The sequence below is a fragment of the Streptomyces sp. NPDC020299 genome (assembly GCF_044387825.1).
In the GTDB taxonomy this organism is placed as follows: domain Bacteria; phylum Actinomycetota; class Actinomycetes; order Streptomycetales; family Streptomycetaceae; genus Streptomyces.
Window position 1 is genome coordinate 299,838 of the sequence record NZ_JBIRWL010000011.1, and the last position, 40,677, is coordinate 340,514.

At 67.4% G+C, this 40,677-nt stretch carries 35 protein-coding genes and 2 pseudogenes; 32 read left to right on the forward strand and 5 right to left on the reverse strand.

The features are described 5' to 3' along the window. Positions 1 to 492: pseudogene (locus tag ACH45E_RS27970) on the reverse strand (hypothetical protein); the annotation flags it as partial. A 252-nt stretch (positions 493 to 744) separates the two neighbouring features. Here ACH45E_RS27970 and ACH45E_RS27975 point away from each other — a divergent pair. Beyond that, on the forward strand, positions 745 to 1,053 hold the full coding sequence (locus tag ACH45E_RS27975) for a WhiB family transcriptional regulator (protein WP_361446869.1): 309 nt from the start codon (positions 745 to 747) through the stop codon (positions 1,051 to 1,053). Here the strand turns inward: ACH45E_RS27975 and ACH45E_RS27980 are convergent. Continuing rightward, positions 1,050 to 3,818 carry an AAA family ATPase gene (locus ACH45E_RS27980; protein ID WP_361446871.1) on the reverse strand — a complete coding sequence of 923 codons (2,769 nt, stop codon included), beginning with the start codon at positions 3,816 to 3,818 and terminating at the stop codon, positions 1,050 to 1,052. The two genes, ACH45E_RS27975 and ACH45E_RS27980, sit on opposite strands and share 4 nt — an antisense overlap. 538 nt (positions 3,819 to 4,356) lie before the next feature. Here ACH45E_RS27980 and ACH45E_RS27985 point away from each other — a divergent pair. Then, on the forward strand, positions 4,357 to 5,100 hold the full coding sequence (locus ACH45E_RS27985) for a sigma-70 family RNA polymerase sigma factor (RefSeq protein WP_361446873.1): 744 nt from the start codon (positions 4,357 to 4,359) through the stop codon (positions 5,098 to 5,100). A 129-nt stretch (positions 5,101 to 5,229) separates the two neighbouring features. On the opposite strand, the gene ACH45E_RS27990 is transcribed toward ACH45E_RS27985, so the two are convergent. After that, positions 5,230 to 5,991, reverse strand: coding sequence for an NAD(P)H-binding protein (locus tag ACH45E_RS27990; protein ID WP_361446875.1), 762 nt, complete (start codon positions 5,989 to 5,991; stop codon positions 5,230 to 5,232). Between the two features lie 373 nt (positions 5,992 to 6,364). Continuing rightward, entirely contained in the window at positions 6,365 to 7,207 is an 843-nt protein-coding gene (locus tag ACH45E_RS27995; protein ID WP_361446877.1) for a hypothetical protein, read from the reverse strand. A gap of 756 nt (positions 7,208 to 7,963) precedes the next feature. Here ACH45E_RS27995 and ACH45E_RS28000 point away from each other — a divergent pair. The 22 genes from ACH45E_RS28000 (at position 7,964) to ACH45E_RS28105 (ending at position 31,847) form a co-directional block, all read left to right on the forward strand. Continuing rightward, a complete protein-coding gene (locus ACH45E_RS28000) occupies positions 7,964 to 8,617 on the forward strand; it encodes an LmbU family transcriptional regulator (protein ID WP_361446956.1) in 654 nt (217 codons plus the stop codon). Positions 8,618 to 9,269: 652 nt separating this feature from the next. Next, positions 9,270 to 10,229, forward strand: a complete 960-nt coding sequence (locus ACH45E_RS28005) for a ParB N-terminal domain-containing protein (protein WP_361446879.1) — start codon at positions 9,270 to 9,272, stop codon at positions 10,227 to 10,229. A 242-nt stretch (positions 10,230 to 10,471) separates the two neighbouring features. After that, complete coding sequence (locus tag ACH45E_RS28010; protein ID WP_361446881.1) at positions 10,472 to 10,729, forward strand: MbtH family protein; 258 nt, start codon at positions 10,472 to 10,474, stop codon at positions 10,727 to 10,729. A 66-nt stretch (positions 10,730 to 10,795) separates the two neighbouring features. After that, complete coding sequence (locus tag ACH45E_RS28015) at positions 10,796 to 12,586, forward strand: amino acid adenylation domain-containing protein (protein WP_361446883.1); 1,791 nt, start codon at positions 10,796 to 10,798, stop codon at positions 12,584 to 12,586. A 3-nt stretch (positions 12,587 to 12,589) separates the two neighbouring features. Next, a complete protein-coding gene (locus tag ACH45E_RS28020) occupies positions 12,590 to 13,813 on the forward strand; it encodes a cytochrome P450 (protein ID WP_361446885.1) in 1,224 nt (407 codons plus the stop codon). 60 nt (positions 13,814 to 13,873) lie between these two features. Further along, positions 13,874 to 14,650 (forward strand): 3-oxoacyl-ACP reductase FabG, encoded by a 777-nt coding sequence (fabG, locus tag ACH45E_RS28025; RefSeq protein ID WP_361446958.1) that lies wholly within the window; start codon positions 13,874 to 13,876, stop codon positions 14,648 to 14,650. Then, entirely contained in the window at positions 14,647 to 15,396 is a 750-nt protein-coding gene (locus ACH45E_RS28030; RefSeq protein WP_361446887.1) for an SDR family NAD(P)-dependent oxidoreductase, read from the forward strand. Before fabG ends, ACH45E_RS28030 begins: the two co-directional genes overlap by 4 nt. A gap of 6 nt (positions 15,397 to 15,402) precedes the next feature. Beyond that, positions 15,403 to 16,992 carry a long-chain fatty acid--CoA ligase gene (locus ACH45E_RS28035; RefSeq protein ID WP_361446889.1) on the forward strand — a complete coding sequence of 530 codons (1,590 nt, stop codon included), beginning with the start codon at positions 15,403 to 15,405 and terminating at the stop codon, positions 16,990 to 16,992. Positions 16,993 to 17,005: 13 nt separating this feature from the next. Beyond that, positions 17,006 to 18,490 carry a nucleotide disphospho-sugar-binding domain-containing protein gene (locus ACH45E_RS28040; RefSeq protein ID WP_361446891.1) on the forward strand — a complete coding sequence of 495 codons (1,485 nt, stop codon included), beginning with the start codon at positions 17,006 to 17,008 and terminating at the stop codon, positions 18,488 to 18,490. Between the two features lie 31 nt (positions 18,491 to 18,521). Further along, complete coding sequence (locus ACH45E_RS28045) at positions 18,522 to 19,568, forward strand: ketoacyl-ACP synthase III family protein (RefSeq protein ID WP_361446893.1); 1,047 nt, start codon at positions 18,522 to 18,524, stop codon at positions 19,566 to 19,568. Continuing rightward, a complete protein-coding gene (locus ACH45E_RS28050) occupies positions 19,558 to 20,688 on the forward strand; it encodes an acyl-CoA dehydrogenase family protein (RefSeq protein ID WP_361446895.1) in 1,131 nt (376 codons plus the stop codon). Before ACH45E_RS28045 ends, ACH45E_RS28050 begins: the two co-directional genes overlap by 11 nt. A gap of 117 nt (positions 20,689 to 20,805) precedes the next feature. Then, positions 20,806 to 22,311 carry an amino acid adenylation domain-containing protein gene (locus tag ACH45E_RS28055; RefSeq protein ID WP_361446897.1) on the forward strand — a complete coding sequence of 502 codons (1,506 nt, stop codon included), beginning with the start codon at positions 20,806 to 20,808 and terminating at the stop codon, positions 22,309 to 22,311. A gap of 3 nt (positions 22,312 to 22,314) precedes the next feature. After that, a complete protein-coding gene (locus ACH45E_RS28060; protein WP_361446899.1) occupies positions 22,315 to 22,584 on the forward strand; it encodes an acyl carrier protein in 270 nt (89 codons plus the stop codon). An 81-nt stretch (positions 22,585 to 22,665) separates the two neighbouring features. Then, positions 22,666 to 24,324: a B12-binding domain-containing radical SAM protein gene (locus ACH45E_RS28065; protein ID WP_361446900.1), complete on the forward strand. Its 1,659-nt coding sequence runs from the start codon at positions 22,666 to 22,668 to the stop codon at positions 24,322 to 24,324. A 49-nt stretch (positions 24,325 to 24,373) separates the two neighbouring features. Next, the gene (locus tag ACH45E_RS28070; protein ID WP_361446902.1) at positions 24,374 to 25,219 is read left to right on the forward strand and encodes an alpha/beta hydrolase; all 846 of its coding nucleotides are present in this window, start codon (positions 24,374 to 24,376) and stop codon (positions 25,217 to 25,219) included. 174 nt (positions 25,220 to 25,393) lie between these two features. Next, positions 25,394 to 26,038 carry a class I SAM-dependent methyltransferase gene (locus ACH45E_RS28075; RefSeq protein ID WP_399041681.1) on the forward strand — a complete coding sequence of 215 codons (645 nt, stop codon included), beginning with the start codon at positions 25,394 to 25,396 and terminating at the stop codon, positions 26,036 to 26,038. Positions 26,039 to 26,264: 226 nt separating this feature from the next. Then, positions 26,265 to 27,059, forward strand: a complete 795-nt coding sequence (gene novP / locus ACH45E_RS28080; protein WP_361446960.1) for a demethyldecarbamoylnovobiocin O-methyltransferase — start codon at positions 26,265 to 26,267, stop codon at positions 27,057 to 27,059. Positions 27,060 to 27,124: 65 nt separating this feature from the next. Next, the gene (locus ACH45E_RS28085; protein ID WP_361446906.1) at positions 27,125 to 28,549 is read left to right on the forward strand and encodes a DUF6002 family protein; all 1,425 of its coding nucleotides are present in this window, start codon (positions 27,125 to 27,127) and stop codon (positions 28,547 to 28,549) included. Next, positions 28,549 to 29,067: a hypothetical protein gene (locus ACH45E_RS28090; RefSeq protein ID WP_361446908.1), complete on the forward strand. Its 519-nt coding sequence runs from the start codon at positions 28,549 to 28,551 to the stop codon at positions 29,065 to 29,067. The genes ACH45E_RS28085 and ACH45E_RS28090 overlap by 1 nt, the downstream gene beginning before the upstream one ends. After that, the gene (locus ACH45E_RS28095; protein ID WP_361446910.1) at positions 29,064 to 29,681 is read left to right on the forward strand and encodes a thiamine pyrophosphate-dependent enzyme; all 618 of its coding nucleotides are present in this window, start codon (positions 29,064 to 29,066) and stop codon (positions 29,679 to 29,681) included. Before ACH45E_RS28090 ends, ACH45E_RS28095 begins: the two co-directional genes overlap by 4 nt. A gap of 86 nt (positions 29,682 to 29,767) precedes the next feature. Continuing rightward, a complete protein-coding gene (locus tag ACH45E_RS28100) occupies positions 29,768 to 30,622 on the forward strand; it encodes a hypothetical protein (protein ID WP_361446912.1) in 855 nt (284 codons plus the stop codon). A 55-nt stretch (positions 30,623 to 30,677) separates the two neighbouring features. After that, positions 30,678 to 31,847: an alpha-hydroxy acid oxidase gene (locus tag ACH45E_RS28105; protein WP_361446914.1), complete on the forward strand. Its 1,170-nt coding sequence runs from the start codon at positions 30,678 to 30,680 to the stop codon at positions 31,845 to 31,847. A 54-nt stretch (positions 31,848 to 31,901) separates the two neighbouring features. On the opposite strand, the gene ACH45E_RS28110 is transcribed toward ACH45E_RS28105, so the two are convergent. After that, positions 31,902 to 33,377, reverse strand: coding sequence for an MFS transporter (locus ACH45E_RS28110; protein ID WP_361446916.1), 1,476 nt, complete (start codon positions 33,375 to 33,377; stop codon positions 31,902 to 31,904). 137 nt (positions 33,378 to 33,514) lie between these two features. Between ACH45E_RS28110 and ACH45E_RS28115 the strand changes: the two genes are divergently transcribed. The 8 genes and pseudogenes from ACH45E_RS28115 to ACH45E_RS28150 all read left to right on the forward strand — a co-directional run. Next, complete coding sequence (locus ACH45E_RS28115; protein WP_361446918.1) at positions 33,515 to 34,387, forward strand: LysR family transcriptional regulator; 873 nt, start codon at positions 33,515 to 33,517, stop codon at positions 34,385 to 34,387. Between the two features lie 183 nt (positions 34,388 to 34,570). Next, complete coding sequence (gene rfbD / locus ACH45E_RS28120) at positions 34,571 to 35,437, forward strand: dTDP-4-dehydrorhamnose reductase (RefSeq protein WP_361446962.1); 867 nt, start codon at positions 34,571 to 34,573, stop codon at positions 35,435 to 35,437. Positions 35,438 to 35,470: 33 nt separating this feature from the next. Then, positions 35,471 to 36,481 (forward strand): dTDP-glucose 4,6-dehydratase, encoded by a 1,011-nt coding sequence (rfbB, locus tag ACH45E_RS28125; RefSeq protein ID WP_361446920.1) that lies wholly within the window; start codon positions 35,471 to 35,473, stop codon positions 36,479 to 36,481. 96 nt (positions 36,482 to 36,577) lie between these two features. Next, on the forward strand, positions 36,578 to 37,840 hold the full coding sequence (locus ACH45E_RS28130) for a class I SAM-dependent methyltransferase (protein ID WP_361446922.1): 1,263 nt from the start codon (positions 36,578 to 36,580) through the stop codon (positions 37,838 to 37,840). A 58-nt stretch (positions 37,841 to 37,898) separates the two neighbouring features. Beyond that, positions 37,899 to 38,789 carry a glucose-1-phosphate thymidylyltransferase RfbA gene (rfbA, locus tag ACH45E_RS28135; RefSeq protein ID WP_361446924.1) on the forward strand — a complete coding sequence of 297 codons (891 nt, stop codon included), beginning with the start codon at positions 37,899 to 37,901 and terminating at the stop codon, positions 38,787 to 38,789. After that, positions 38,786 to 39,094, forward strand: a complete 309-nt coding sequence (locus ACH45E_RS28140; RefSeq protein ID WP_361446926.1) for a hypothetical protein — start codon at positions 38,786 to 38,788, stop codon at positions 39,092 to 39,094. Before rfbA ends, ACH45E_RS28140 begins: the two co-directional genes overlap by 4 nt. Before the next feature lie 451 nt (positions 39,095 to 39,545). Continuing rightward, a pseudogene (locus tag ACH45E_RS28145) lies at positions 39,546 to 39,930 on the forward strand (DNA topoisomerase IV subunit B); the annotation flags it as partial. A 94-nt stretch (positions 39,931 to 40,024) separates the two neighbouring features. Beyond that, a partial coding sequence (locus tag ACH45E_RS28150) for an ATP-binding protein (protein ID WP_361446928.1) occupies positions 40,025 to 40,677 on the forward strand: 653 nt, incomplete at its 3' end.

A 40,677-nucleotide genomic window follows, 5' to 3' on the forward strand; every position in this document is an offset into this window, starting at 1 on the left:
GCCGCCCATGGAGCCGTAGGAGGCCGCGTCCCCGAACGCGAACACCCCGCCGTCGGCGGCCACTTCCCAGTACCCCTTGCCCGAAGGCGTGCCCGCGATCCCCACGACGGGCTTGTTGAGCGGCTTGCCGCCCATGGAGCCGTAGGAGGCCGCGTCCCCGAACGCGAACACCCCGCCGTCGGCGGCCACTTCCCAGTACCCCTTGCCCGAAGGCGTGCCCGCCATCCCCACGACCGGCTTGTTCAGCGGCTTGCCCCCCATCGAGCCGTAGGAGGCCGCGCCACCGAAAGCGAACACCCCGCCATCGGCCGCTGCCTGCCAGTACCCGCCGGGAGCGGCCGCCACCGCGACGACCGGGCTGTTGCTGATCGCATCCCCCGCCGCGGTCTCGGCCGACGCGGCGGTCCCGGCCCCGAACAGTGACACCAGCACGGCTGCGGCGGCCGCCGCGGCACGTACGGGTCGCGGGCCACCCGCAAGTCGATGAATCATGAAAGTCCCCTCCGATGAACCGGTTGCCGCCCCTTCGCGGCACCCCCGATTCGACCGGAAACAGCAGAACCACAACAGTTCACCCCTGAACGTGCCGGCTCCCCTCCACGACGGCGGAGCCCGTCGACCTCGTCGGCCGGCAGATACGCGGCCCTGGGGTGCGCGCATGTCACAGATGCGCCGGTTGTGCGGTCTTACGTGAGAGCCCCGGGGTTTCCTGCCGGATGACGAATCGTGGAGGTCTGATCTCTCATGGCTGCTGAACGAGAAGACCATGCCGCGCACTGGCGCGAACGGGCATCGTGCCTGCACGTGGACGACCCTGATCTGTTCTTCCCCGTAGGAATCAGCGGCCTGGCGGTTGTCCAGGTCGACGAGGCCAAGGCCGTCTGTGGCCGTTGCCCCGTCACGGAGCAGTGCCTCGACTGGGCTCTGCACGTGGTGCAGGTGGAAGGCGTCTGGGGCGGCACGACCGAGAGTGAACGTCGCGCGATGACCCGGAGCGCGTTCCGTCAGGACAAAAGCTCGGTCACCAGGGTGGTGTCCCGGCATTGCGCCTAGGCGGATGTCGCCTCGCCTTCGAGCCGCAGGGTGCGGATCTCCCTGCGGGAGGAGATGCCGAGCTTCGAGAACACCTTGCGAAGATGCCATTCGACGGTGTGAGGGCTGATGAACAACTGGGCGCCGATCTCCGGATTCGTGAGCCCCGCGCCGGCGAGGCGGGCGATCTGCGCTTCCTGGGGAGTGAGGGCGGTGCGCGTCGTGAAGGTGTGGTTACGGACCTTCGCTCCCGTGGCCTGCAGCTCCCTTCGCGCGCGTCCGGCGAACGCCTCGGCCCCGATCCGGCTGAACATCTCGTGTGCGACAGTCAGTGGGGCGCGGGCGTCGACGCGGCGGTTCTCGCGGCGCAGCCACTCGCCGTACAAGAGCTGTGCGCGGGCCAGCTCCACGCGGACCCGGGTGCGGTCGAGTCGTTCGATCGCCTCACGGTAGAGCCGCTCCGCGGCCTCGCCCTTGCTCAGGAGGGCCCGGGAGCGCGCTTCCACGCCCAGTGCCCAGTCCGTGCCACTGGCCTGTGTCGTTTCCGAGAGCCGCTCGAGCGCGTCGGCCGCCGGCTCGGGTGAGCCGCTCCGTGCGGCTGCCTCGACCAGTTCGACCAGGCCCCATTGCGGTGAGGCGAACTCCTGCGGGTGGGCGGCTGCCTCTCGGGCTGCGGTCAGCGCGTCCGCGTACTGGCCGAGGCCGTTGCACAGCACGGCGTGGTACCAGTGTGCGACGGTGACGGCGGCTCCCTGGCCACGCGGCACGGCCTCGTTCATGATCGCGTCGATCAGCGTGCGGGTCTCGCGCTCGCGACCACGCCAGGCCGCCAGGCCGAGCGGTCCGACGCGCGCCGGGCTGCTCCCCGTCGCCGCGCACACCGTGCCGACTTCCTCGACCAGCGACGCGGCCGCCGTCAGCTCCCCGGTCAAGAGGTGCATGTGAGCGAGGGAGTCGAGCGCATCGGGCAGCGCGCTGAGCGCGCCCGCCTCGCGGCTGATCGTCACGTGACGGGTCGCGACCAGGTGCCAGCGCTCGTCGTCCCACAGATCCGCGGCGAGGACCGATGCCAGCCAGAGCCAGCGCAGCGCCTCCTGGTAGGGAATCGCCTCCTCGCGGAAAGCCTCGAGGACGCGCGCCATCATCGGTACGGAGGCCGCGTAACCGTCGGTGAGACGCACGGCGACAGCATCCAGCAGCAGGTCGGGCAGCCGCGGCAGCGGCGGTGGCGGTGCGCCGCGGGCGGCCCTGCCCACCTCTCGCAGGCCCGGGCCGTGCGCCAGACGGCCGGCGAATATCGCCGCCGCGACGGCGTTCAGGTAGGTGTCACGGGCGAGCGTGACGTCGAGCCGCCCGAACCGGTCGGCCGCGGCGAGCAGGAGTGCGGGAGCCTCACTGCCGCGATTCTGGGCGAACGCGATCTCGGCACGCAGCACATCGATGCGGGCGCGTCCGAGTTCGTCGACGGGCCCGGCCTCCGCCGTGGCGAGGAGGGCGGCCGCCGGCTCGAACGCCCCGGCCTGGAGCTTCGCCCGTGCCGCATCCACCGCGCGCTGCGTGCGCCGGGCGGGATCCTGCGTGAGCGTGGCCGCGCGCTGGAGGAACGCGGCCGCGGCAGCGATCCCGCCGCGGGCCTGTGCCCGGCCCGCGGAGCGCTCCAGCTCGGCGGCCACGGTCTCGTCGGCTCCCGAGGTCGCGGCCGCCAGATGCCAGGCCCGACGATCGGGATCGAGCTGGGCGTCGGTGGCGTCGGCCAGCGCCTTGTGCACCTCGCGCCGGGCATCCGGGCCGGCCGCGCGGTAGACCGCCGAGCGCACCAGCGGGTGCCGGAAGCGCACCCGGGTGCCCAGGGTGATCAGCTCCGCCGCGTCGGCGTGCGACGCGGCCGCGTCGACATCGATCCCCAGCAGCTCGGCCGCTCGCCTCAACAACGTCACATCGCCCACGGGCTCGGCGGCCGCGGTGAGCAGCAGGCGTTGCGTCTCGGACGGGAGCGACTGGACGCGGCGGAGGAATCCCTGCTCGATCTGGCGGGACAACGGCCATGCGTCCGGACGCCCGAAGCCGCCGGCCAGCTCCGCCGCGGTCGACCCGTGAGGCAGTTCCAGCAGGGCCAGCGGGTTGCCGCGCGACTCGGCGATGATGCGGTCGCGCACCCGCTGGTCCAGTGGCCCGGTGACGACTGAGTCGAGGAGGGTCCGGGAGTCGTGCTCGGTCAGCTCCGTGACGCGTATCGCGCGAAGGCCGCCGAGGGCCTCACTCGTGCTGGGCTCGCGGACGGCGAAGACGAGCACGACCGATTCCGCGAGCAGTCGGCGGGCGACGAACTCCAAGGTCAGAGCCGACGCGCGATCGAGCCATTGCGCGTCGTCGATGAGGCAGACCAGTGGCTGGTCGCCTCCGGCGTCCGCGAGGAGGCTCAGCGTGGCCAGGCCCACGAGGAACCGGTCGGGCGCAGCGCCGGCGCGCAGACCGAACGCGGTGCTGAGCGCGTCGCGCTGAGGCCCGGGAAGACCGTCGAGGCCGGCCAGCAGCGGGGCGCAGAGCTGGTGCAGGCCTGCGTAGGAGAGCTCCATCTCGGACTGGACGCCGTCCACCTTGACGGTGCGGCATCCAGTGGCACGATCGCGGAGGTATCTCAGGAGCTCGGTCTTCCCGATCCCTGCCTCACCGCGCAGGACCACGACTCCACTTCGCCCGGCTCTGACGCCTGTCAGGAGGTCGTCGAGCGCCCGGCACTCGTGCTGCCTCCCGAGGAGACCGGCTCTCGCACCGCTCCTCGCCATGGCAGCTCCCCTGTCAGGACACCTCGGTCGGTATGGTAATACGTGTCCGGATATCTGCACCCCTGGTTCCACGGGGGAGCCGGATGTTCCGCAGGGCGCCACGTGAACCGCCCGACCTGCTCCGACCTGGGCACCCTTGTCGCTGAGGACGTCGCCCTTGTGGGACAGGGCGATCCGGCCCACCTCGTCCGGCGGGAAGATCCCGGGGCCGGCGATGTGGTGTGTGCCGTTCAGCGACGCGTCCGCCGCGACCTCCGCCACTGCGCCGACCACGTTTCTGGCAGCGGCTGAGGAGACGCCTGCCACCAGGTGAGCCCGGTACCGCGATGACCGCGAACCTCCCGACGTGCCTCGAAGGGCCCCGCCCCGGCTTGCATCGCTGCTGGTCAGACCACTCCTGAGGTGTGGCCATGGATCAACCACGGCATGACCACGCAGCCACCTACGGCTTTCCAAGGGCGCGCTCGACTGTTCCCGGCGCGACGTTGGGTGTCGGCAGCCCAGCAGGCCGCTGAACCACGGAGCAGAGGAGCCGGTCGTGGACACACATCTGGCCGAAGCCGGGCAAGGCCGAATGACGGCGGGCACGACGGCCGCCACGACGGCCGCCGACCTGGACGACGCGACATCGGTGTTCGTGCATGCCAGACCCGGACTGCTCAAGATCGCCAGCCGCATCGTCGGGAACAGGAGTGAGGCCGAAGACGTCCTCCAGGAGGCATGGCTTCGGTGGCAGGGCACGGACCGTACGATCGTCTCGAATCCGCCGGCCTTGCTCAGGACGACCACCATCCGGCTGGCCATCAATGTCGTCCAGTCCGCCTGGAGACGTCGGGAATCCTGCGCCAGTTCCTGGCTCCCGGAATCCGTGGACACCTGCGCCACCCCGGAGGCGCTGGCCGAGCGGCAGGACGCCGTGGAGCGAGCGGTTTTCCTGCTGATGGAGACACTGACGCCGAGACAACGCGCCGCGTACGTCCTACGGGAGGGATTCGGCTACTCGTACAGCCGGATCTCCGCGATGCTGTGCCTCAGCGTCGCCAATACCAGGCAGCAGGTCACGCGTGCCCAGGAACGTCTCGCGGGGAACCGCCGCAGGCAGCCCGTGGACCCGGCCGCGCACCGGCGGCTCGTCCAGGCGTTTTTCATGGCAGCGGAGTCCGGTGACTTCGCCCACCTGGAAAGGGCCCTCACCGCGGACGCCGACATCCGGACGGCCTCCGAACCGGCCGCGCACGGCGAGTGCGTGGCCGTTGCCGGCATGGTGCGCTTGAAGCCTTGAGGGTGGTCTCTGCCCCGCCCGCCCTGGACTGCCGGAGGCAGCCGGGCGAGGACGTCGACACCGGCCTCGGCCAGTTCCATGGCGGCGCGCTCACTCGTCGCGGAGGGATTTACGGGCCGGGCGGGTCACTCATGACAGGGTTTCTGGAACGACCGGCTGCGCGAGCCACTCGGTGAACGATTTCTGGCCCACCTGGGCGTCCGCTCCGGGCAGCAGCGTCCGTTCCTCCAACTCGGCGCCGAAGTAACGGGCCTGTGCGTCGGGGACGACGACTCGCCTGTCGCGGTGGGCCGTCAGCACCTCCCCCGCGAGGTCGTCGAGACGACGCACATCCGGGCCGGCGACCTCGAGGACGCCGAACAGTGGCACACCCACGGCGACATGGGCGACGGCGACGGCCACGTCGTCCGTCGAGACGGGCTGCACGAGGACGGGCGCGACGTGTACCCGGTCGTAGATCGTGTTCCTCTCCACCATGACCTCGATGGACTCGAAGAACGGAGTGGCCCGCACGATCGAGTGGGGAGCGGGCGAGTTCCGTACGATCTCCTCTTGGAGCAGCTTCGCGCGGAAGTAGTCCGACCACAGCCAGTCGGCTCCCACGGCGGAGAGGACCACGTGGTGCTCCACACCGGCCGCGACCGCCGCGTTCAACAGGTTGGTCGTGGCGGTGCGGAAGAAGTGCAGCTCCGCCCCGGCGGTGCGCACGGGCGCGTCGGTGACGTCCACCAGTACCTCGGCGCCCCGCAGAGCCTCGTCGAGACCGTCTCCCGTGATCACGTCGACACCGTGACGGCGTGACACGGGCACGACTTCCACACCGTGGTCACGCAGCCTCGCGACCGTCCTGGAGCCGATCCGGCCGGTGGCTCCCGCGACAACTACCCTCATGTGGATCCCTTTCCGTCGACGGGGTGGCGCCCCTGGTCTCCTGACGAGCTGACGGCGAAGTCGCCGCATGCACTCCATACGACAGACCACTGACCCATGTTGTGACACCGGGAAACGACGTGACCGGTACGACCGCCCGGTGACCCCGGCACTCCTGCCCACCTTGCATCTGCTGGGACAGGTCCGGGTCATCCCCGACGCGCGGATCCATGCCCGCATCGGTAGTGAGCCTTCCCGACGCGGTATCGAGGACTTGCGAAGCCGCATGACGGCGAAAGGCTGGTCCATCGTCGAAGACGAAACTGGTACCGGTCGCGGTCGTCGCCCTTCTCGAGATCGTTGAGGGTGGCGGCGCAGTATGGAAACGGAGGGCCTAACCGAGTCTGCGCAGTACCTCGGCGACGTTGGCCCGGTATGTCCGCAGCGCTCGAAGCCCGGCGATGTAGCCGTCGCGATGCCGTGAGATGTCCGCGGCCTGCTTCTGGGCACGTACGGTGTGCCAGAGTTCGGCGGTCCGGAGGCGGCGCTGGCACGTAACGTCCGCTACGGCGGTCGCTCGCTCCCGCCGCGTATGCCGGGTGTTGCCGCTGCTGTCCCGCTGCCAGGCGGGGTCCGAGAACGCTGCGGCGGGGTCGGGGTAGCGGGTGAATCCCTGCTCCGACACACAGCGGGACCACCGCCCCCAGGCCGCTTGGAGGCGCGGGTCACGCTTGACCGCTGTGCCGACCTCGATCGCCCGCTTGCTCGCGTACAGCCAGTCCCGCTTGACATCTATGCCATGCATCAGCCGCTGATCCGCCTGCTCATTGCAGGAGGGCCAGTCCGCGTACTCGGTGTCGGTCATACGGCGGCCCGTCGGCCGGGGGTCCCGGTGCTCTGCGGGGTCCCAGCCGTAACCCCAGCGGCTGGCGGCGTCGAGGTCGAGGGCGCCGTAGTCGGTGCTGACCGTGGTGGCGACGACGGGGTCGATGGGGAAACGGGGGTCGAGCGGGAAGTCCGGGTGGCCGCGGTCCGCCATGCACTGCCGGACCAGCAATGCCGACGCCTGCTGGGACCGCCGGTAGTCCTGAGGTGTGTAGGCGTAGCGGTCCGCCGGCAGGGGCCCGAGGTCCGACGCTGTGCGGATGCCCTCCTGGCGCTCCGGGCCCGAGGCGCAGAACGCAGCCAGCACCGTCACCACCGTCACGGCCCCCAGCCGCCACCCCCGCCTCGCCATGGCCAGGATGCTAGCGTGCGGCACCGTGGGCCACCGGTTCCCTGGGGCAGTCGGATTCCGAACGGCAAGGAGCTTGACGGCCCTCCCCGGCGAGGAAACGGGCGCCCATGGTGTCCATCGGGTGGGCCGGTTGTCGATGGGGCCATACAGCAGGATGTGGCTGAAGGGGTGGGGGAGCGACTGGTGCAGGACGCAGACCCCGGCGGTATCCCAGGCCGACGCGGCGTCCAGATCGGGTGTCAGCTTCGCGATCTTCCGTTCCAGCCGGGGCAGGCCGCCTCGCTCGTCCGCGTACTCGGCGTAGTGCTCCGCTGAGTCGAATATGTGGAATTCGGGATTCTGCATCCAGGCCACCAGTACAGGCCGCGCTGAAGATCGTGCTCGAGCCGGTCTTCGAGGCCGACACGATCCCGTGCTCGTTCGGTTCAGGCCCAGACGCGGGGCACGATGCCCCCACGTCTTGATCGATGAGGCATGGCGGGGCAGGCGCTGGGTGGCATGACAAATTGATGCAAGCGGTCGGGGAAAGCGTTTGTGACCGGTCGGTCCTCAAACGCCCGCGCGTAATGCTGCGGGCCGGGGTGATGGAGGACGGGCAGGTCCGGCGGTGGCCGAACTCGGCTTGTCAGCAAGCGGACGGCTCCTCATGAACGATCGAAGTTAGTAATCTGATGATCGGTCGGTCGAAGCAGCGTGTCTGAGATGGACCAAGGCTGCGCCGACTTGCTTGTCCTGGCGACGGAAACGGGAGGCATCGTGGTCGCGTCTGGTCAGACAGCTTCGAGGGCTGAGGGGTGCGGCGCCACCCCGGTGAGACCGACTGCAGGGGACGCGACCCCCGTTGACAGCAGGCAACCAAGCCACGCCTCGTATCTTGGCCTGGGGGTTTCGGCCGAGAGGACCAGGCTGCAGATCCCGCAAGACATCTCCCTGGAGGCATGGTGCCACCTCGGCGGAAGGATCTTCGCGGTGTGCGATTCGTCGGCCTGGTGGATCGGTGATTGGTTGGTGTTCGGGCAGAACCAGTACGGTGACCGATATCGCCGGGCGGTGGAGAAGACCAAGCTCGACTACCAAACGCTGCGAAATTATGCCTGGGTGGCGAGAAAATTCGAGCCGTCCCGCCGGCGAGACAGCCTCACCTTCCAACATCACATGGAAGTAGCATCTCTCTCGGAATCCGAACAGGACCACTGGCTCGACTTCGCAGTCCGGCTGAACTGGTCGAGGAACCAGTTGCGCAAACAGATCCGGGCCAGCAAATCGGGCGAAGAAGATGATCTCCGGCGTCGGGTTCAGCTCAGCCTTCCATTGGACGAGTTACGTCTCGAACGGTGGAGAGAGGCGGCGCGGGGGAGCAATCTGACTCTGACGGACTGGATCCTGTCCGTCGTCGACGAGGCCATTTGACCGGATGCGCTCATACGCTATCGGCGCCTTACCGATCTTCGGCCCTGATTGTCACGGCCGTGCGCCCGTCGCACCGTGCAGTGCCGGGGCAGTCGGGGCCGGGACGGCCGGGGAACCGCCGGAAGCGGTGGGCCTGGGGGTGGTCGGCCTACCGCCGGCCCACGTGGCACCGCGGTGGTCGCGTTTCAGTGGAAACAGATGCTGCCGCACTGGACTGCGCTCTCGAACCGCTCGCCTGACAGAGGCGGCCCTTCCGCGGAGTCCGTCGGCGACCGGCCCCGGCCGACCGAGCCGGCCCGCAGCGGCCGGACAGCCTCGACCGTACGGGCACCTTTTCGGTCGCTCCGCGCAACGCTGAGGACCGGCGGTCAACTCCACGAACTTTTCGAATCCGGCATTCCTATTACCACGCGTCACGCCCCTCTCTGTGAGCACTCACGCAACACCGGCGCCCGCGAAGAACTCGACATGCACGGCGCCGATGACCTCCAGGGCGCCGATGTCGGTGACCTAGAATCGAACGAGGACAGTCCGCGAGGGGCTCACCGTCAACCACCCACAGGCCGCGCCGTGTAGAGCCGTCGATTCCGCGATGCTGCTGAGCCTGGTCAAGACCTGCGTCTGGTCACCGTTATGCCCTATGGGGGGTCATATGAGTAACAGCAGTGATGAGGAGATGACATCGATTTCACCTAAAACAATTGGAAAAGGGGAACGGGTTCCGATCGGTTCGTTATTGCCGCCGTCTGAACTGCTGCGGTCCGACGAAAGTACCGAACACATTCGTGCACTGGTCGAAACGGAGGAGGTCCTGCCACCGATTGTCGTGCACCGTGAGACACGGCGGGTCATCGACGGAATGCACAGGCTGCGGGCAGCTCGTTCTCGTGGCGACGAATGGATCGAGGCCGTTTTCGTCGATGGTTCCTCGGTCGATGTGTTTGTCCTCGCGGTTGAGTTGAATCGTGTGCACGGCCTGCCGTTGACGATGGCTGAGCGCAAATCTGCCGCCGCGCGGATCATGGATTCGCACCCGCACTGGTCCGACCGCAAGATCGCACGGACCACTGGACTGGCGGCCAGCACTGTCGCGTCTTTGAGATCGCCATCCATCGCGGGCACGCTCGAGCGTAGAACCGGGCAGGACGGCCGGACTCGGCCCAAGGACGGCACGGAAGGACGCCGGCGTGCGAGTGATCTGCTGGCCCAGAACCCGAACGCGTCGGTTCGCGAAGTAGCCAGAGCCGCGCGGATCTCGGTGGGCACCGCCAGCAACGTGCGCGCCAGATTGCGGCGAGGCGAGCCGGCAATAACCGCCCTGCAGCAGGCGGCTCTGCAACCACGCCCGGTCGCGGCGACGCAGCGAACCAGTCCGGACTACAGCCGCGTGCTGCAGAGCCTGCGCAACAACCCATCGCTGCGGTTCACCGACGTCGGCCGACGCCTGCTCCGCTTGCTTGGCGGCGCCGCCCCGGGCAGCGTCGCCCAGATCGCCCAGATCGCGGACAGCGTGCCGGAACACTGTCGTGTCATGGTGATCGACATGGCCCGCGAGTGCGCCGCCGCATGGCAACATCTGGCCGACCAGCTCGCGGGCCGAGACACCGCCTGACGGAGACATACGGGCTGATCCGGTGGCTGCGGGACGTTCAACTGCTCGAACCATGCGGTTGAACACCACCACACAGTCGAACGTCGACGGTCGGTACGTGAACGTGCTGTGGCGGTGGTGTTCGAGAAGGCAGATGAGTATTCTCCGCAACGCTGTTTTCGAGGTCGCGGCAGTCCGACACACCTGCCTGCAGGACCGACAGGTCGATTCTCCAGTTGATGATATCTACGGAGGCGCATGTAATGGCGAGGAACCCGTTCGAGGATGAGAACGGCGTCTATCTGGTCCTGGTCAATGACGAGGGGCAGCATTCTCTGTGGCCTTCGTTCGCTGCTCTTCCCAAGGGGTGGACCGTCATTCTCAATGAGGCGTCGCGGCAAGAGTGCCTCGATTACGTCAATGAGCATTGGACAGACATGCGACCGTTGAGCCTGCAGCCGGCGACGGTTTCACGGCAGAGCCGAGGCGTGATTCAATCACGCGAAGCATTCGATGCATGACTTCCCAGCGCTTGGAGTGTCGTCGAGATAGATATCGGGCAAGCTATCTATTCAACAGGGGGCGGTTTGTTCTCCAAGGGTCTGAACAAGGCTTCTGATCGGTCGGCGACAACCAGGACGGCATCGGCCACGCTGGCCGGACTGTGGGAGCGGACGGTACGCAGTCGGCCAAGCAGTCCGGCGATTGTCTCGAACAGCGAGATCCTGTCCTACGACGAGGTGAACGCCAGGGCGAACCAGCTGGCCCGACTGCTGCTCAGCGAGGGGGTGGGCCCGGGCCGTGTGGTGGCACTGGCGCTGCCCCGATCCAGTCGAATGGTGATCAGCGTGCTTGCCGTGGCCAAGGCCGGGGCGGCGTTCCTGCCGGTGGACGTCAACCACCCGCAGCAGCGGATCTCCTACGTGCTCGCTGATGCCGAGCCCGCATTGCTGTGCACCATCCGGACCGCTGTTCCGAAGCTGCCTGCTGACATCGGGATGCCGCAGCTGGTGCTGGACTCGGCCAAGCAGACTGCCACGCTCGACGCACTGCCCGACACCGACGTGACGGAGGACGAACGCGGTGGCTCACTCGCCGCGACGGACCTGGCTTACGTGATGTACACCTCGGGCTCGACAGGCCGACCGAAAGGTGTCGCTCTGACCGGTGCCGGGCTGCCCGCCTTGGCGGCGGCCAAGGTCGCCACGATGCAGGTCACCGAGGACAGCCGGGTGCTCCAGTTCGCCTCGCCGAGCTTTGACGCCTATGTGACCGAGCTGCTGGCCACTTTCGCCTCCGGTGCCACTCTGGTGGTGCCAGGGTCGGACACACTGGCCGGTGACCCGCTGGAAAAGGCCCTGCGGGAGGGCCGGGTCAGCCACGCGGTGCTGCCGCCCGCCGCGGTCGCGACCATGTCCCCGGACGCGGCGCCGGACCTGCGCGTGCTGGTGGTGGCCGGCGAGGCGTGCCCGGCCGGCCTGGTGGAACAGTGGGCACCAGGACGCCTCTTGGTCAACGCCTACGGTCCGACCGAGTGCACCGTGTGCGCGACCATGACCGGCCCGCTGACCCCGACGGACGAGGTCACTATCGGCCGGCCGATTCCGGGCGTGTCCGTGCACATCCTCGACGACGAACTACTACCGGTCGCGGTCGGAGAGATCGGCGAGTTGTACCTCGGCGGTGCCGGCCTCGCGCGCGGCTACCTCAACCGCCCTGACTTGACCGCGCAGGTGTTCGTGGCCAGTCCCTTCGCCGCCGACGGCGAACGGATGTACCGCACCGGTGATCTGGCCTCCCTGCGGGCCGACGGCGACATCCTGTTCCACGGCCGGATCGACGACCAGGTCGAACTGCGCGGATTCCGAATCGAGCTCGGAGAGGTGGAGTCCGTGCTCAGCCAACATCCGGACGTGGCGCAGGCGGTGGCCGTGCTGCGGGCCGACGGGCCGCAGTTGCTGGCCTACGTGGTGCCGACGCACGGCACCACGCCCGCAGCGGGCGAACTGCGTGAGCACGCCAGCCGCTTCCTGCCCGACTACATGGTGCCGTCGCTCTACGCGACCATCGACGCCATTCCTCTGACTCCCGGCGGAAAGACAGACCGAGCCGCGCTGCCGCCGATCAAGACCACCCGGCCCGCCGGTCAGGAACCGCGTACTTCTGCCGAGAAGATCCTGTTCGATCTCTTCCGAGACCTGTTCGGCCCTGGCGAGATCGACGTGCGCAGCAACTTCTTCGAACTGGGCGGGAACAGCATCCTGGCTGTCGACCTCATTCAGCGAGCGCAGGAAGCCGGCTTGGTGCTCCTGCCGAGGTCCGTGATCGACCATCCGACCATCGAGCAGTTGGCCGCGATAGCGACCCTCGGGGAGTGAGAGATGAGCACCCGTCCCATGGTGTCCCCCGACGAACTCGAGGAGATCGACCTCGCCTCGCCCATTCTGCACGCCGAGTACGAGCTCGATGCGGTCTTCCGCCATCTGCGGGCCCATCGGCCGATGTACTGGCAGCGGCCACGGGGTGAGCAGCCCGGCTTCTGGGTGATCAGCCGGTATGCCGACGTGAACGAGGTGTACAGGGACAAGGCGCACTTCACCACGGAGGACGGTAACGCGCTGGCCACCTTGCTCACCGGCGGTGACTCGGCCTCGGGTGCCATGCTCGCGGTCACCGACGGTGTGCGCCACCACCAGGTGCGCAACGTGTTGTCCAAGGGCTTTTCGCCGCAGATGCTCGACCTGATCGCCAACTCGCTGCGGGAAACTGTTGACGGGCTGCTGCTGGCAGCGCTGGATCGAGGCGAATGCGATGCCGCGCGGGACATCTCGGCGAAAGTGCCGCTGGGCGCCATCTGCGACCTGTTGGCGATTCCCCAGACCGACCGGGAATACTTGCTTGGCCTGACCGCGCATGCCTGGAGCACGGACTACGCGGACGAACCTCCTGAGGAGAGCTGGGTCGCCAAGAACGAGATCCTCCTGTATTTCAGCAACCTGCTCAAGGAGCGTCGTGGTGGTGACCGGGACGACATGGTCAGCCTGTTGGCGAATTGCCGGATCGACGGCGATCCGCTCAATGCAGCCGAGCAGATAGCCAACTGCTACGGCCTGATGATCGGCGGCGACGAGACCGGCAGACACGCCATCACCGGGACGGTCCTCGCGTTGATCGAGAATCCCGACCAGTGGCGAGCCCTGAAGAATGGCGATGTCGATCTGCAGACGGCGACCGAGGAGGCACTGCGGTGGACCGTGCCGTCGCTGCACGGTGGCCGGAAGGCAACCGGAGACGTCGTGATCAACGGCCGGCAGATCAAGGCCGGCGATGTGGTCAGCGTGTGGATCTCCTCGGCCAACCGGGATGAGACCGTCTTCGACGCGGCGGACGAGTTCAACCTCGCCCGCACCCCGAACAAGCACTTCACCTTCGCCTACGGCTCGCACTACTGCCTCGGCCACTACCTCGGCCGGATGGAGGTCTACGCCGTGCTCGACGGGTTACGCCGGCTGGTGGGCGGCTTGGAGCAGATCGGCGAAGAGCGGTGGATCTACTCCAGCATCTTGCACGGCATGAGCTCCCTGCCGATCAAGATCACGGCCTGAAGGTCCCGGGGGGACGTGCACATGATGAGCACCGTCAACGCGGCCAACGCATTCGAGGACATGACTGGGCCCGCCGCATCAACGGTGGCTCGCGAGCCGGTCGCGATGGTCACCGGAGCCGGCCGGGGCATCGGCGCGGCCACGGCCGAGCGCCTTGCCTCGGAGGGCATGGCGGTGATCGTCGTGGACCGCGTGGAACAGGACACCACAGCCACGGTCTCGGCCATCCGTGCGGCCGGCGGACGGGCCGGCGGGCTCGGCTGCGACGTCACCGTGGCTCACGCGGTGACGTCCACCGTCGCCTCGGCCGTCGAGGAGTTCGGTCACCTCGACGTGCTGGTGAACTGCGCCGGGGTCACCCAGGACCGGCTGCTGCTCACCATGAGCGACCAGGAGTGGGACAGGGTCCTGGACGTCAACCTCGGCGGCACCATGCGATGTTCGTTCGCGGTCGGCAGGCACATGCGCCGGCAGGGGCACGGCCGGATCATCAACTTCAGTTCTGTCGCCGCGCGCGGCAATGCGGGTCAGACCAACTATGCGACCGCGAAGGGCGCGATTGCCGGGTTCACCCGCACGCTCGCGGCCGAACTCGGTCCTCACGGCGTGACGGTCAACTCGATCGCACCGGGCTTCGTGGCCACGCCGATGGTGGACGAGCTGGCCGAACGGCTCGGTGTGGATCGGGACACCGTCCTGCTGGAGGCGGCGATGTCCTCGGCCGTGGGCCGGATCGGGACGCCCGAGGAAATCGCCGCGGTGGTGGCATTTGTCACCCGGCCGGAATCGGGCTACCTCACCGGGGAGACCATCCACGTCGAAGGCGGTCGGCGATGACAGGAGTCGCGGTCGTGGCCGGCGGCAGCGAGCACACGGGGCTCGCGGTCGCACTCAGGTTGGCGGCGCGGGGCTTCGACGTCGCCCTGCTGGACACCGAGTTCACGGCGGCCGAGAAAACCGTTGGGCGAATCGAGGAGTCCGGCCGGCGGTGCGTCACGGTGGAGGCCGAGTTGACCGACCCCAGGTCGGTCGGTGTCGCCTTCGGCCAGGTGCGTGCCATGCTGAGCAGCCCCGCCGTGCTGGTCACCTGCGTCGGACCGGGGCCGGTGCCGGACGGGTCACCCGAGGACGAACTCGCGGACGAACAGCGCTATGGCGTGGTACGACGGGCGCTGCGCTCGGCGTTCGTATGTTGCCAGGCCGGGGCCGGCCAACTACTGCACCACCGGTGGGGACGGATCATCATCGTCACCGAGCCGGCCGGCGTGGGCGAAAACGCCTGGCGCGCCTCCCAGCCCGTGCTGGCCGGATTGATCGGTTTCACCCGGTCCGCGGCGTTGGAGCTGGCGAGGTCCGGTATCACCGTGAACCTCATCGCGCCGGCCGACAGCGCGGCCGACGGCGCGGTCGACAGCCGGGCCCCGGCGCACCAACCGGCGGTCAACGACAGCGCGGGCTCCTACGCGGAGGGGGTCGCGCACGTGACGGAGTTTCTGGTCGACGAGCAGGCTGTCGGAGTCACCGGGCAGGAGATCTACCTCGCCGCTGCCCAAGCGGGAGTACCTCTACTTCGCGAAAGGTAGTCACTGGTGGCGAACAGGGACCACGGACCGGAGCACTACGTCACCCGCATCCTCGATGAGGCGGCCCGGGACGGCGCGCGACCGGTTGTCCGGTGGCGGGACACGGTAATCACCGGCACAGAGCTCCACCGATCGGTACGGCGGGTCGCGACGGCACTGCGCGAGGCAGGTGTGGCACGCGGCCACGCGGTGGCCATCCTGACCCAGGTGAACAGCCCATGGATGCTGATCGTCCGCTATGCCGCACACCTGCTGGGCGCATCGGTCGTGTACATCACCGGCGCCAACCACGGCACCGTGACCCACGACCTGCCGGTCGCCACCCGGGTCCGGATGATGCGTGAAGCGGGCGCATCTGTACTGGTGTTCGACGAGCGCAATGCTCAGCTCGCCGAGACCATCCACGAGACGGTCCCGGACAAGCTCGTGCTGTGCGGCCTCGGTCATCCGGCGTCCGGCACGGTGACCGCCGACGGCCGGCCGGTCGAGGACATGGCGGTGGAATTCCCGGCCGAGACACCTGAGCTGGCGATGGTGCTCTATACCAGCGGCACCACCGGCCAACCCAAGGGCGTGTGCAAACCGTTCGGGGCGTGGAACGCGACCGTGGTCGGCCTGGCCGGGCAACCCCGGCCGCGGCAGACCTATCTGGCGATGACCGCCGTGAGCCACACAGTAGGAATGGTCGTCGACATAGCGCTGGCCGCCGGCGGCAGCGTGCTGCTGCGTGAGAAGTTCGATCCCACCGACTTCCTGCGAGATGTCGTGACGCACGGGGTCACCGACACATTCATGGGTGTGCCGCAGTTCTACGCGATCCTCAACCATCCCGATGTCCGCACCACGGACCTGTCCTCGTTGCAACACCTGGTGTATGTCGGCTGTCCCGCATCGCCGGAACGCCTGCGGGAGGCGGTCGCTGTGTTTCCCGGTGTGCTGTGGCAGTCCTACGGTTCCACCGAGACCGGCCGGATCGCGATGCTCCGTGAGGACGACCACGACCATCCTGAACTGCTGGCCACCGTGGGCCGGCCGATGCCGGGGGTCACCATCGCGATCCGCGACCCGGAAACAGGACGAGACCTGCCGGTCAACCAGATCGGCGAGGTGGTGGTGCACAGCCCTACCAATATGGCCGGCTATATCGGCGATCCCGAGGGCACCGCACGGGTGGTCCGGGACGGCTGGGTGCATACCGGTGACATGGGCTCCGTCGACGAACGCGGGTACGTGCGGCTGTTCGGCCGGATGCACGAGATGGTCAAAGTGCAGGACACGCGAGTCAGTCCGACCGAGGTGGAGAAGGTGCTCGTCGGCTGTCCCGGCGTGGTGGATGCGTGCGTGTACGGCCACCGCGGGCCGGACCTGATCGAGGAACTGCACGCCGCTGTCGTGCTCAGCACCGAGGACGCCCCGGGTTTCGCCGCTCTGCGCGACCACGTCGCGCAGGCCATGACCCCGACGCACGCTCCGGTCCGGTTCGTGCGCTGGCGGCAGTTCCCGATCAACAACACCGGGAAGACGGATCGGCTGCGGATCCGCGAGGTCAGCGCCGAGGCTCGCGGTGAGGGCCCGGACGTGCTGGTGGACAGGTGAGGTGAGTCATTCGATGAGAGTGCTGTTCACGAGCCTGCCCGGTATCGGCCACCTGTTTCCCATGGTGCCGCTCGCCTGGGCGCTACAGGCGGCCGGGCACACCGTGCTGGTCGCCACCGACCGTGAGTTTCTCCCGGTGGTGACCGGAGCCGGACTGCCTGCCGCGGCCGTGCGGGACCCTGTTGACCCGGTCGAGCTGTTCAAACCGGTCAGCCTGTCCGGCTTATCCGGCCTGTCCGGCCTGTCCGGCCTGTCCGGCCTGTCCGGCGGTCCGGTGAGCCCGGCTGAGAGGACCGGCCACCGGTGCGCCGAGATCGGTGTCCGAGCGCTGCCCGCCGTCCGTGCACTCGTCGACGCGTGGCACCCGGACCTGGTGATCGCCGAACCCATGGAGCTGGCCGGGCCTGTCGCGGGGACGATCGCCGGCGTGCCTTGGGTGCGGCACTCCTACGGCCTGATCCCGCCGGAGCGACTGCTGAGCGCCGCGGCCGCGGCTCTGGACTCAGAACTGAAAGTACTCGGGCTGCCTCCGTGGACAGAGCCGGCCAGGACGATCGACGTGTGCCCCGACAGCCTCCAGCCGCCGGATTCGGTGGCGACCATGCCCATGCGGTACGTGCCCTACAACGGCCCGGCCGTCGTGCCCGACTGGCTACTGGCCGGGCCGTCGCCACGGCCCCGGGTATGCCTGACCTTGGGCACGTCCCTGCCTCGGCGCAATCCGCGGGTCGCACCGCTGTGGCGGCTGCTGCTGGACGAACTGGTGGCGCTGGGCCAAGAGGTGGTCATCGCCATCGACGAGAGCCACCGGTCGCTGCTGGGGCCCTTGCCCGGCGGCGTGCGTGCCGCGAGGATCCCGCTGTGTGACTTGCTGCCGACCTGCACCGCGATCGTGCACCACGGTGGCTCCGGGAGCACCATGGCGGCGGCGGCGTTCGGCGTGCCGCAACTGGTCATCCCGCACTTCGCCGACCACTTCGCCAATGCGGAGCGGATCACCGCGGTCGGCGCGGGCACGAGCCTGCCGCACGACACCGATGACCTGGCGCGGATCGCAGCAGCCTGCGCGCTGATCACCGAAGACGGCCCGCACCGGGCGATCTCGGCACAACTCGCCGAGGAGAACGCGAGCCGACCGCAACCGACCGAGGTGGTCCAGGACCTGGTGGCCCTGGCCCTCGCGCGGCAACACAATCGACGGGAACCACGCGACATGGTCACTGGACGCACCGAGCTCGAGCACGTCCTCACTCGCCTGGAAACGCTGCTGAACAACGTCTGGGACCAGCGGCCGGCGGGTGTCGCGGTGTCTGCCACCGCACCGCTGGTGAGCCTCGGGGTGGACTCGCTCACGCTCGCGCTGCTGCTCGACAACGTGGGCAAGGAGTTCCACATCGACTGGACGGCCGGCACCCGTCTGGGCGGAGCGATCTCGCTGCGTTCCATCGCGGATCTTGTCCTGCGACGGGACGGCGGCGGCGCCGCCGCCGAGGCATAGGGCGCGGCACATGCGGACATCGGGTACGTACATGGCAGGGATCGGAGTCTTCCGGCCCGAGACGAAAAGCGTCGATGCCGCAGTGCGGCAGGGGCTCGTCTCGAAGGAATCCGCTGATGCCTCCGGGATCACCGGCGTGTCCGTCGCCGGTGATGTCTCTCCTGCCGAAATCGCGTTGATCGCCGCGCACCAGGCCCTCGACAGCGGTGGACTGAGCGCCGACGACATCGGACTGCTGCTCCACACCGGGGTCTGGCACCAGGGACCCGACGGATGGGGGCCTCAGTACTATCTCCAGCGGCACCTGCTCGGTGACGATCTGCTCGCTGTGGAACTCAGGCATGGCTGCAACGGGACTTTCAGTGCCATGGAGTTGGCCGTCCCCTACGTGAAATGCGCACCTCATGCAGGCGGGGTGCTGATCACCGCCAGTGACAACTTCGGCACCCCGCTGATCGACAGATGGAACCCCGGCGAAGGGCTGGCCTACCTGGGCGACGGCGCGGGCGCGGTGGTGCTGGGCTCTTCCCCAGGGTTCGCGGAGCTGTTGTCCATATGCACCACCACCTTTTCCGGGATGGAGGAGGTCCACCGGGCCGGCGAGCCGCTCTTCCCGCCCGGCGCCACCACCGGTACCTTTCTGGACTACGGTGCCAGAGCCGCACGATTCCAGCAGCGGGCGACCGATGACGGCACTTGGATACAGCTCCTCCTAGGTCACCAGAAGCACAACGTGGAGTGCGTGGGCCAGGCACTCCACGAGGCCGGGGTGGACGCCCGCGACATCAAGACCGTCGTGATCCACAGCATGCCGCGTCAGGCGGCGGCCTCCTACCTGAAGATCCTCGGTTTCCCGCTGGAACGCTCGACCTGGGAGTTCAGCCGGACCACCGGCCACCTCGGGGCCGGCGACCATCTCGCTGCCCTGTACCACCTGTTGTCGACGGGCGAGGTCGGCCCCGGCGACAACCTGCTGCTGTGCGGTTCCTCGCCTGGCGTCACGTACAAGGCGGCCGTCATCCGAATCCTCGATACTGCCGCCTTTCGGAACCAGGAGGCCCGGCCCGATGGACTTTGACCTCAGCCCACAGCAGCGACAGCGCGTCGACCACATTCGCGCGGGCGCCGGCAAGCTGCCGGCCACGGAACCCAACGGCATCGCCGGTAAGGACAGTTGGCTGGCCGCGGCCGAACTCGGCATGACCGGCCTGTGCCTGCCCGCGGAACACGGCGGCGGCGGGCTCGGTGCTCTGGACACGGCGCTGTGCCTCGAAGCGTTCTGCGCCGGTGGCGCGGACACCGGTCTCGCCTTCGGGATCGCGGCACACCTGCTGGCCTGCGGTACCGTCCTGGCCGATCACGCGGGCGAACCGGTGCGGGCCGAGCTGCTGCAGGGACTGGCCTCGGGAACCGTGATCGCGGCGAACGCGATGACGGAGGACGATGCGGGATCGGACCTGAGCAGACTCACCACGACAGCCGTGGCCGACAGTGACGGCTACGTCCTGAACGGAAGGAAATCCTTCGTCAGCAACGCCCCGCTGGCCGACGTCTTCATCACCTACGTGGCCACCGCACCGAGCGCCGGCTATCTGGGGATGTCGGCGTTCGCGGTCCGGCGAACCCTGCCCGGCCTGCGGGTCGATTCCCCGCTGGCCAAGATGGGGTTGAACGGCTGTGCCGCCGCGCAGGTCGAGTTCACCGACTGCAAGGTTCCCGGCCGCTGTCTGCTGGGCTCCGAGAACCAGGGGAACAGCGTCTTCCAACGCTCCATGACCTGGGAACGCGCCTGTCTGCCCGCGATCTACCTGGGTGCGATGGAGGTTCAACTGGCCCAGTGCGTGGACCATGCCAAGAGCCGTAAGCAGTTCGGCCGCAGCATCGGGAACTTCCAGGCGATCTCCCACCGGCTCGCCACCATGAAGCTGAGGCTGGAAACCAGCCGCCTGCTTCTGTACCGCGCGTGCTGGTACCTCGACCAAGGCCGGCCGGCCGTGGAGGCGGCCGCATTGGCCAAGACGGCAGTCGCCGAGGCCGCCGTGGCCAACGCGCTGGACGCGGTGCAGGTGTTCGGTGCGCGGGGGTATCTGGCAGCAGACGGAATCGGCCAGCAGCTGCAGAACGCCGTACCGCTGAACATCTTCTCGGGGACGACGGAGATTCAACGGGAGGTTGTCGCGAAGAGCATGGGGTTATGAGGGTCGGTCGAGAACCGGTTCAGCACATGATCTCCGACGGCAGGACCAGAGCCTTGCGTGCCGTCACGCGTTCCACATGACCAACCAACCTTTCCTACTGCACCCAGGAGCCGAAGCATGAGTGATCGGCGCGGCCTCCACGACCTGCTGACCGCCTCCGCAGCTCGCACACCCGACGCTCCTGCGGTTGTCGGACCCGCCGGTTCGGTGAGCTACGGGGAACTCGACGAACGAGCCGACGCCCTGGCCGGCAGGCTGTCCGGCCAGGGAATCGGGAAGGGGGACCGAGTGCTGATCTGGTCCCCGAAGTCCGCCGGCGCGATCGCCGCCATGCAGGCGGCCCTGCGCCTCGGTGCGATCTACATCCCGGTCGATCCCCTCACTCCCCCCGAGCGGTTCGTGGTGATCGCGCGCGAGTCCGGGGCGCTCGCCCTGTGCGCTCCGCAGGACCTGTCCGCACGGGTGCCGAGCCCGCTTCGTGACCGCCTCGCGTGCGTCGACCTCGACGCCGCGCCGGGGCCCGACGCTCTCCCGCGTACACCGGTGAACACGTGCGTTGAACCGGACGATCTCGCCTACATCCTCTACACCTCGGGTTCGACCGGGACACCGAAGGGCGTCTGCATCAGCCACCGCAGCGCCCTGGCCTTCATCGACTGGGCCGTTGCGGAACTCGCCCCCGGCCCGCAGGACCGCTTCGCCAACCATGCGGGGCTCTCGTTCGACCTGTCCGTCCTCGACCTCTATGCCGCCTTCACCGTGGGGGCGGCCGTGTGTCTGATACACGCCGAATTCGCGTACGCCCCGGAACGGCTGGTCGAGTTCCTGCACCGCGAGCGGATCAGCGTGTGGTATTCCGTGCCTTCCGCGCTGATCCTCATGATGCGTGACGGCGGTCTGCTCGACCGGCCCGCGCCCGAGACGCTCCGCGCGCTGCTGTTCGCCGGCGAGCCGTTTCCGATCGGCCCTCTCCGGGCCCTCGCCGCCTGGTCCGACGCCCGGCTACTCAATCTGTACGGACCTACCGAGACCAACGTGTGCACCTATCACGAGGTCCGCCCCGCGGACCTTGCCCGCGACCTGCCAGTCCCGATCGGCAGGCCGTGCAGCGGCGACCGGGTCTGGGCTCGCCGCGCCGACGGTTCGGAAGCCGAACCCGGTGAGGAGGGCGAGCTGGTCGTCAGCGGGCCGACAGTCTTCGCTGGTTACTGGGGCGGACAGCCGCAGGAGGGCCCTTACGCGACCGGCGATCGAGCCAAGGTCCGGCCGGATGGTTCGTTCGATTACCTCGGGCGCCGCGACGGCATGGTGAAAATCCGCGGACACCGGATCGAACTCGGAGATGTCGTCGCGGCGCTGTACTCCCACCCGGGGGTCGCCGAGGCCGCTGTCGTCGCGGTGGGCGAGGGGTTGGACCGGGTCCTGGCCGCGTTCGTGGTCCGAAGCCAGGCAGGCGGTTTCGGGAACGTCGCGCTGCGTCGGCACCTGGCCGACAGACTCGCACCGCACATGATCCCCGGTGACATCCGCTTCGTCGACCGGCTGCCCCACAACGATCGAGGGAAGCTCGATCTCGCGGCTCTGCAGACACCACTCCACGGCGCACAGAGAGTTCAAGGGTGAGAAATGACAACCCAGACCCGAGAAGACATTTCGTCCGAGCTGCTCACCTTCATCCGTGAGAGCTTCCTGGCCGGGGATCCAGAGGGCGAGCTCGACGCGGATACCCCGTTGCTCGAGCTCGGGATACTCAACTCCCTGAACACCGCCATTCTGGTCGCGCACCTCGGGGAGGGCTATGGCGTCCACGTGCCGTTGATCGACGTCACCGCCACCACCTTCAAGTCCGTGCGCACCCTGAGTGAGCTTGTGCACGAGAGCCTGTCGCGAAAGTGAAGACTGTCGTCCTCGCCAACACATAGTCTGGATGTCCAATTGAAATTAAACGCGGACATGTTCCTGCTACATGCGCCCAGCGTGTACGACTTCCGGGACCGTGACGACATCCTGTTCGCCTACCTGAGTGACAGCGACAGTGTCAACGTCACGTCCGTCTACGAGATGTATCCCATCGGCTGGTTCTCGATCAAGCAACAGCTGGCCGACCACGACCTCGACTGCCAAATCGTCAATATCGCCTCCTTGATGTTGAAGCACCCGAATCTCGACGTCGAGCGACTGATCGGGCGGTTGGAAGCACCGGTCTTCGGCTTCGACCTGCACTGGATGACCCAGTGCAACGGTGCGATCGAGCTGGCCAAGGCGGTAAAGCGGATTCATCCGGAGTCGCTGATCGTCTTCGGTGGCATCTCGGCCACCTACTTTGCCCGGGAACTCATCCGGTACCCGCAGGTGGACGTCGTTGTCCAGGGCTACGACACGCTCGCCCCCGTCACCCAGCTGGTCGAGGCTGTGGTCCGGGGTGGCCGCGACTTCAGCTCCATACCCAACCTCCTCTACAAGGAAAAAGATCAGGTCGAGACCACAGGATTCAGCCACAAACCCACCACGGACTACAACAACGTCAGGAACGACTGGTCCTACTACCAGAACACGCCTGTGACGCCGCTTTCCAGCAAGCTGATCATGACGCTGCCGAACACCGGGTGCGCCCACGACTGCGGCTGGTGCGGCGGCTCTCGCTTCGCCTATCGCAACATCATGGAGGTGGACAGGACCCTCGTACGAAAGGACAACGACCTGATCGTCGAGGAGCTCAAGACGATGGGGGAGGCGGCCAGACACACCTCCATCTACGCCCTCCAGTGCTACTCGGAAGGCAAGACGAGGATGCACACATATCTCGATGCCGTGCGCGACCTCGGGTACCGGAGTGTCTTCTTCGAGCAGTTCAACCTGACGCCCGGCGACACGCTGAAGAAGATGGGCGCTTCCACGGACTCGTACATCATGCTTTCCCCCGAGTCGCACGACCCGAAGATCAGCAAGGCTGCCGGCCGCGGCACATACACGATGGCCGAGATGGAGGAATGGATTCCACGCGCGTTGGACGCCGGGGTCAAGGGCGTGATGATTTGGTTTTTCATCGGCATGCCCTATCAGGACAGCCAGTCCGTACGCGACACGGTTGCCTACTCGGAGCGCCTGATCAGCAAATTCGCGGGGTCATCGGTCCTTCCGCTCATCTGTCCCATGGTGCCCTTCCTGGACCCTGGCTGCCGATTCTTCGAGGAGCCCGACAAGTACGGCTACCGAATCCACCACCGTACGCTGGAGCAACATCGGCAGGCCATGGTCGAACCGCTCTGGTACCGTCGGCTGAACTACGAGACCGAGTGGCTGAGCCGACGCGATATTCAGGATGTCTCCTACGAGGCGATCGAGCGGCTGGTGAGCATCAAGGGCGAGCACGGTGTGTTGTCCAGCGTGTTCTGCGAAGCGGTGCTGAAGACGATTGAACAGACCAAGCGGCTCCTCGCGGAGATGGATCACGCTCTCTCCCTGGACGGCCGGCTTCCCGCAACCCTGCGGGACGAAATGCGCGCTTACAACCGCAAGATCCTCGCTTATTCCAGCGACCAGATCCTCCCGATACCCCGCCCTTTCGGCGGACGCTGGTTCGATGACGTCACGGTGCCGGAGGAGATGATCCGCGAGCTCTCGACGACCCCGTGACCCCACTGGAGACAACACACTTCTCAACAGCAGGAAGGACCGACTGAGCATGGCGAACCACGGACCGGTGGCGTATGGCCTGGGAGTGCCTGGCGCGCGCTTGCACTACGAGATCCAAGGAGCGGGTCCCCTGCTCGTCGTGGTCGGTCTACCCATGGGCTGCAAAGGGTTCGCGCCGATCTCGCGGCCGCTGGCCGAGCACTTCACGGTCGTGACCTTCGACCCCCGTGGGGTCCACAGCAGCCCTGCGGATGACCCGAACCAGGACGCGATCCCCGAGTTGATGGCCGACGACGTGCACCGGCTCATTTCGGCGCTCGACGCCGGGCCGGCGTACTTGTTCGCCAGCAGCGGAGGCGGTGTGACCGCGCTCGCGCTGGCTGCCCAGCACCCTGACCAGGTCAGGTTGCTGGTCGCCCACGAGCCCCCGTTGCTCGAGCTGTTGACCGACCGCGTAGAGCTGCGCGCCGCCATCGATGAGATATGCGACATGTACCGTGAGGACCGCCCCGCGGCGTTGCAGAAGTACCTCGCCCTGGCCGACATCCGCCTGCACCGGCCGACCCCGGAGCCGCCCGGACCGAATGAGTTCACCGCCCCGTGGGACGTGTGGACCATCCTCGACCGGCTCTTCCATTTCACCCTTCGCCCAACTACCCGCTACCGGCCTGACATCGACGCGCTGCGACCCATTGCCGACCGAATCGTCATCGCCGGCGGATCCAAGGCCCAGGGGGCGCTCTTCCACCGCACGGCGGTCGCACTCGCCGATCAACTCGGCACCGAACTCGTCGACTTTCCCGGCGACCACACCGGCTTCCTGACCGATTCGGAGCCCTTCGCCCAGTTGCTGTTCGAGGTGTTCACGAAAACGCGCTCGCACAACGGTTCTTAGGATCCGGAACCGACCGGCATCACGCCCACCACGCGGCTCACACCATCGCATCGGCGAGGCACATCGGGCCGCTCACCCCGCCCATCGTTGAGATCAGTTCACTGACGCAGCAGTAGGGGGATCGAGATGAAGATTGAACCGATTACGGGATCCCAGGCCGAAGCCTTTCACCGGATGGGCTCCCGGGCGTTCGAAAGGTACAACGAGTTCGTGGACCTGCTGGTCGGCGCCGGCATCGCCGATGGCCAGACCGTGGTCGACCTGTGTTGTGGTTCGGGGGAGCTGGAGATCATCCTCACCTCCCGGTTCCCCTCGCTGAACCTGGTCGGTGTCGACCTCTCGGAGGACATGGTCCGCATCGCCCGGGAGTATGCCGCCGAGCAGGGCAAGGAGCTGGAATTCCGTCACGGGGACGCGCAGTCCCCGGCCGGCATGGAGGATCTGCTCGGGAAAGCGGATCTGGTGGTCTCGCGGCACGCGTTCCACCGTCTCACCCGGCTCCCGGCGGGGTTCGACACCATGTTGCGCCTGGTCAAGCCAGGGGGAGCCATCCTCAACGTCTCCTTCCTGCATCTCAGCGACTTCGACGAGCCCCAGTTCCTGACGTGGGTCCGGTTTCTGAAGGAGCGGCCTTGGGCCCCGGAGATGCAGGCCGCCTGGGCGCTGGCTCACTATTACGCGCCCCGGCTCCAGGAGTACCGCGACGCCCTGGCTCAGGCGGCCGGTGAGACACCGGTGTCCGAGCAGAGGATTTGGGTCGATGACCGGGGCTACGGCGTTCCCACGGTCAAGTGCTTTGCCCGTCGGGCCGCCGCCTGAGTGGTCGAAGGCGTCACCGGGCTGCCGGGGCCGGCCGCACAGCGGCCGGCCCCCGTCCTGCTCGCCACGCCGAAGGGAAGACGGCGGATAGATAAAGAATTTTGGCATCGAGTCGTCAGCTACGGATTCACCGAACTCGCGGTGTAAGCACGGTAGGTGAAAACTCCTGAGCCGAGACACCTGGACCCGGCTGGAGGTGGCACCTATCGTAGGCAGCGTGGCACACATACTCCAATCTGAGCCCGAAGAAACCACCCCAGGCACAGACAGCGACTCATCGCTGTATCTGGACCTCCTGATCAAGGTGTTGGCCGGGACGGTGTATGAGGATCCCGCGCACCGGGAAAACTTCTCCCATCGCGATTCGACGTACCGGGAAGAGGTCCGCAACGAGGGACGCGACTGGCCGGCGAACGCGCACACGATGATCGGAATCAAACGCCTCGAAAACATTCGGCAATGTGTCGAGGATGTTATTGGCAACAATGTCCCCGGTGACCTCGTGGAAACTGGGGTGTGGCGTGGGGGAGCATGCATCTTCATGCGGGGAATTCTGCGCGCCCATGACGTGCGCGACCGGACGGTGTGGGTCGCTGACTCCTTCCAGGGCATTCCTGACGTCGGTGAGGACGGCCATGCCGGCGACCGGAAGATGGCGCTGCATCGGCGGAATTCGGTGCTCGCGGTGTCCGAGGACGAGGTCCGGCGCAACTTCCGCAACTACGACCTGCTCGACGAGCAGGTGCGGTTCCTTCCCGGCTGGTTCAAGGACACGCTGCCCACCGCGCCGATCGACGCGCTCGCCGTACTGCGGATGGACGGGGACCTGTATGAATCCACCTGGGATACCCTGACCAACCTCTACCCGAAGGTGTCCGTCGGTGGCTACGTCATCGTGGACGACTACCTCATGTGCCCGCCGTGCAAAGTCGCGGTGGACGAATACCGTGCGCGGTACGACATCGCCGACGAACTGATCAGGATCGACCGCGACGGTGTCTACTGGCAGCGCACCAAGTAGCCCCACGGCGACGGAGGGCACAAGAACACTAATCGCGGACCCGGATCAGAATGCGGTGACCCGTAATGTGTACTCACTCAGAACATCGGTCCGTGCAGGGCTCTTCAGCCACGGGGGTATTGCATCGAGTCCCTAACTCTCTCAGCTTCTACTACCAGCATCTGCTCGTGGCCAGTGAGCGGATCGACACCACGTGGGCCAGTACCGGTTCCTGGTTCGAACCGAGCTGGCAACTTCCCAAACTCGGCCCCGAGCTGGACGAGTTCTTTTCGGTCAGCGCAATTTCCGCCGGCGAACTCGGCGAATACCGAGGACGTCGGCTTCACTTCCTCAACCTGACCGAGAACCCGGGCACGCGTACCACGAAGACGTTCGGCTCCTCAGTGATCGTGGCCCGCGCGGTGCGGCATACCGAGCTGACCGGCGAGCCGGTGCTGCTGGTGACCCCGTCGGCGGCCAACAAGGCGGTGGCGCTGCGGAACGCGGTGTTACGCGCCTACGAGGTCGGCCTGTCGGACCCGAGCAGGCTGCGCGTGGTCACCGTGGTGCCGGCCAGCTCACTGCCCAAACTGTGGGCCTCCGGCCTCGATGCCGATCCGGCGTTGCACGCGGCCAACCCGATGGGCGTCTACTCCGGCCCCGAGCGTGAACACGTCAAGAAGATCACAACGGCCGCCATCGATGACCTGGTCGCCAACGATCCTGTCCTGCGCGGATTTCGAGTCTGGTACACGCTGAACCCGAAGAACTACATGGTGGCCGACTTCATTCGGACACTGTTCGAGTATGAGTGCTTCCCGCCTGTCGGCGAGCGGTGGCACACCCACGCCGTCTCCAGCGCCTACGGTTTCCTCGGACACGACCTGGGCCGGCAGATGGCGGCCGAGGACGGTGTCCGGTTCGACGTGCCGCAGCGCTACTTGCTGGTGCAGCACTTGGAGACGCCGGATCTCGTCAGCGCCGTTACCGGCATTGACATCGAGACCGTGGTCCGGGATCTGTACCGGGCCGCCGGTGACGGCTTGCTGACCAGGCCCGCGGATGCCGATTCCCGGTTGCCCGAGTACTGCTATTCACCCGGCGAGCGTCTGGAACGGACCTTCTACACGCGCAACCCGCCGACGACGAAAGCGGTCCGGCGACTGGTGGCCGACCACGGCGGCGATGGCATCGTGGTTTCCCTGCCGGAGTGCGTCAACCGATACGCCTTCGTCCGAGATCTGTTGCGCGGCGCCGACTTCCACCGACTGCCGGAGGACCCCCGCCAGCTGCGGGAGTGGGCCATGGTGATGTCCGCCGTCGGCTGCCTCAACGCGATCGACCGTGACGTGATCCCCGCCGGTGCCGACGTGGTCATCCATGGCTCGGGCGCGTATTCCGAAGGTGAGTTCGACCAGATCGACCGGAGTCGGCTGATCGAGGTGAACACCCCGGACGAGGTACGCGCGCTCATCGGCGGTGCGATCCAGGCGGACGGCGAGGGCGGTTGATGAGTACATCGGTTGTCAAGCCTGCTGAGGACGTGGCCGGTCGGCTCGCGCGGATCCTGACGACCGGTCGGTCCGGTCCGTTCCTGGGCACCCCATGCGGCGTACTCGCCCAGCTGTACCGCGAGCTCGACGCCGCGTGCGGGATGCGGACCATCGCGCGGGAGGACTCCGCGGTCGGGGTCGCGGCCGGCGCGGCACTGGCCGGCCGGCAGCCGGTGGTCTTGATGCAGAACTCCGGGTTCGGCCAGTCGGTCAACGCCTTCGCGTCGTTGATCATGCCCTGCCGGCTCGACGTGGTCACGGTCATCAGCGTCCGGGGCATGGCCCCGGACAACACTGAGGAGAACAGTGCTATGGGCACGCTCACTCCGACGATCCTGGCCGGTCTGAACGCGGACTTCCGCTGGCTCGCCGACGGCGCCGACCTGACAGAGGCCACAGCCGACTGGCTCGCCACCAAGGTGGACGAACCGCGGTTCCTGCTCATCGCCCCCGGACTGTTCGGCTGGCGCCCGTGACGATCCGCACGGTGACGCACTCGCCGCAGACCAAGGTGGCAGCCATCGCCGAGATCATCGGCGCGTCCGGGGACACGCCGATCGTGTTCACCACCGGCTATGCCTGCCGTATCGCCCACGACATCCAGGACAAGCCCGGGCACTTCTACATGGTCGGCTCCATGGGGCTGGCCGGCTGTGTCGCCGCGGGCGTCGCGGCCGGGCTGTCCCAACCGGTGATCGTCGTCGACGGGGACGGCGCGTTGGCGATGAATCCCGGCGCGCTCTTGCTGGCCGCCGAGTTCACCGCGTTGCCGCTGATCCACATCGTGTTGGACGACCGCGCGTACAGTTCCACAGGTGCCCAGCCCACCCCGCCGGTCGGGAACATCGAGTCCTGGGCGGCCTCGCTCGGCTATCTGGTGCTGTCCCCACCACCGGCCGACGGCGTCGGCTCCGTGGTGGCCGGCCTCCTCGCCGGCGAGCTCACCCGGCCACATCTGTTGCGCCTGCCGGTCGCGTCGGATGGGCAGAACGTCCCCGGCCGGATCGAGGGCCGCCTGGCCGGATACGCGGCTCGGTTCCGCACGCACTGCCGGGGCTTGCGGGCCAGGTCCGAACTGCCCGTCGTGTGAACGGCCGGCGGCCGTCGAGAACTGGAAGGTCGATGCAGCCTGTTGAGAGCGGACGCGGACGAGCAGTCGGTACCTGCGGCGAGCTCGTGCAAGGCACGGTCGACGGCCGCGAGCTGATGGTGACCTTCCCCGTCGACTGGTACAGCGACGTGGTCGTGCGTGGCTCCTACCTGCCCGGTGTCCGGGTGTGGCCACGGTCGAAGGCCAAGGTCCGCCGGATGTGCGATGTGCTGCTCGACCGGCTGGTCGGGGCCAGTTCCGCCGATGTCGGGCTGGACGTGCTGGTCAGCTCGATGATCCCGGAGGGCCGCGGACACGCGAGCAGCTCCGCGGACCTGACGGCGCTGTGCCGGGCGATGGCGCGGTGGCTCGGCGTGCCGCTCGCTGACGACGACATCATGCGGCTGTGCTGCGAGCTGGAGCCGTCCGATGCGGTGTGCCATCCGGTCCCCACACTGTTCGACTTCATCCGCGGCGAGGTGCTGTTGCGCTACGACGACCCGCCGCCGATGGCTGCGCTGGTGCTGGACGAGGGTGGCGCGGTGGACACCGTGACCATGCGGCGGCTTCCCTGTACCGAGGCCGAGAGCGAGCGGTTGGCCTTGGCGTTCGACTTGGTGGACCGGGGATTCCGGCTGGGTGATCTCGCGTTGATCGGCCGGGCCGCGGTGATCAGCGCCGAGGTCAACCAGCGGCGGGTGTACAAGCGGTACTTCGAGGTTGCCAGGGAAGTGGCGGATGCCTGTGGCAGTTACGGAGTCTCGGTCGCGCACAGCGGGACCACGCTGGCACTGCTGTTCGATCAGCATGAGGTGGAGGGAATCCGCGCGGCCAACGCGGCGCTGAGATCAGCCGCCCCCGACTGCGAACTGTTTCTGCTCAACGCGGTGGTCCCGACGCGGCGGCCGGCACCCGATGTGACTGAACTGCCCACTCGCTGACGGCGAACGAGTGAGTCGATTCCCTTTTGGCCGGTGAATTCCTCGGGGGGTGCCAGTGGGTGCGATCAGGTTCGCTCTGCCGAAGCAGGGCCGGCCGATCAGCATTGCCGGGTACCGAACGGCCGCCCGGCGGGTCCTGCCCGACCTGGTGTGGGCGTACGTGGAGAACGGCGCGGACGATTCCGTCACGTTGGCGGCCAACCGGTCTGCGTTCGCCCGCTGGTCCCTGCGTCAACGAGTGCTGCGCAGTTCCGCTGGGCGGAAAACGGCTGCCCGGTTCGGAAACACCGAGCTGGCGATCCCGGTGTTGATCGCGCCAACCGGGATCAACGGACTGGTGCACGGGCGCGGCGAGTTGGCCACCGCATGCGGTGCGGCCGCAGCCGGTACCAGGATCGTGTTGAGCACGGCAGCGTCCTATTCCGTCGAAGAGGTAGCCGAGGCGAGCCCGGTCGGACACTGGCTGCAGGTCTATCCGTGGCGCGATCGAGAACTCATGGACTGGCTGCTCGAGCGCGGCCGACGAGCCGATTGCCCAACGCTGGTGGTCACCGTTGACACACCGGTGTTCGGAAACCGCGAACCGGAACGGCTGCAGGGCATGAGCATCCCGCCCGTGCTCACCCCCAGACACCTGTTGGACGCCGCGCTGCACCCTCGATGGGCGTACGAAGTCCTGCGCCACCAACGGGTGTTCACGGGCAACCTGGTCGGGATGAGCGGAGTGACGGCCGGTGCGCTCGCGGCCAAGGTGCGCCGGGAACGGATGATGGCCGGCGAACTCGACTGGGACGACTTCGCCAGGGTCCGCGCGCAGTGGCAGGGACTCTGTTACGTCAAGGGAATCCTGGACGCAGATGACGCAGAACGCGCTGTTTCGCTTGGTGCGGACGGGATCATCGTGTCCAATCACGGCGGCCGGCAGCTGGACGGCGCCCCGGCCACACTGGACGCGCTGCCCGTGATCGCCGACCGGCTGGCCCACCGGGCCACGGTGCTCATCGACGGCGGGATCCGCAGAGGCACCGACGTGGTGAAGGCTCTGTGCCTTGGTGCGGACGGCTGCCTGATCGGTCGCCCGGCGCTCTACGGACTTGCCGTGGGCGGCGAGTCCGGGGTCGAACACGTGCTCAACATCCTGCGCGAGGAAATCGACCGGACCCTGGCGCTCATGGGCTGCTCGGACGTCGCCGATCTCGGCCGGGACTGGCTCATCCCCGGGTAGCACCGCCGGCGCAACCGGGGACGGTGTCCCACCGAACGGATGCCGGACATGGGTTCAGTTGGGCCGGCCGCCGTCGGTGGCCGGGGCGCCGGGCTGCTCGGACGGACGCCGATCTCGCGTGGCCAGTAGGGCGATGACGGTGATCAGCAGTGTGATCGCGATCGCCACGGTGGAGCCGAGGAGCCCGTCGGTGGCGGCGCGGAGATGGTCGCCGCGGTGGGCGGTCAGGGAGCCGAAGTACAGGGCTCCGATGACAGCTACCCCGATCGTCGATCCGATGCGCTGCCCGGTTTGCAGGACGGCGCCGGCGGCACTTCCCTCGGTCAGGGGCACCGTTTGCAGGGCCAGCGTCAGGTTCGGTCCGATCACCAGCCCGCTGCCCACGCCGGCGAGCAGCAGCGGCCCGGCCACGAGCAGCCACACAGGGCCGCCCGCGCGGTGGCCGATCAGGGCGAGCAGCCCGGCGGATCCCAGTGCGACGGCGGCCAGCCCGATGACGACCAGCCGGCGTCCGACCCGGTGGACCACGCGGCCGGCCAGCGGGGCGCTGATCGCCGCGCCGAGCGCGGTGGGGGTCCCGACGGCGCCGGCGGCCAGCGCCGAGTAGCCCAGCCCCTGTTGGAAGTACAGCGACACCACGAACGGGATGCCGACAAAGCCGGCGAAGTAGCCCATGCCGACGAACGCGCTTATCGCATAGTCGCGCTGGCGCAACATCGCGAGGTTGACCAGCCGTGCCCGGCCGGAGCGCGTGCAGTGCTGCTCCCAGGCGATGAAACACGCCAGCAGCAGGGCCGACAGCCCGAGCAGGTACCAGGGCACCGACGGCTGTCGCTGCTCAGCCGCGATCAGCGGCAGGATCAGCGCGGCGACACCGGATCCGAGGAGTGCTATCCCGAGCAGGTCGAGTCGAACTCCTCGTACCTGCTGCCGATCGCGGGGGAGCCACCGCAAACCCAAGGGGAGCGACAGCGCCGCGATGGGCACGTTCACCAAGAACACCCACCGCCATCCGCCGCCAGGACCGCCGGCCTGGACCAGCAGACCGCCGACCAGCGGGCCGATGGCCGTGGTCGCGGCGATCATCCCGCTGTACGCCCCGCCTGCCTTGCCCAGTTCCGGACCCCGTGCGAACAGCTGCTGCATCAGCCCGACCACCTGCGGCGTCACCACCCCTGCGGCGAGGCCCTGCACCAGCCTGGCGACCACGAGCCACCACCCGGAGGCCGCCAGCCCACAGGCCAGGCTGCCGAACGCGAACAAGCCCAGCCCGACCAGCAGCGTGCGCCGCCTGCCGAGCTGGTCGCCCAGCGCCCCGGCGGGCACCAGCACCACCCCGAAGGTCAGTGTGTAGCCGAACGCCGCCCACAACACCTGCCCGGCCGACAAGTGCAGCCCGGCCTGCATCGAGGGGACCGCGACGTTGATGACGCTCACGTCCAGCAGCGTCACGAATCCCGCCAGCAGGCACACCGAGTACGCTGCCCAGCGCCCTGCCTGCATCGGTTCGGCCACGTCGGTCTCTCTCATACCGGCCCTTCCGTCTTGGCTGATGACGTCTACTCGCCGACTTCACTTCAGCCGGTCCCACCAGAGCCGATCAATGACCAACATGGTCATGGAACAATCACCGATAGGAATCGATCGAGGTGCGGAGGGCGGTAGCGATGGAGGTTCGGCAGTTGCGCTACTTCGTCGCCGTCGCCGAGTGTGAACACTTCGGGCGGGCGGCCGAGACCCTGCACATCGTTCAAGCCGCGGTGAGCAAGCAAGTCGCGCGGCTGGAGCGCGAACTCGGACTCACGCTGTTCGACCGGTCCCACCGCCGGGTCCGACTCACCCCGGACGGCCAGGCCTTCCTGGTCCACGCACGCCGCGCGCTACGCGGCATCGACCGTGCCGCCGCCGCGGCCGCCGACCTGGCCGCCGGTAACACAGGCGTGCTGCGCATCGGTAGCAGCATTGGACTCGGCCCCCGCGTCGATGCCGCACTCGCGGTCGTCCGCAGCGCGTACCCCGGCATCACGCTCCAGGTGACGACCTCTGCCTCGACAACCGGTCATCTCGCCGCCGTCGCCGACCACGATCTCGACGCCGCCTTCGTGGCCGCACCACAGGCCACCCCGGGCGTGCGGGTTCATCACCTCTGGGACGAGCCGTTGCTCCTGGCCGTCCCCGCTGCACGCGCCGGCTCCGCCGGCGACCTCGCGACCCTCGCTGAACTCCCTCTGGCCCGATACGCTCGCGCGGAAAGCCCCGGTACCGACGACCTGATCACCGCTGCCTGCCAGGCGGCCGGGTTCACCCCCCGGAAGGGCCCCACCCTCACCCGAGCCCAAGACCTCCTCACCGGACCCGTTTCCGCCGGAGACTGCTGGGCCCTACTCGCCGCAGACCTCCTCCACCACGTCCCCACCGCTGTCGCCCTCGTCCCGCCCGTCCCTGCGGTCCTCGTACCCACCGCACTCGCGCTACCCGATCCCGTACGCCGTGCCGTCGTGCTCAACCTGCTCACCGTCGCCCGGACCGGGACCGTCTGACGACCGGTGTTCCCGGCCCGCCACGCCGGGTCCATCCCGTGAACGGTGTTTCTGGCGCCGGCCGCAGGTCAAACCTGGCGGCCGAGTTTCGGGAGCGCTATGGAGTACCGAAACTTTCTCAATCAATAACCACCCACGGACTCATTCACCTTGACAACTATGGCGGCGGGGCTGGAAGCTCGCATGGTGAATCGGTGGTTAGTAACTGGTGCGGGGGGAATGCTCGGGAGGGATTTGGTGGGGGTTTTGGAGGCGCTGAACGAACCAGTGCTTGCTGCCACTCGGCAGGATCTCGACATCACTGACCCCTTTTCTGTCCGAGCCGTTGTCTCCAGGTATCAACCGACGACTGTCGTCAATTGCGCAGCATGGACGCGATTTCATGAAGCGGAGGCCGGTGAAGCGGATGCCCTTCTTGTCAACGGAAGAGGGGTAAGAGAGCTGGCTACGATATGCGGCGATCGATCGATACGGTTGGTCCATCTCTCCACCGATTACGTTTTCGACGGCGCGAGTTGCCGGCCCTATGCCGAAAGTGCGACCACCGGTCCGATCAACGCATACGGCCGGACAAAGCTGGCCGGCGAGCAGGCTGTGCTCGAGTTGCTGCCGGACGACGGGACGATCGTAAGAACCGCCTGGCTGTACGGCCGACATGGCACGAACTTCATTCGCAAGATGGTCCGGCTGGAGCAGACGCGCAAGACGGTGGACGTGGTGGACGATCAGTGGGGCCAGCCGACGTGGACTGTGGATGTGGCACAACAGATCGTGGCACTCGTTCGGCACGGTGCGTCCGGCGTGTTCCACGGGACAAGCTCAGGCGAGACCACGTGGTACGACTTCGCCCGGATGATCTTCCGGCTGCTCGGTGCGGATCCCGGACGAATCCGCCCGGTGCGCAGCGACCAGGTCGCCGGCGGCGACCTGCGTCCCCGGTACACGGTGTTGGGGCATGCCGCCTGGCGCGAGGCCGGGCTGACGCCGATTCGGCACTGGTCCGCCGCTCTGGAGCAGTCGTTTTCCCTTCTGGCTGACGATGAATTGTAATCCTCCTCGAGCAAGAGAAAGGGGGTTCCGCGGATGCGACTTCTGGTGACGGGCGGTGCCGGCTTCATTGGCTCGGAGTTCGTCCGGGCTACCTTGCGTGGCGCTCTGCCGGGCTCATCGGGAACCCACATCACCGTTCTGGACAAATTGACATACTCCGGCAACGAGCTCAACCTGGCACCGATCGCGGACCTGCAGAATTACCGGTTCGTGCAAGGCGACATCTGTGATCGGGATCTGGTGGACGACGTGGTCGCCGGACACGACGCGCTCGTGCACTTCGCTGCTGAGACACATGTGGATCGCTCGATCGAAGGCGCCGCTTCGTTTGTCCGTACGAACGCACTGGGTACGCAGGTGCTGCTGGAAGCGGCTTCCCGTCACCGATTGGGACGGTTCGTTCACGTCTCGACCGACGAGGTGTACGGATCGATTTCCGAGGGCGCCTGGACCGAGGAATCCCCGGTGGCCCCGAACGCACCGTACGCGGCAGCCAAGGCGGCAGGAGACCTGCTGGCGCTGGCCTGGCACCGGACCCGGAAGCTCGACGTCGTGGTCACCAGATGCACCAACAACTATGGGCCGTACCAGTTTCCGGAAAAGCTGATCCCGCTGTTCACGACCAATCTCCTGGACGGGCAGCAGGTTCCGGTGTATGGGGACGGCCACAACCGCCGGCAGTGGCTGCACGTGTCGGATCACTGTCGCGCCATCCAGTGCGTGCTCCTTGGTGGTCGGCCCGGGGAGGTGTACCACATTGGCGGTGGCACCGAGTTGACCAACCTCGAACTGACCGAATACATCCTCAAGGCCTGTGGTGCCGGCTGGGACATGGTGAGGCATGTTCCGGACAGGCTGGGACATGATCTCCGCTATTCGCTGGACACCACCAAAATTCGTACGGAACTCGGCTATTCGCCTCGTGTCGCGTTCGCGGACGGGCTGGCGGAGACAGTGGAGTGGTACCGCACTCAGCGTGGTTGGTGGGAACCGCTTAAAAATCCTGACAAAGCGACGGGTTCACCAACCGACGCCAGCAGATGACGGCGCAGCCGGGCGGAGGGACGCCTCGTGGACGTCGTCACTGGTCTCCCACCGCGTCCACAACTCGTCGGACATTCCCGTGAGGGGGAGGAAGAGATGCAGGACATCGTGCGTCCCATCAACGAGTGCCGGGTGTGCGGGCACAACGACTGGCTTGATGTGGTCTCGTTCGGATCGACGCCATTGGCCGGAAACCTGCTCGGCGCGGAAGACGACCCAGGGGATGAGACTCTGTTCCCGCTGGATGTCGGCGTGTGCCGGAAATGCTGGCTGATGACACTGCGACATGTCATCGAACCCGATGTCCTTTTCGGGCACTACCGTTACGTCGCCTCGGACGCAGGCTCGATCATCCAGCACATGCGACAGCTCGTCGAACTGTGTATCCGCTGGGTCGGCCTGACCGACAGGGATCTCGTCGTGGAGTTCGGCAGTAACACCGGTGCTCACCTGGAGCTGTTCCAGCAGGCCGGCATGCGGGTGGTTGGCGTTGATCCCGCGCGCAATCTCGCCGACATCGCCAATGACCGCGACGTCAGAACGATTCCTGCCGGCTTCACCACCGAAGTCGGCCAGGAGATCGCGACCGAACATGGTCCGGCGCGACTGGTGTTCGGTCGCCAGTGTTTCGCCCACATCAACGACATCCACGAAGTCCTGAACGGAGTCTCCGCCCTGCTGGCGCCCGATGGCCTGTTCTTCGTGGAAGTTCCCTATCTGGTGGAACTGCTCGCAAACAATCAGTTCGACACCATCTTTCACGAACATCTTTCCTACTTTTCGCTCGGCGCGCTGTGCAGGCTGTTCGAGGCCCACGGGCTTCGCGTCGTGGACGTACAGACAGCCGATGTGCACGGCGGTTCGATCGTGGTCTTCGCCGCGCCGGCCACCGCCGGCCATGAGGTGCGGCCCGCCGTTGCCGAGATGCTCGCGGAAGAACGAAGGCAGGGCATCGCAGAGGAGAGTACGTACCAGAAATTCGCCGAGCGTACGGAACGGGTGCGCGCGCAGATCCGGGAACTGGTGCGCGGCTTGGTGGCAGAGGGCAAGACAGTGGCTGGATACGGCGCACCGACCAAAGGCAGCGCACTGCTGGCCGCATGCGGGCTGGGGCATCAGGAGATCCGGTTCTGCAGCGACACAACAGCTCTGAAGCAGGGAAAACTCCTACCGGGCTCCAGAGTTCCGATCTGGTCGCCGGAACAAGCAAGCGACCATGTGCCGGACTACTACCTGCTGTTGGCCTGGAACTACGCGCCGGAGATCATCAACAAGGAGAAGTCGTTCCTGGAAAAGGGCGGCCGTTTCATTGTTCCCATACCCGAACCGCGCGTGATATCTGCGGAGTCGGCGTGGTGACATCGAAGGGTGCACCAACGATGATCAGGCGTTGTCAGGTTGCTGATGAGGTGGCTGGTTGAGGGGAATCCTTCTTGCGGGCGGTACCGGCTCCAGGCTGTGGCCGGTCACCCGGGCTGTTTCCAAGCAGTTGATACCGGTCTTCGACAAGCCGATGATCTACTACCCGCTGACCACGCTGATGATGGCCGGCATACGGGAGATCCTGGTGATCACGCGCCCCGAGGACCAGCGCCAGTTCCGTCACCTCCTCGGCGACGGCTCGCAACTGGGCCTGTGTCTTGAGTACGCCGTCCAAGAGAAGCCCGAGGGTATCGCGCAGGCGTTTGTCCTGGGTGCCGAGTTCATCGGCGACCAGTCGGTGGCCTTGGTCCTCGGGGACAACATCTTCCATGGCGCGGGCCTGGGAGCCAGGCTGCGTCAGTACAGCGATCCCGCCGGGGGACGGATCTTCGCCTACGTTGTAGCCGACCCCACGGCCTACGCGGTAGTGGAGTTCGACGAGGCCGGTACGGCCGTCTCCATAGAGGAGAAGCCGGCCAGTCCCAAGTCGCGGTACGCCGTGCCGGGGTTGTACTTCTACGACAACCGGGTGGTGGAGGTCGCTCGCGACTTGATGCCGAGTCGGCGTGGCGAACTGGAGATCACCGCCGTCAACGAAACCTATCTGAAGTGGGGCCAGTTGAGGGTTACCGCGCTCGACCGGGGGGCCGCCTGGCTGGACACGGGAACGTTCACCTCCTTGGTCCAGGCATCGGAGTACGTGCGTGTGGTGGAAGAACGGCAGGGCCTCAAGGTCGGCTGCGTGGAAGAGGTCGCCTGGCGCTGCGGCCTCATCGGGAACGACCAGCTGCGGGAACTCAGCCGCCCGCTGCTCAAGAGCGGCTACGGCCGGTATCTCCTCGACCTGCTCGCCGATCAGGAGTTGCCGGAGTTGAAGTCGTCGTGAAACTTCGCCCGCTCGGCATGGAGGGTGCCTGGGAGATCACCCCCACGCAGCACGCCGTGCGCGGCGCGGTGTTCGATGTGGTGGTGGACCTGCGGGTCGGCTCGCCGACTTACGGGTGCAACCCGGCATCCGAGCACGGTGTGCACCCGCTCGATCCCGAATTGGCCATCAACTGGCCCGCCGGGACCCCGCTGCTCTCCGCCCGTGACCAGGACGCGCTCCTGCTCGCCGAAGAAGCCCGGGACCGGGGCCTGTTGCCCAGCTATGCGGCCTGTCAGGCACTCACGGCGCTGACGAGTCAATGACGGTCCGCGGCGTGCCGACCCAAGGGCCGGCACGCCGCGGCAGCGGGTCATGGGGACGATGGTGTCCGACACGGGTGTGCGGAAGGGCCGGCGGCCTGACGCAGCGCGACTGGCGACCCGCGGAGGGTTACGCCGGAAATAGTGCCCGTGGTGCTACGTGACAAGGCACCGAGAAACCCCCCGAGTGACCCCCTGTCGCATTTTCGCCGGGTCAAGGCAGAGGGGATCGGATTAGGTGGTGCGGGGCTCGCACAGCGGCGTACAGGGGTGTTCTCATCCCGCCGGCAAGGGGTGACTCCGGTACGCTCGGCAGCGTCTCGGTCGGCGACGTCCCGAGGTCCGTGTGCCTTGGGGTCCTGTTCGGGCTGCCGTGCCGTGTCTCCCCCGGTCGTCTGGCCGCTCCGCACCGTGGGGCGGGAGCGGGGTCTGCCATGCCCGAAAGAGAGCGTCTGTGACTACTTGCGACACTCGCACCGCCACCGACACCCGCGGATCCCAGCAGCCCGGGATGTACATCGGCTCCACGGGGGAGCGGGGGCTCCATCACCGACGGCGGGGTGCGGGTGGCGGACAACGGCCGCGGCATCCCGGTGGGGACGCACCCGGTGGAGAAGCGGCCGGCCGTCGGGGTGGTGCTGACCGTGCCGCACGCGGGCGGGAAGTTCGGGGGCGGCGGGTACGCGGTCTCCGGCGGTCTGATCTGGACCGACGGCCACCGGTGGACGCAGGACTACGGGGACGGCGCTCCCACCGCCCCACCGGCCCGCCACGAGGCCACCTCCCGGACGGGCACCTCGCTGACGTTCTGGGCGGACGGCGACACGCCAAGGACGTCCGCTTCCCCGACATCTGACCCTGGGCACTGCTCCCGCCCCTCTCGGAGCGTGACCCAAAGCCCCACCGCCACTCTGTTACTCAGGAGAGCACTGCGTGAGTACATTCCCCGCCCCGGCCGTCGGCAGCCGCCCCCAGGACGGCTCCGACTACACCGCACGGCACCTGATGGTGCTCGAAGGGCTCGAAGCCGTGCGCAAGCGCCCGGGCATGTACATCGGATCCAGCGACAGCCGCGGTCTGATGCACTGCCTGTGGGAGATCATCGACAACTCCGTGGACGAGGCCCTGGCCGGCGCCTGCGACCACATCGAGGTCATCCTCCACGACGACGGCTCCGTGGAAGTCACCGACAACGGCCGCGGCATCCCCGTGGACACCGAACTCCGCACCGGCCTGTCCGGAGTCGAGATCGCCTACACCAAACTCCACGCCGGTGGAAAATTCGGCGGCGGCTCCTACGCCGCCTCCGGTGGCCTGCATGGCGTCGGCGCCTCCGTGGTCAACGCGCTGTCCGCCCGGCTGGACATCGAGGTCGACCGCCACGGCCGCACTCACGTCATCAGCTTCCGCCGCGGCACACCCGGCACCTACACCGGCCCTGGACCCGACGCCCCCTTCACCCCCGCCCAGGGACTGCACCGGACCACCAAAATCCCCAAGTCGCGCACCGGCACGCGTGTGCGGTACTGGGCGGACCGGCAGATCTTCCTCAAGGACGCGAAGCTCTCCCTGGAGAACCTGCACCA

Excerpts from the sequence above, each read along its gene's own strand:
- fabG (WP_361446958.1), top strand. The coding sequence starts at position 13,874 with ATGACTGGGCCCGCCGCATCAACGGTGGCTCGCGAGCCGGTCGCGATG.
- ACH45E_RS28085 (WP_361446906.1), top strand. The coding sequence starts at position 27,125 with ATGTGTACTCACTCAGAACATCGGTCCGTGCAGGGCTCTTCAGCCACG.
- ACH45E_RS28040 (WP_361446891.1), top strand. The coding sequence starts at position 17,006 with ATGAGAGTGCTGTTCACGAGCCTGCCCGGTATCGGCCACCTGTTTCCC.
- ACH45E_RS28110 (WP_361446916.1), bottom strand. The coding sequence starts at position 33,377 with ATGAGAGAGACCGACGTGGCCGAACCGATGCAGGCAGGGCGCTGGGCA.
- ACH45E_RS28075 (WP_399041681.1), top strand. The coding sequence starts at position 25,394 with ATGGGCTCCCGGGCGTTCGAAAGGTACAACGAGTTCGTGGACCTGCTG.
- rfbB (WP_361446920.1), top strand. The coding sequence starts at position 35,471 with ATGCGACTTCTGGTGACGGGCGGTGCCGGCTTCATTGGCTCGGAGTTC.
- ACH45E_RS28070 (WP_361446902.1), top strand. The coding sequence starts at position 24,374 with ATGGCGAACCACGGACCGGTGGCGTATGGCCTGGGAGTGCCTGGCGCG.
- ACH45E_RS28020 (WP_361446885.1), top strand. The coding sequence starts at position 12,590 with ATGAGCACCCGTCCCATGGTGTCCCCCGACGAACTCGAGGAGATCGAC.
- ACH45E_RS28115 (WP_361446918.1), top strand. The coding sequence starts at position 33,515 with ATGGAGGTTCGGCAGTTGCGCTACTTCGTCGCCGTCGCCGAGTGTGAA.
- ACH45E_RS28060 (WP_361446899.1), top strand. The coding sequence starts at position 22,315 with ATGACAACCCAGACCCGAGAAGACATTTCGTCCGAGCTGCTCACCTTC.
- ACH45E_RS28055 (WP_361446897.1), top strand. The coding sequence starts at position 20,806 with ATGAGTGATCGGCGCGGCCTCCACGACCTGCTGACCGCCTCCGCAGCT.
- ACH45E_RS28050 (WP_361446895.1), top strand. The coding sequence starts at position 19,558 with ATGGACTTTGACCTCAGCCCACAGCAGCGACAGCGCGTCGACCACATT.
- ACH45E_RS27980 (WP_361446871.1), bottom strand. The coding sequence starts at position 3,818 with ATGGCGAGGAGCGGTGCGAGAGCCGGTCTCCTCGGGAGGCAGCACGAG.
- ACH45E_RS27990 (WP_361446875.1), bottom strand. The coding sequence starts at position 5,991 with ATGAGGGTAGTTGTCGCGGGAGCCACCGGCCGGATCGGCTCCAGGACG.
- ACH45E_RS28030 (WP_361446887.1), top strand. The coding sequence starts at position 14,647 with ATGACAGGAGTCGCGGTCGTGGCCGGCGGCAGCGAGCACACGGGGCTC.
- ACH45E_RS27975 (WP_361446869.1), top strand. The coding sequence starts at position 745 with ATGGCTGCTGAACGAGAAGACCATGCCGCGCACTGGCGCGAACGGGCA.
- ACH45E_RS28045 (WP_361446893.1), top strand. The coding sequence starts at position 18,522 with ATGGCAGGGATCGGAGTCTTCCGGCCCGAGACGAAAAGCGTCGATGCC.
- ACH45E_RS28090 (WP_361446908.1), top strand. The coding sequence starts at position 28,549 with ATGAGTACATCGGTTGTCAAGCCTGCTGAGGACGTGGCCGGTCGGCTC.
- ACH45E_RS27995 (WP_361446877.1), bottom strand. The coding sequence starts at position 7,207 with ATGGCGAGGCGGGGGTGGCGGCTGGGGGCCGTGACGGTGGTGACGGTG.
- ACH45E_RS28130 (WP_361446922.1), top strand. The coding sequence starts at position 36,578 with ATGCAGGACATCGTGCGTCCCATCAACGAGTGCCGGGTGTGCGGGCAC.
- rfbD (WP_361446962.1), top strand. The coding sequence starts at position 34,571 with ATGGTGAATCGGTGGTTAGTAACTGGTGCGGGGGGAATGCTCGGGAGG.
- ACH45E_RS28010 (WP_361446881.1), top strand. The coding sequence starts at position 10,472 with ATGGCGAGGAACCCGTTCGAGGATGAGAACGGCGTCTATCTGGTCCTG.
- ACH45E_RS28005 (WP_361446879.1), top strand. The coding sequence starts at position 9,270 with ATGAGTAACAGCAGTGATGAGGAGATGACATCGATTTCACCTAAAACA.